General features: G+C 57.8%; 43 protein-coding genes and 1 tRNA gene (1 of these 44 cut by a window edge). 21 read left to right on the forward strand and 23 right to left on the reverse strand.

Features of this window, described 5'->3' with window-relative positions; genetic code table 11:
- The 3 genes from pntB to yqhD form a co-directional block, all read right to left on the reverse strand.
- On the reverse strand, positions 1-325 hold the 5' end (the start) of the coding sequence (pntB, locus tag G5195_RS14110; protein ID WP_069526987.1) for a Re/Si-specific NAD(P)(+) transhydrogenase subunit beta. The gene continues 1,160 nt to the left of window position 1, outside the view; only the first 325 of its 1,485 coding nucleotides appear in the window; it begins with the start codon at positions 323-325; its stop codon lies beyond the left edge, outside the window.
- 11 nt (positions 326-336) lie between these two features.
- Positions 337-1,863: a Re/Si-specific NAD(P)(+) transhydrogenase subunit alpha gene (pntA, locus tag G5195_RS14115; protein ID WP_040070064.1), complete on the reverse strand. Its 1,527-nt coding sequence runs from the start codon at positions 1,861-1,863 to the stop codon at positions 337-339.
- A 507-nt stretch (positions 1,864-2,370) separates the two neighbouring features.
- The gene (yqhD, locus tag G5195_RS14120) at positions 2,371-3,534 is read right to left on the reverse strand and encodes an alcohol dehydrogenase (protein ID WP_139741285.1); all 1,164 of its coding nucleotides are present in this window, start codon (positions 3,532-3,534) and stop codon (positions 2,371-2,373) included.
- A 157-nt stretch (positions 3,535-3,691) separates the two neighbouring features.
- Here yqhD and G5195_RS14125 point away from each other — a divergent pair, with 157 nt between their 5' ends.
- The 6 genes from G5195_RS14125 (at position 3,692) to G5195_RS14150 (ending at position 8,283) form a co-directional block, all read left to right on the forward strand.
- Complete coding sequence (locus G5195_RS14125) at positions 3,692-4,594, forward strand: AraC family transcriptional regulator (protein ID WP_421236247.1); 903 nt, start codon at positions 3,692-3,694, stop codon at positions 4,592-4,594.
- Between the two features lie 17 nt (positions 4,595-4,611).
- Entirely contained in the window at positions 4,612-5,124 is a 513-nt protein-coding gene (locus tag G5195_RS14130; RefSeq protein ID WP_421236248.1) for a lipocalin family protein, read from the forward strand.
- Positions 5,125-5,541: 417 nt separating this feature from the next.
- Positions 5,542-6,237 carry a DUF969 domain-containing protein gene (locus G5195_RS14135; protein ID WP_005341931.1) on the forward strand — a complete coding sequence of 232 codons (696 nt, stop codon included), beginning with the start codon at positions 5,542-5,544 and terminating at the stop codon, positions 6,235-6,237.
- Entirely contained in the window at positions 6,237-7,160 is a 924-nt protein-coding gene (locus G5195_RS14140; RefSeq protein ID WP_421223004.1) for a DUF979 domain-containing protein, read from the forward strand. Before G5195_RS14135 ends, G5195_RS14140 begins: the two co-directional genes overlap by 1 nt.
- Before the next feature lie 17 nt (positions 7,161-7,177).
- Complete coding sequence (gene pcp, locus G5195_RS14145) at positions 7,178-7,822, forward strand: pyroglutamyl-peptidase I (RefSeq protein WP_421236249.1); 645 nt, start codon at positions 7,178-7,180, stop codon at positions 7,820-7,822.
- Complete coding sequence (locus tag G5195_RS14150) at positions 7,819-8,283, forward strand: gamma-glutamylcyclotransferase family protein (RefSeq protein WP_042031904.1); 465 nt, start codon at positions 7,819-7,821, stop codon at positions 8,281-8,283. Before pcp ends, G5195_RS14150 begins: the two co-directional genes overlap by 4 nt.
- Before the next feature lie 65 nt (positions 8,284-8,348).
- Here the strand turns inward: G5195_RS14150 and G5195_RS14155 are convergent, their stop codons facing one another.
- Positions 8,349-10,241, reverse strand: coding sequence for a methyl-accepting chemotaxis protein (locus G5195_RS14155; RefSeq protein WP_421206335.1), 1,893 nt, complete (start codon positions 10,239-10,241; stop codon positions 8,349-8,351).
- Positions 10,242-10,448: 207 nt separating this feature from the next.
- Positions 10,449-10,946, reverse strand: a complete 498-nt coding sequence (locus G5195_RS14160; RefSeq protein WP_201990916.1) for a lactoylglutathione lyase family protein — start codon at positions 10,944-10,946, stop codon at positions 10,449-10,451.
- A gap of 100 nt (positions 10,947-11,046) precedes the next feature.
- On the opposite strand from G5195_RS14160, the gene G5195_RS14165 reads away from it, so the two are divergent.
- A complete protein-coding gene (locus G5195_RS14165) occupies positions 11,047-11,919 on the forward strand; it encodes a LysR family transcriptional regulator (protein ID WP_421223000.1) in 873 nt (290 codons plus the stop codon).
- A gap of 144 nt (positions 11,920-12,063) precedes the next feature.
- Here the strand turns inward: G5195_RS14165 and G5195_RS14170 are convergent.
- A tRNA-Trp gene (locus G5195_RS14170) sits at positions 12,064-12,140 on the reverse strand.
- Positions 12,141-12,341: 201 nt separating this feature from the next.
- On the opposite strand from G5195_RS14170, the gene G5195_RS14175 reads away from it, so the two are divergent.
- The 5 genes from G5195_RS14175 to G5195_RS14195 all read left to right on the forward strand — a co-directional run bounded on the left by G5195_RS14175 (position 12,342) and on the right by G5195_RS14195 (position 15,251).
- Positions 12,342-12,884: a hypothetical protein gene (locus G5195_RS14175; RefSeq protein ID WP_421172629.1), complete on the forward strand. Its 543-nt coding sequence runs from the start codon at positions 12,342-12,344 to the stop codon at positions 12,882-12,884.
- Between the two features lie 99 nt (positions 12,885-12,983).
- Entirely contained in the window at positions 12,984-13,178 is a 195-nt protein-coding gene (locus tag G5195_RS14180) for a hypothetical protein (RefSeq protein ID WP_013724188.1), read from the forward strand.
- Positions 13,159-14,079 (forward strand): aspartate carbamoyltransferase, encoded by a 921-nt coding sequence (pyrB, locus tag G5195_RS14185; protein WP_005339735.1) that lies wholly within the window; start codon positions 13,159-13,161, stop codon positions 14,077-14,079. Before G5195_RS14180 ends, pyrB begins: the two co-directional genes overlap by 20 nt.
- 15 nt (positions 14,080-14,094) lie before the next feature.
- Positions 14,095-14,559 (forward strand): aspartate carbamoyltransferase regulatory subunit, encoded by a 465-nt coding sequence (gene pyrI / locus G5195_RS14190; protein ID WP_005339730.1) that lies wholly within the window; start codon positions 14,095-14,097, stop codon positions 14,557-14,559.
- Between the two features lie 200 nt (positions 14,560-14,759).
- Complete coding sequence (locus G5195_RS14195; RefSeq protein WP_005339728.1) at positions 14,760-15,251, forward strand: arginine repressor; 492 nt, start codon at positions 14,760-14,762, stop codon at positions 15,249-15,251.
- A gap of 132 nt (positions 15,252-15,383) precedes the next feature.
- On the opposite strand, the gene G5195_RS14200 is transcribed toward G5195_RS14195, so the two are convergent.
- The 4 genes from G5195_RS14200 to arcA all read right to left on the reverse strand — a co-directional run bounded on the left by G5195_RS14200 (position 15,384) and on the right by arcA (position 20,207).
- Entirely contained in the window at positions 15,384-16,790 is a 1,407-nt protein-coding gene (locus tag G5195_RS14200; protein WP_005339725.1) for a YfcC family protein, read from the reverse strand.
- Between the two features lie 123 nt (positions 16,791-16,913).
- Positions 16,914-17,918: an ornithine carbamoyltransferase gene (gene argF / locus G5195_RS14205; RefSeq protein ID WP_005339721.1), complete on the reverse strand. Its 1,005-nt coding sequence runs from the start codon at positions 17,916-17,918 to the stop codon at positions 16,914-16,916.
- Between the two features lie 79 nt (positions 17,919-17,997).
- Positions 17,998-18,924 (reverse strand): carbamate kinase, encoded by a 927-nt coding sequence (gene arcC / locus G5195_RS14210; protein ID WP_005339719.1) that lies wholly within the window; start codon positions 18,922-18,924, stop codon positions 17,998-18,000.
- A 62-nt stretch (positions 18,925-18,986) separates the two neighbouring features.
- On the reverse strand, positions 18,987-20,207 hold the full coding sequence (gene arcA / locus G5195_RS14215; protein WP_005339718.1) for an arginine deiminase: 1,221 nt from the start codon (positions 20,205-20,207) through the stop codon (positions 18,987-18,989).
- A 747-nt stretch (positions 20,208-20,954) separates the two neighbouring features.
- On the opposite strand from arcA, the gene G5195_RS14220 reads away from it, so the two are divergent.
- The 3 genes from G5195_RS14220 (at position 20,955) to G5195_RS14230 (ending at position 22,246) form a co-directional block, all read left to right on the forward strand.
- Complete coding sequence (locus G5195_RS14220) at positions 20,955-21,131, forward strand: hypothetical protein (RefSeq protein WP_421172631.1); 177 nt, start codon at positions 20,955-20,957, stop codon at positions 21,129-21,131.
- A 97-nt stretch (positions 21,132-21,228) separates the two neighbouring features.
- Positions 21,229-21,876 carry an AAA family ATPase gene (locus tag G5195_RS14225; protein ID WP_216952274.1) on the forward strand — a complete coding sequence of 216 codons (648 nt, stop codon included), beginning with the start codon at positions 21,229-21,231 and terminating at the stop codon, positions 21,874-21,876.
- Position 21,877: 1 nt separating this feature from the next.
- Positions 21,878-22,246: a CopG family transcriptional regulator gene (locus G5195_RS14230; RefSeq protein ID WP_216952276.1), complete on the forward strand. Its 369-nt coding sequence runs from the start codon at positions 21,878-21,880 to the stop codon at positions 22,244-22,246.
- 735 nt (positions 22,247-22,981) lie between these two features.
- On the opposite strand, the gene hemN is transcribed toward G5195_RS14230, so the two are convergent.
- From hemN to G5195_RS14250, 4 genes are all read right to left on the reverse strand, one after another.
- On the reverse strand, positions 22,982-24,355 hold the full coding sequence (gene hemN / locus G5195_RS14235) for an oxygen-independent coproporphyrinogen III oxidase (protein ID WP_266135228.1): 1,374 nt from the start codon (positions 24,353-24,355) through the stop codon (positions 22,982-22,984).
- 31 nt (positions 24,356-24,386) lie between these two features.
- A complete protein-coding gene (locus G5195_RS14240) occupies positions 24,387-24,827 on the reverse strand; it encodes a DUF2489 domain-containing protein (protein ID WP_164537978.1) in 441 nt (146 codons plus the stop codon).
- Between the two features lie 11 nt (positions 24,828-24,838).
- The gene (gene yihI, locus G5195_RS14245; RefSeq protein WP_266135229.1) at positions 24,839-25,426 is read right to left on the reverse strand and encodes a Der GTPase-activating protein YihI; all 588 of its coding nucleotides are present in this window, start codon (positions 25,424-25,426) and stop codon (positions 24,839-24,841) included.
- A gap of 836 nt (positions 25,427-26,262) precedes the next feature.
- A complete protein-coding gene (locus G5195_RS14250) occupies positions 26,263-26,880 on the reverse strand; it encodes a c-type cytochrome (RefSeq protein ID WP_005339710.1) in 618 nt (205 codons plus the stop codon).
- A 142-nt stretch (positions 26,881-27,022) separates the two neighbouring features.
- Here G5195_RS14250 and yihA point away from each other — a divergent pair, with 142 nt between their 5' ends.
- Positions 27,023-27,679: a ribosome biogenesis GTP-binding protein YihA/YsxC gene (yihA, locus tag G5195_RS14255; protein ID WP_026034975.1), complete on the forward strand. Its 657-nt coding sequence runs from the start codon at positions 27,023-27,025 to the stop codon at positions 27,677-27,679.
- Positions 27,680-28,454: 775 nt separating this feature from the next.
- Here the strand turns inward: yihA and G5195_RS14260 are convergent.
- From G5195_RS14260 to G5195_RS14300, 9 genes are all read right to left on the reverse strand, one after another.
- Entirely contained in the window at positions 28,455-28,715 is a 261-nt protein-coding gene (locus tag G5195_RS14260; protein WP_019445781.1) for a DUF1488 domain-containing protein, read from the reverse strand.
- Positions 28,712-29,533 (reverse strand): shikimate dehydrogenase, encoded by an 822-nt coding sequence (gene aroE / locus G5195_RS14265; protein ID WP_421222998.1) that lies wholly within the window; start codon positions 29,531-29,533, stop codon positions 28,712-28,714. The genes G5195_RS14260 and aroE overlap by 4 nt, the downstream gene beginning before the upstream one ends.
- Positions 29,534-29,636: 103 nt before the next feature.
- Positions 29,637-30,545 carry an oxygen-dependent coproporphyrinogen oxidase gene (hemF, locus tag G5195_RS14270; RefSeq protein WP_421222996.1) on the reverse strand — a complete coding sequence of 303 codons (909 nt, stop codon included), beginning with the start codon at positions 30,543-30,545 and terminating at the stop codon, positions 29,637-29,639.
- A 112-nt stretch (positions 30,546-30,657) separates the two neighbouring features.
- Positions 30,658-31,218: a Sua5/YciO/YrdC/YwlC family protein gene (locus G5195_RS14275; protein WP_064338962.1), complete on the reverse strand. Its 561-nt coding sequence runs from the start codon at positions 31,216-31,218 to the stop codon at positions 30,658-30,660.
- Between the two features lie 135 nt (positions 31,219-31,353).
- Positions 31,354-31,857, reverse strand: coding sequence for a 5-(carboxyamino)imidazole ribonucleotide mutase (gene purE, locus G5195_RS14280; RefSeq protein WP_064338963.1), 504 nt, complete (start codon positions 31,855-31,857; stop codon positions 31,354-31,356).
- A 74-nt stretch (positions 31,858-31,931) separates the two neighbouring features.
- Positions 31,932-32,489, reverse strand: coding sequence for a type I DNA topoisomerase (locus G5195_RS14285; RefSeq protein WP_005339702.1), 558 nt, complete (start codon positions 32,487-32,489; stop codon positions 31,932-31,934).
- A gap of 55 nt (positions 32,490-32,544) precedes the next feature.
- Positions 32,545-33,018: a DUF494 family protein gene (locus G5195_RS14290; protein ID WP_005341954.1), complete on the reverse strand. Its 474-nt coding sequence runs from the start codon at positions 33,016-33,018 to the stop codon at positions 32,545-32,547.
- Complete coding sequence (dprA, locus tag G5195_RS14295) at positions 33,011-34,126, reverse strand: DNA-processing protein DprA (protein ID WP_421222993.1); 1,116 nt, start codon at positions 34,124-34,126, stop codon at positions 33,011-33,013. The genes G5195_RS14290 and dprA overlap by 8 nt, the downstream gene beginning before the upstream one ends.
- Before the next feature lies 1 nt (position 34,127).
- The gene (locus G5195_RS14300; protein ID WP_421222991.1) at positions 34,128-35,222 is read right to left on the reverse strand and encodes a LysM peptidoglycan-binding domain-containing protein; all 1,095 of its coding nucleotides are present in this window, start codon (positions 35,220-35,222) and stop codon (positions 34,128-34,130) included.
- A 108-nt stretch (positions 35,223-35,330) separates the two neighbouring features.
- On the opposite strand from G5195_RS14300, the gene def reads away from it, so the two are divergent.
- The 5 genes from def (at position 35,331) to G5195_RS14325 (ending at position 41,156) form a co-directional block, all read left to right on the forward strand.
- A complete protein-coding gene (gene def, locus G5195_RS14305; protein ID WP_216952294.1) occupies positions 35,331-35,843 on the forward strand; it encodes a peptide deformylase in 513 nt (170 codons plus the stop codon).
- A 12-nt stretch (positions 35,844-35,855) separates the two neighbouring features.
- Positions 35,856-36,800: a methionyl-tRNA formyltransferase gene (gene fmt, locus G5195_RS14310; protein WP_421172637.1), complete on the forward strand. Its 945-nt coding sequence runs from the start codon at positions 35,856-35,858 to the stop codon at positions 36,798-36,800.
- 60 nt (positions 36,801-36,860) lie between these two features.
- On the forward strand, positions 36,861-38,153 hold the full coding sequence (gene rsmB, locus G5195_RS14315; protein WP_069555587.1) for a 16S rRNA (cytosine(967)-C(5))-methyltransferase RsmB: 1,293 nt from the start codon (positions 36,861-36,863) through the stop codon (positions 38,151-38,153).
- Positions 38,154-38,240: 87 nt separating this feature from the next.
- Complete coding sequence (trkA, locus tag G5195_RS14320; RefSeq protein ID WP_005339689.1) at positions 38,241-39,617, forward strand: Trk system potassium transporter TrkA; 1,377 nt, start codon at positions 38,241-38,243, stop codon at positions 39,615-39,617.
- A gap of 96 nt (positions 39,618-39,713) precedes the next feature.
- Positions 39,714-41,156, forward strand: coding sequence for a TrkH family potassium uptake protein (locus G5195_RS14325; protein ID WP_216952300.1), 1,443 nt, complete (start codon positions 39,714-39,716; stop codon positions 41,154-41,156).
- Positions 41,157-41,245: the final 89 nt, after the last annotated feature.

Here is a 41,245-nt window from a genome sequence, read left to right on the forward strand (position 1 = left end):
GATCGATGAAGCTGTTGAAGCCCACCAGCACTGCCGCCATACCCACGAAGCTGTGCAGCACGGCCACCAGCTCGGGCATCTCGGTCATCTCGACCTTGAGTGCCAGACGCACGCCGATGGCACCACCGATCACCATGGCCAGAATGATCCAGTGAACGCCACTGGTCTCCGGGTTGAATACGGTGGCGAGCAGGGCGATAGCCATACCCGCGATACCGAACAGGTTGCCATGCTTGGCCGTTTCTTGCTTCGACAGTCCCGCGAGACTGAGGATGAAGAGCACGGCGGCAACGATATAGGATGCTGTTACCAGTCCTTGAGACACGTTAAACCCCCTTAATCCTTACGGAACATCTTCAGCATGCGCTGAGTGACGGTGAAGCCGCCGAAGATGTTGATACTGGCAATCAGCACGGCGATGAACGCCAGCGCGGTAACCAGAGTCGACCCTTGCCCGATCTGCAGCAGGGCACCGACCACGATAATGCCGGAGATGGCATTGGTGACCGACATCAGCGGCGTGTGCAGGGCGTGAGAGACGTTCCACACCACGTAGTAACCGACCACACAGGCCAGGATGAATACGGTGAAGTGGGAGAGGAAGGCTGCCGGGGCAACGGAGGCGATCCAGCCGAAGGCGGCGATGCCGAGGGCACCGAACACGAACTTCTTGTTGGAAGGCTTGGCCTCTTCCTTCTTGGCGGCTGGTTTGGCGGCGGCCGGTTTCTGCGGGGCAGCAGAGACGGAGATGGCGGGCGGCGGGAAGGTCACTTCACCGGCCTGGATCACCGTCATGTTGCGCTGAACCACGTCCTCGAAGTCGATGGCGACGTTGCCGTCCTTCTCCTTGCACATCAGCTTCATCAGGTTGACCAGGTTGGTACCGTAGAGCTGGGAGGATTGGGCAGGCAGACGACCCGGCAGATCGGTGTAACCGATCACCTTGACGCCGTTGGCGGTGACATGCAGTTCGCCCGGCACTGTGTATTCACAGTTGCCGCCAGCCTGAGCGGCCATGTCCACGATGACGGAGCCCGGCTTCATGCTGTCGACCATCTCTTTGGTGATCAGCTTGGGAGCCGGCTTGCCCGGGATCAGAGCGGTGGTGATGATGATGTCCACCTCTTTGGCCTGCTGGGCGAACAGCTCCATCTCGGCCTTGATGAACTCATCGGACATGACTTTGGCGTAACCATCGCTGGATGCACCATCTTCGCCACCGAAGTCCAGCTTGAGGAATTCCCCACCCATGGATTCGATCTGCTCGGCCACTTCCAGACGGGTATCGAAGGCACGCACGATGGCACCGAGGGAACCGGCAGTACCGATGGCAGCCAGACCGGCCACACCGGCACCGATCACCAGTACCTTGGCAGGCGGCACTTTACCGGCTGCGGTGATTTGACCGGTGAAGAAGCGACCGAACTGGTGCGCAGCTTCAACCACGGCGCGATAGCCACCGATGTTGGCCATGGAGGAGAGGGCATCGAGGGACTGGGCACGGGAGATCCGCGGCACCATATCCATCGCCATCACATTGATGTTGCGCTCGGACAGCTTCTTGACCAGCTCGGGGTTCTGGGCAGGCCAGATGAAGCTCACCAGAGTGGCGCCATCTTTAATTTGTGCGATCTCGGCATCGGTCGGCGCATTGACCTTGAAGATAAGGTCGGCTTGCCAGACATTCGGCACCACGCTGGCACCGGCAGCCTCGAAGGCGGCATCATCGAAGCTGGCCGACAGGCCTGCGCCGGTCTCGATGGCGACCTCGAAGCCGAGCTTTTTCAGCTGCTCGACGGTAGCCGGGGTCGCTGCGACCCGGGTCTCACCGGCGAGACTCTCTCTCGGTATTCCAATCTGCATGACTATTCCCTGATGGTTAATAAACAATCGCTGCCCAGTGTCTCACTTCTGACGAAACAAGACATGACCAAAGTGCAGGTCCAGGGCTCTTTGTTATGAAAATCAGTAGGCTTTACCTCAACCTCCTGTCATGGTCAGGCCCCCGCTTTTCAGGCGCGAAGGTGATTAGTATCAAATTTTGGAGTTTTATTACAACCGCAGTCCCGACGGCACTCGTACAGAATTCAGCCCATCCCTGGCTACGATTAAAAAAAACAAACCAAATTAGAGGCTTATACCAGTAAAAACGGCTGAAAAAAGTGATCCAACCAGTCAAAAAAAATGTTTTACCGGCCCTCTATCTTAGCGTTTTTTGTTCTTACGAAATCCGCTTTCGTCTCACTTCTCGCAGCGAAACGCCGAAAAGTAACATTTTCCCAACAAAAGCGGGGCCGCTCAGCCGCCAGATGGCGGGAGAGGGCCCCGGCAATTCAATCGTTTCGCCCGTTTGGCACCGATTGGCGGACCTTACCAGGCCGCTTCATAAATATGCTGGCTCTGCACCAGATCGATGTCGCTGTGCTCGCCCAGACGGGTCATGCCGTGCTCACCCAGCTTGCCGATCAGGGTGTCGATACCCAGATCTTTGAGACCGTAGTCGCGCAGTCGGGTCTTGACCCCCATCCGCTCGAAGAAGTCGCGGGTCGCGGCGATGGCATCGTCGATGCGCTCCGCTTCGCTGCCGCTGTTCAGACCCCACACCCGCTCTGCGTATTGCAGCAGCTTGGCATGCTTCTGTTTGCGCTTGGCCTGCAGCAGGGCGGGCAGCACCACCGCCAGAGTCTGGGCGTGGTCGAGGCCGTGCAGGGCAGTCAGCTCGTGACCCAGCATGTGGGTGGCCCAATCCTGCGGCACACCGGCACCGATCAGACCGTTCAGCGCCATGGTGGCGCTCCACATGATGTTGGCGCGCACCTCATAGTTCTGCGGTTCGGCCAGCGCCTTGGGGCCCTCTTCGATCAGGGTCAGCAGCAAGCCTTCGGCGAAGCGATCCTGCACCTTGGCATTGACCGGATAGGTGAGGTACTGCTCCACGATGTGAACAAACGCATCCACTACCCCGTTCGCCACCTGACGCTCGGGCAGGGTGTAGGTGAGCACCGGATCCAGCACGGCGAAACGCGGCATCACGAACGGCGAGAAGAAGTGCACCTTGTCGCCACTGCTGCGACGGGTGATGACGGCGCCCATGTTCATTTCGGAACCGGTCGCCGGCAGGGTCAGCACGGAACCGAGCGGGATGGCGGAGCGCACTTCGCTGCCGACGGTCTCGAGAATGTGCCAGGGATCCTTGGCCAGATCGTAGTGCGCAGCAGCGGCGATAAACTTGGTGCCATCGAGCACTGAGCCACCGCCAACGGCGAGCAGGAAATCGACCCGCTCGGCACGGGCCAGCTCCACAGCGCCCATCAGGGTCTCGTAGGCCGGGTTCGGCTCGATGCCGCCAAATTCAAACAGGGTCATGCCGGCCAGCTCGTTGCGGATCTGCTCCAGCAGGCCGCTGCGTACCACGCTGCCGCCACCGTAGGTGATCATGACGCGGGCGTCGCTCGGAAGCTGCTCGCGCAACTGGGCGATCTGCCCTTGGCCGAACAGGATTTTGGTCGGGGTATGGAGAGTAAAGTTGTTCATCGACATTGCCTTCTTCTGATAGTCAGGGCGGCCAGGCCGCGAAATCGTGATTGCATTTTTCTCCAGAACCACCCTACCATCAAGACAACATCCTGCTTGATTCTTGCCTATTTCTACAAAGCAGCGAAAACCGGAACTGTCGAATCAAAGAGCGCCCATGCAAAACCGTTACAGCGACCTCGCAACCAGATTGACCCGCCACGTCACTGCACCCGGCATCACCCCATCACCGGTGAAACAGGTCAACCTCATCTATACCACCGAGCACCATGGCCGCACCCCGGTGCTCTACCAACCGCGGATGATCGTTATCCTGCAGGGACACAAGGTGGGTTATCTGGCGGATCAGGTGTTTCGCTACGACCCCAACCACTATCTGCTGATGACCCTGCCGCTCCCCTGCGAGTGCGAGTGCTTCGCCTCCCCCGAGCAGCCGCTTATCGGGTTTACCATCGAGATCGATCTGGTCACCCTGCAAGAGCTGCTGCTGGAGCTTGGCGATGCCCTGCCCGCCCCCGCACCGCAAAAGAGCGGCGTCCACTCGGTCCCCCTGTCGGAGACCATGTTCTGCGCCGCCGAGCGGCTGATCGAGCTGATGGACAACCCGCTGCACGCCAGGGTGCTGGGGCCGCAGACGGTGCGGGAGATGCTGTTTCACGCCCTCACCGAGGGGGGCGGCCCGGCGTTGCAGGCGCTCGCCAACCGCCACAACCATGTGGGCCAGATAGCCCGGGTGCTGCGTATGATAGAGCAGCGCTACGCCGACAACCTCACCATGGAGGAGCTGGCGCGGGAGGTAAACATGAGCGTCTCCGCCTTTCACCACCACTTCAAGGCGGTCACCGCCACCTCGCCGCTGCAGTACATCAAGTCGTTTCGCCTGCACAAGGCGCGTCTGATGATGCTGCACGACGGCATCAAGGCGGGGGCGGCCGCCGCCAGAGTCGGTTACGAGAGCAACTCCCAGTTCAGCCGGGAGTACAAACGGTTCTTCGGCAGCACGCCGACAGATCAGGCCTCCCGCTTTCGGGATGGTCAGCTTCGCATCATAGAGGGATAACGAGAGAGGGATTACCTATGCGTTCACTGCTTTGTCTGTTTACCGTCTGGCTGCTGACAGCCTGCACCGGCCTCGCCGACGGCATCCGCCCCGTCACCGGCTTCCAGCTCGACCGCTATCTCGGCACCTGGTACGAGATTGCCCGCCTCGACCACGGTTTCGAGCGCGGGCTGGAGCAGGTGAGTGCCACCTACAGCCTGCGTGACGATGGCGGCGTCAAGGTGCTCAACCGCGGCAAGCAGAGCGATGGCAGCTGGCGCGAAGCCGAGGGCAAGGCCTACTTCGTCGATAGTCCTGACGAGGCGCGACTCAAGGTGAGCTTCTTCGGCCCCTTCTACGGCGGCTACAACGTCATCGACCTCGACCCCGATTACCAGCTCTCGCTGGTGACCAGCTACAACCACGACTACCTCTGGCTCCTCTCCCGCTCCCCCAACCCGCCCAAGGCGAAGGTGGATGCGCTGGTCGCCAAAGCGAAGTCGCTGGGCTTTGCCACCGACCAGCTGATTTGGGTCAAGCAGACCCCCTGAGACAGCACCGGTGGCGATGCCGTCGCCACCGGTTCTCTCCGCCTCTCCCTTTCACTTTCCTCACCCCAGCTCCGCACAACCACAGTCATACCCAGCCATTCGCTGACGGTTGCCAGATAGACATTGCGCAACAATCCCCATCACCCACCAACGGAAGAGAATAGCGATCATATTGTCAGCCCAATATTGTCGCCAGGCACCCCAAAATAATCTGAATGACTGATTAGGGGGCAAAAAATAGCCTGGACGGTGCAGGACTCACCATTTACCAGCGAACAATAAACCGGCAAAAACCCCCAATAGAAAACCAATCGAATCCCTTTTTGGGGATTTTTTGTTGCCATCGCAGTAACCAGATGATAAACAGCTCGGCCACCCCAAAATGCATATAAATATTCACTTTAACGAGGTGATTAATTGGAATTTATTAAATTAAGCGGAATTCTTATTATTTTATTGGGATTTTATTTCAAACTCGACACTCTGGCCGTCGTACTGGTGGCCGCCGTCACCACGGCGCTGGTCTCCGGTCTCTCCATGACCGATTGCCTCTCCCTGCTGGGGGAAGCCTTCGTCTCCAACCGCATGGTGACACTGTTTCTGCTGACCCTGCCGATGATCGGCATCTGTGAACGCTACGGCCTCAAACAGCAGGCGGTCACCCTGATCGAACGGATCAAGAAGCTCACCCCGGGCAAGTTCATGACCCTCTATATGTTTATCCGCGAACTGGCCGGTCTCTTCTCGGTGCGGGTTCAGGGTCACACCCAATTTATTCGTCCGCTGGTCAACCCCATGACTCAGGCAGCCGCCACCAAGGTGCACGGCAAATTAAGCGAAGAGGACGAGGAATATATCAAGGCGCGGGTTTCCGCCACCGAAAACTACGGCAACTTCTTTGCCCAGAATACCTTCGTCGCCTCAGCCGGGGTATTGCTGATCGTCGGCACATTTGAATCTCTTGGATATAGCGTCTCTGCCGTCGATATTGCCAAGGCATCCATGCCGATCGCCATTATCGCCCTGCTGATGGTGGCTATTTCCAATATGTGGTTTGACCGTCAGATGGCCAAGACATATACCGTGAGCAGCGACAAGGAGGGGCAACAATAATGGCGACCCTCATCCCCAACATGCTCGAATTCTTTTATGTGCTGATCGGCGTCATCCTGTTCAGCAGCGCCTGGCGCGTCCTGCGTGACCCCAGCCACCCAGCCAAAATCGGTACCGCCCTGTTCTGGACCATTCTGGGTGTACTGTTTGCCTTCGGCAGCTATATCCCCAATGTCATCAATGGCGTGCTGATCCTCGCCATGGGGATCATCACCCTGCTCAAGCAGGTGAAGATCGGCAAGCTGGAGCAGGCGAGCGAGGAGGAGTCCCAGCGCCACGCCAGCCGCATCGGCAACCGGATCTTCCTCCCCTGCATCCTGCTGGCCGTGCTGGCGGTGGTGATCGCCCAGTTCACCCCCCTTGGCGGTCAGGTCGGTATCGGTCTGGCGGCGGTCATCGCCTTCGTCATCACGGTACTGCTGACTCGTGCCACCCCCTCTACCGTAGTGGGTGACTCCGACCGGATGATCCAGCAGGTCGGCATTACCGGCATTCTGCCGCAACTGCTGGCCGCGCTCGGGGTGATCTTCAACAAGTCCGGCGTCGGCGATGTCATCTCCCACGGCATCTCCACCGTAGTGCCGGTCGGCAGCCCCTTCGTCGGGGTGGTGGCCTACTGCCTCGGCATGATGGTCTTCACCATGATCATGGGCAACGCCTATGCCGCCTTCACGGTCATCACCGCCGGCATCGGCATCCCCTTCGTCATCGCCCAGGGCGGTGACCCGGTGGTGGCCGGTGCGCTGGCGATGACCGCCGGCTTCTGCGGCACCCTGATGACCCCCATGGCCGCCAACTTCAACGCCCTGCCCGCCGCCCTGCTGGAGATGAAGGATCTCAACAAGGTGATCAAGGTGCAGGTACCGATGGCGCTGACGCTGGTGCTGATCCATATCGCCCTCATGTATTTCTGGGCATTCTGACCATTCGGGAGAAGATGATGAAAGTACTGATTACCGGTTTTGACCCCTTCGGCGGCGAGCCCATCAACCCGGCATGGGAGGCGGTCAAACGCCTGCCAGAGACCATTCTGGACGCCACCGTGATCAAGGCGCAGATCCCCACCGTCTTTGGCAAGTCAGCCACCCTGCTGGCGGAGCTGATGCGTCAGCACCAGCCCGACGTGGTGATCAACGTCGGACAGGCGGGCGGTCGCTTCGCCATTACCCCGGAGCGCATCGCCATCAACATCGACGATGCCCGTATCCCCGACAACGAGCAGCAGCAACCCATCGATGAAGTGATTCAGGCCGATGGCGCACCGGCCTACTTCTCCCGTCTGCCCCTCAAGGGAATGGTGCAGCGCATCAAGGAGAACGGCATTCCGGCGGCGCTCTCCAACACTGCCGGCACCTTCGTCTGCAACCACATCATGTACCAGCTGCACTACCTGATTGAAAAAGAGTTCCCGGCGGTGCGCGGCGGCTTTATTCACGTTCCCTACATCACCGAGCAGGTAGCGGACAAGGTGAACCAGCCCTGCCTCGCCATGAGCGAGATTACCCGCGCGCTGGCGCTGGCCATCGAGGCGGTGGTGCTGCAGCAGGATGGCGATATCAAAGTCGTGGGCGGCGAGATCTCATGAGCCTTTGCCAGCCACGCCCGCTGTTCGTCTACGGCAGCCTGATGGACGGGCTGTTCAACTACCGCCGCTATCTGGCTCACCACGTGAGCCAGACGCCCCGGCGCGCCCGGGTGCGCGGCGCTCTCTATCACCTGCAGCACAAGGGCTACCCCGCCCTGCTGCAGGGGGATGACTGGGTCTATGGCGAGCTGTTTGTGCTGGACGACTTCCCTGCCGCCATCGCGGCGCTCGACGAGATGGAGAACTTCCACGGCGAGGATGATCCCCAGAGCGAATATCTGCGCCAGCTCATCGAGGTGGAGATCTTCGACCCGGCGCAGGGGCGTTATGTCGGCCAACAGCAGGCCTACCACTACCGCTACGTAGTGCAGCACGATCCCAAGTGGCAACAGGGCAAGCACTACCTGCCCGACGGCAACTGGCGCGCTTTCCATCTGGCGCAACTGGAGAGCGCCGCCTGACGGTCAGCGACAATAACAAAGGGCAGCCCGCGGGCTGCCCTTTTTCATGGAAGATGGCCTGAGGATCAGAGCCGGAAGCGGCCGATCTCCTGCTCCAGCCGCTCGGTCAGCGACTTGAGTTCGGCCGCCTGAGCCGCCTCGTTGCCCGCCTGCTCGGCCAGCTCTTGCGAGACGTGGCGGATATTCTCGGTATTGCGGCTGATCTCGCCGGTCACCGAGGTCTGCTCCTCGGCCGCTGCGGCGATCTGGGTCGCCATGTCGCTGATGGAGCCGATCGCCTCGTTGATCCGGGCAAGGCTCTGGTTGGCCGCTTCCGCATCCTCGACGCTGGTACCCGCCAGCTGACGGCTGGTCTCCATACCACCCACGGCGCGACGGGTGGTCTGCTGCAGGGTCTCGATCATCTGCTGGATCTCGTCGGTGGAGTCGTGGGTGCGGCGTGACAGCACCCGTACCTCGTCCGCGACTACCGCAAAACCGCGGCCCTGCTCACCGGCCCGGGCAGCCTCGATGGCGGCGTTGAGCGCCAGCAGATTGGTCTGCTCGGCGATGCCGCTGATGGTCGCCAGAATGCCGCTGATCTTCTGGGCATGGTTGTCGAGCTCATTGATGATCTGGCTGGCATCGGCCACTTCGTCCGCCAGACCGGTAATGCTGCGCTGACTCTGGCCAACCTGGGATTGACCGGCGACCGCCAGTGCAACCGCATCGGTGGCGGTAGTGGCGGCAAACTCGGCGTTACCGGCGATCTCCTGGGTAGCGGAAGCCATCTCGGTCACCGCGGTCGCCACCATCACGATCTCGTCCTGCTGCTGGCGTACCCGCTGACTGCGGGCCTGCGCCCCGGCCGCCTGGGCACGGGACTGTGCCGCCAGCTCGATGGTCACATCCCGCAACCGGCTGACGATGCCATGCAGCCGCGCCACGAACTGGTTGAAGTTCTGGGCCAGCTGGCCCACCTCATCCTTGCTGTGGGTGTTGATGTGAACGGTGAGATCCCCCTCGCCGTGGGCAATGTCGTGCAGGGCGTGCGCGACCCGACCGAGATCGGCGAACAGGTATTTGAAGGTGGCGGTGAGCAGAGCGCTGAATACCAGCATCAGCACCAGGGTCAGCCCCACCAGCTCCCACAGCAGGCTGCTGAGCGGCGCCTCCAGCACATCGCGATACATCACCATGGCCAGCAGCCAGTCGGTGCCCGGCACCGGTTGTACCGCCAGCAGCACATCCCGCCCGTCGAGGGTGGCGGCGTGCAGCTCGCTGTTTTCGCGGCCCCACTGCTGGAAGGTGGCGGCAGAGAGTCCCGGCGCCAGCTCGGCGATGGGCTTGAGTGCCAGATCCTTCTGCGGATGGCCGACGATGAGGCCGCTGCTGTCGAGCAGCATGGCGTAGCCCTCACCCTGCACCTTCATCGCCAGTACTTCATCGATCAGCTTGTCGAGCGCCAGGTTGGCCCCCACGGCGCCGACCAGCTCGCCCTGATGGCGCACCGGCTCGGAGAGAGTAACCACCAGCTTCTGCATGGTGACGCTGACATAGGGGGCAGTGACGATCAGCTGCCCCGCCTTCACCGCATCCTGATACCAGGGGCGCTCGCGCGGGTCATAGTTGCCGGTGTTGAGGGAGGGATCCTGCCGGGTCATCACCCCCTGCGCGGAGCCAAAATAGGTGAGGCCGAAGCCGCCGGAGGTGTAGGCCTGCTTCAGGTGCGGCACCAGCTCGGCTTGGGGGTTATCGCTGATCAGGTTGACCAGCGCATGGACGGTGTTCTTGCGATCCGTCATCCATTCGCCGATGGCGACCGAGTAGGCGTGGCCATAGTTGACCGCCTCGCTCTGGATGGCGCTCATGGTGCGAGATTTTAGGGTGTGAAAGGCAACGATGCCGAGCAGTGATGCCATCAGCAGCACTACGCCAAGACTGGTGGCCAGCAGCTTGCCGCGCAGAGAGAGGGTCATGACGACGAATCCTTGTTGTTGTGTCAGGCAGGGAAAACCCTGATGTATCAAAGGCTATCGGCCGCAATATGAACAGACTTTAGTGAATCTGTATATTTTCCCATCTATCAACAACAGAACGCGCTATTCGTGTGAACCAGATCGCTATTCCATGCTACTGACTCTTGTAACAACAAAGCAGCAGGCCGCCCTAAGGCGGCCTGTTACTTACCCCTGATATGCACCGGCGGAGTAGGTCAGCTCATAGCTGTGGCTGTAGATCTCGACGATATTGCCGAAGGGATCTTCCATGTAGACCATGCGGTAGGGCTTCTCGCCCGGGTAGTACTCGCGCACCGGCATCCGCTGCTTGCCGCCCGCCGCGACGATGCGCGCCGCCAGCCCCTCGACATCCGGATCCTGCACGCTGAAATGGAACACCCCGGTCTTCCAGAATTCGAAGTTGTTCTCACGGCGCTCGCTGTTGGGGAACTCGAACAGTTCGATGCCGATCTTGTCGCCGGTAGAGAGGTGGGCGATGCGAAAACAACCCCAGCCCGGGCCGAACACGTCGTTGCACATCACGCCGATGGCAGAGTCATCCTCGCTGATGGTGGTGGCCGGCATGATGAGATACCAGCCCATCACCTTGGTATAGAACTCGACCGCTTTGTCGAGGTCAGTCACCGTGATGCCGATGTGGGAGAAGTTGCGTGGATAGGTCATACGTCACCTTGAAATTGTGTGTGGGAAACAGGTGACATGATAGGAAGGGGCGACATAATGAAAAATAAGGCCAAAGTAATCGAAGGTATAAATTAAATTTATGGTTAATCCACTCTGGCTCCACACCCTGGTGGTGGTGCATGAAACCGGCAGTTTTACCCGCGCCGCCGAGCGGCTGGATCTCACTCAGGCCGCCGTCAGTCAGCATATCTCGCGTCTCGAGGCTGAATTTGGCACCCTGCTGCTGCGCAAGCCCCGTCAGCTGGAGCTCACCCCGCGCGGGCTGGTGCTGCTCGACTTCGCCCGCCAACAGGCGCAGGCCGCCGAACAGTTGCGGGCACGCCTCTCGGACGACGATCCTCACCGCGGCGCCATCACCCTGTCCACCCCGGGTAGCATCGGTCTGCTGCTCTATCCCCTGCTGCTCGACCAGCAACAGGAGCACCCCGGACTCACCATCCAGCACCGTTTCGCCCCCACCCCCGACATAGTGCAGGCGGTACTGGCAGGGCGCAGCGATCTGGGACTGGTGGATCAGCCGCCGGAACACCCCAGCATCGCCGCCGAGCCCTTCGCCCGCGAACCCCTCTGTCTGGTGGTGCCCAACGATGGCGAGGAGCCGAGCTGGCAGCACCTCTGTCAGCTCGGCTTTATCGACCACCCGGATGGCCGCAGCATGGCACAACGCCTGTTGGGACGACGCTACCCCGGCCAGCGCGTTGACGAGCTCCCCCTGCGCGGCTTTACCAACCAGATCGGCCTGATCCTGGAGCCGGTCGCCCGCGGCCTCGGCTTTACCGTGCTGCCCCGCTTCGCCGTCACCGCCTTTGCCCAGCCGGAGAAGATCCGGGTGATCCAGAGCAGCATTGAAGTGATCGACACCCTCTGGCTGATCTACCGCGCCGAGTGGCCGCTCCCCGCCCGCCACCAGCGGCTGGTCACCGTCCTGAAACAGCGGGTTGCTGCACACTGAATGCTCTTGCGGCAGACATCGAGATCAATGTGGCCACAGTCACCGAGGGCTAGCGGCAAGAAGGAGAAGAGAAAGGAGAGAGGGATAAATTGGCGAACGCCGGAAATGCGAAAGGCCAGCTCAATGAGCTGGCCTTTCTGAAAATGGCAGGGGCGGCAGGACTCGAACCCGCAACCATCGGTTTTGGAGACCGCTGTTCTACCAATTGGAACTACGCCCCTGCAACAAACGAGGCGTAGTATACAGAGTGGAGATCAAAGGTAAAGGCTTTTTTTACGCTTTCGATGCGATTGCACAAATCCCGAACAAGTCGCGGTTGTTTGTACAGCAAAGCGGGATAACTTGCTGTATTTGCAGCCCTGCCGGGGTAGGAATGGGACATAAATGGGGGTAGGGTGAAATCAGGTACCGGGAGGCCACTTATGCTCAATTACCGACTGCTCCAACAACTGGCGCCCCTCAACTTCAGGGATGAACGCAAAACAGAGTCCCTGCCCGCCTATCTTGAACGGGTCGCACCACTGGTGCCCTTTATTCCTGAAAATGTGCTCTCCCAGTGGATTTACCGCCATTGGCGCGGTTTTGAGTCCAACTGGAGCTTTATCGATCTCGCCAGCCATCAGTTCACCTGTGAAAGCTGGCCCACCGCCCAACTGGTGGATCAGGTGGACTCCCGCCATATGGAGGTGATCGAGCGCTGGGGCGAGATGCTGCGCAGCAACCGCTATGTGCGTCGCTCCTGGCTCGGCGAGAAGATGCTGAGCGAAGGCACCTGGCCGGAACCTGTCATCGTGCTGGCGCCGGAGGAGGGAGCCAGCTACCCGAACGGTCATCCCCTACCCCGCCCCTACTGCCTGCTGGAAGGACACCACAGACTCGGTTATTTGCGCGCCATGGCCCGCGATGGGGAATCGCTGCAAGAGACGCACAAGGTGTGGATTTGTCGTCATGTTTCCGTCACTTAAACGTTTTTCATGCTGAAATTGGCATCGTAAATAAAATTTTGACAATTAAAAAAGCGGCCCTATAATCTGTCCGGTTTTGAAAAAGGTCGGGACGAAACGATGCAGTTTTTGATTCAGAAAACAGCCTTGCAGACGGGTGGTGCGCACCAGAGCGGCCCCGTTGTTTCCGGTTCCCACCCCAACGATCCCCAGTTATTTTTAAAAAAAGCCCCTGTTTCAGGGGCTTTTTTTTGTGCCCGAAAAACCTCCAATGATGTCAAAGGGAATGCAGACGATGACCAATCCACTCTATAAGAAACATGTCATCTCCATTTCGGACCTGACCCGGTCAGAAATGGAACTGGTAGTCTCAACCGCACAACGGTTGAAGGCTGAACCTGACACCAGCCTGTTGAAAGACAAGCTGGTTGCCAGCTGCTTCTTCGAAGCCTCCACCCGCACCCGCCTCTCGTTCGAGACCGCGGTACAGCGCCTTGGCGGCAACATCATCGGCTTCGCCGACGGTGGCAACACCAGCGCCAAGAAGGGCGAGACGCTGGCTGACTCCATCAAGATCATCGGCTCCTACTCGGATGCGGTGGTGATGCGCCACCCGAAAGAGGGCGCGGCCCGTCTGGCCTCCGAATTCTCCCGCGTGCCGGTCATCAACGGCGGCGACGGCTCCAACCAGCATCCGAGCCAGACCCTGCTCGACCTGTTCACCATCCATGAGACCCAGGGCCGTCTGGACAACCTCAACGTCGCTTTCGTCGGTGACCTGAAATATGGCCGCACCGTACACTCGCTGGCCCAGGCCCTCAGCCTGTTCAACTGCCGCTTCTTCTTCATCTCCCCGGAAGCGCTGGCGATGCCGGACTACATCTGCGAAGAGCTGGAAGAGAAGGGCATCCAGTTCAGCGTCCACCAGACCATGGAAGAGGTGATGCCGGAACTGGACATTCTCTACATGACCCGCGTCCAGAAAGAGCGCTTCGACGAGACCGAATACAAGCACATGGCCGCCAAGTTCATTCTGGAGCTGGCGACCCTGGAAGGGGCCAAGCCCACCATGAAGATCCTGCATCCCCTGCCCCGCGTCGACGAGATCGATGTGGCGGTCGACAAGACCCCCCACGCTTGCTACTTCCAGCAGGCGGAGAACGGGGTCTATGCACGCCAGGCGCTGCTGGCACTGGTACTGAACGAAACTGTCTGAGCTTAGGGGAATATCATGTCTGACAAGAACCAACTGCAAGTCGAAGCCATCCGTCACGGCTCCGTCATCGATCACATCCCCGCTGGCCAGGGCATCAAGATCCTCAAGCTGTTCCAGCTGGTCGAAACCCAGGAGCGGATCACCGTCGGCTTCAACCTGAAATCCGGCGCGCTGGGCAAGAAGGATCTCATCAAGATTGAGAACACCCGTCTGACCGAGCAACAAGCCAACCAGTTGGCGCTGTTCGCCCCGAAAGCGACCGTCAACATCATTGAAGACTTCAATGTGGTGAAGAAGCACCAGCTGGAGTTGCCGGAGTTCATTGCCGGGGTGTTCCACTGTCCCAACTCCAACTGCATCTCCCACAACGAGCCGGTGGACAGCTACTTCCGGGTGCGCGAAGTGAAAGGCGTGGTACGGATGAAGTGCAAATATTGCGAGAAGTCCTTCACTCAGGACATCGTCAGCGAGCGTTACTGATATCTGATTGGGCCCCACGGGGCCCATTTTTGAACCCTGTCACATCACCGAATTTCCAGTCAGCTATAATTTGCCATCGCAAGATGGTAATGCCCGCTCATTCCCTGCATATAGGTTGATTATCAGTGTTTTTACCTGATAACTGACTGCTATGGCAGATATCGCGCGTTTACCTCCGGTCATCATCAAAGGAATTCGCCGTGGTCAAAACCCTCAGTCGTCCCGTTGCCCAAGAGCCCGATCTGGCCCAGCTGGATGCCTGTCGCCAGATCATCGGTCAGCACTGTTACAGCACACAGGAAGAGATCCGCCGCGAGCTGTCGGAGCGCGGCTTTGCCGACATCAGCCAGTCCACCATCTCCCGTCTGTTGCGCCGCCTCGGCGTGGCCAAGGCGCAGAATGCCAACGGCAAGAAGGTCTACACCCTGGTCGATGAGCAGCTGGAACCCGCCGGCAGTACCCGCTCGATCCACGACATGGTGCGCGAAGTGGTACACAACCAGCAGATGGTGCTGATCCACACCACTCCGGGGGCCGCCACCGTGGTGGCTCGCCTGCTGGATCGCAACGCCAATCCCGAGATCATGGGCGCCGTCGCGGGCAATGACGTGGTGCTGGTCGCGCCGCGCCATATCAGCCGTACCCGTCAGGCCCATGCCGCCGTGGTGCGCACGCTGGCGCAGGCACGCTAAGCTATTTCCCCTAAATACATCGAGGCGACCCGCGGGTCGCCTTTTTGTTGCTTGCTATTTTGTGTTCATCACTTCTTGCGCCCATAAAAAACGGGAGCCCACAGGCTCCCGTTTTATCTTGCTTGTTATCCCTCAGGAGAGCACGGCCCCCAGGCTCAGGCAGACCACGATCAGCACGGTCAGGATACCGAGCAGCGGAGCCACCCACTTCAGCCAGCGCACATAAGGCACCTTGGCAATCGCCAGACCGCCCATGACCACGGCGGAGGTCGGAGTCACCAGGTTCACCAGACCGGAGGCAGACTGGTAAGCAGTCACCACCAGATCGCGGCCCACGTTGGCGAAGTCGGCCAGCGGCGCCATGATCGGCATGGTCAGTACGGCCAGACCGGAGGAGGACGGCACCAAGAAGGAGAGCACCACTTCCAGCACGAACATCACGTTGATAAAGACGATGGTGGAGAGGCCGGTCACGATCCCTTCTGCACTGTGCAAAATGGTGTGAGTGATCATGCCGTTATCCATTACCACCACGATACCGCGGGCGATACCGATGATCAGCGCCACACCCAGCAGGTCGCGGGCACCGTCGATAAAGTTGGAGGTCAACTCCTCCTCGCTCATGCGGGAGATGAGACCAACGATGATGGCGGCAGCCAGGAACACACCGGAGATCTGCGCCATCCACCAGCCCAGCACGGCCACACCATAGATCATCACGGCAAAGGCGGCGACGAAGATACCCAGCACGATTTTACGGGTCAGGGTGAACTCCAGCATCTGGTCGCTCTTGTTGCCAAGGAAGTGGGCACGGTTCTCTTCCCACTTGTCAGCCACCAGCGATTTGCTCGGATCGCTGCGCACCATCTTGGCGTAACGCATGACGTAGGCAACGCAGAGCAGCCAGCCGGCGACCAGCATGGCGACGCGCAGCCAGATACCGTCGGTGAAGGAGATACCGGCCGCGTTGGCCGCAATCACGGTCGCAAACGGGTTGATGGTGGAACCCAGAGTACCGATACCGGCCCCCAGCAGCACGGTTGCTGCAGCCACCACAGGGTCGAAGCGGGCGGCCATCATCACCGGCACCAGCAGGGTGTAGAACGGCAGCGACTCTTCGGCCATGCCGTAGATGGTGCCGCCTGCGGCGAACAGCGCCATCAGGATCGGGATCATCCACTCTTCCCGGCCGCGCAGACGATCGGTGACGCGCTCGATACCGGCATCGATGGCACCTGTCTTGGTCACAATGCCAAGAAAACCACCGATGATCAGGATAAAGAGGGAGACGTCGATGGCGCCTGCCTCATAGGTGTCGTGGTTATAGAGGCCATCGATAGGTGCCAGCAGCACATCGACGATCCCCTGGGGATTCCCCTCCACCAGTTTGTAGGTACCCGCCACCGGCACTTCTTTGCCGAGGGCTTCGTTCATGGTCATCTCATATTTGCCGGCCGGCACTATCCAGCTCAGGGCGGCCACCAGGGCGATCAGCACAAACAGTATCGTGTAGGCTGACGGGAACTTGAATTTGGTCATGGTCCAGCTTCCTTCTGTGGGTGTGGTATCCATGCAGGCTGCGGGTTGTAGGGTTAGAGGTATTATGCCGCTGTCACATGGTCGAAAAGCCGGGGGTCGCCCCCCGGCACCACTACTGCGACCTTAGTCGCCCAGCGTAGCAACCATCACTGCCTTGATGGTGTGCATCCGGTTTTCGGCCTCGTCGAACACGATGCTGTGCTCGGATTCGAACACGTCCTCGGTTACTTCCAGGCCTTTCATGCCATATTTGTCAGCCACTTCCTTGCCCATGGTGGTCTCGTCGTTGTGGAACGCCGGCAGGCAGTGCATGAACTTCACATCCGGGTTCTTGGTGGCGTTGATGACATCCATGTTGACCTGATACGGGGTCATCAGTTTGACGCGCTGATCCCAGGCTTCTTTCGCTTCACCCATGGATACCCAGACGTCGGTGTAGAGGAAGTCCGCACCCAGCACGCCCTCTTTCACATCTTCGGTCAGGGTGATGCGTGCGCCGGTCTCTTCGGCGATCAGGCGGCACTTGGCAACCAGCTCCTCTTCCGGCCAGAAAGCTTTCGGCGCGACCAGACGGATGTCCATGCCCATTTTGGCGGCGCCGACCATCAGGGAGTTACCCATGTTGTTGCGGGCATCACCCAGGTAGGCGAACTTGATTTGATCCAGACGCTTGCCCTTGCCGTGCTCCAGCATGGTCATGAAGTCGGCCAGGATCTGGGTCGGGTGGAATTCGTTGGTCAGGCCGTTCCAGACTGGGACACCGGCGTAGGCGCCCAGCTCTTCCACGATCTCCTGACCGTAGCCGCGGTATTCGATACCGTCATACATACGACCCAGTACACGGGCGGTGTCCTTCATGGACTCCTTGTGACCAATTTGGGAACCGCTCGGGCCAAGGTAGGAGACTTGCGCGCCCTGGTCGAAGGCCGCCACTTCAAACGCACAACGGGTACGGGTGGAGGTCTTCTCGAAAATCAGGGCGATGTTCTTGCCGACCAGATGCTTGCGCTCGTAGCCACCGTATTTGGCTTTTTTCAGGTCGATGGCCAGGTCGATCATGTATTGGATTTCGCGCGGGGTGAAGTCCAGCAGTTTCAGGAAGTTACGGTTACGCAGATTAAAAGCCATGATGAGTTCTCTCTATATATGTTTCAGACCAGTTCGGGCAGTAGTGTTGACTACGCATTCTCAGTACAGATGTCGGTAATTACGCATGTACGGTGCGGGTGGCGACGATATTGGTGCCGGCTTCCCCCTTGAGGATGGCGAGGCCATCTTCCAGCGAGCCGATGCCGACCATGCCGCCGGTCGCTTTGACAAATTCACAAGAGGCTTCGACTTTCGGCCCCATGGAACCTGCATCGAACTTGACCCCGGCCAGCTCGTCCGGGCTGGTGACTCGCAGCGGACGCTGGGTCGGCTTGCCCCAATCCAGATAGACGGCATCGGCATCGGTCAGGATCAGCAGGGCGTCGGCCTTGATCTGCTTGGCCAGATAGGCGGCAGACATGTCCTTGTCGATGACGGCTTCGATACCGGTCAGGCTCTGGCCATCCCAGGTCACCGGGATACCACCACCACCGGTACAGATGATGAGGTGGCCCTGGGCAATCAGGGTTTCGATGGCATCGCCTTCAACGATGCGCTGAGGCAGCGGGGACGGTACTACGCGGCGGAAGAACTTGCCGTCAGCCTTGACCACCCAGTGCTTCTCTTCTGCCAGGGTGCGGGCTTCAGCCTCTTCGTAGACGGGGCCGATAAATTTGGTCGGATTGGCAAATGCCGGATCCTTGGGATCAACCTGCACCTGGGTCAGCAGCGCGGTGACGTTGCGGCTCGGCATCAGGTTTTTCAGCTCCTGGATCAGCATGTAGCCGATCATGCCTTGGGACTCGGCACCCAGCACATCCAGCGGATAGGGGGATACCTTGGTGTAGGCGCTGTTCTGCAGGGCCAGCAGGCCGACTTGCGGGCCGTTGCCATGCACCAGCACCACGTTGTACTCCTGAGCGATCAGGGCGATGGTCTTGGCGGCAGTTGCAATGTTCTTGCGCTGGATATCCGCTTCCAGTGGCTCACCACGACGGAGCAGTGCATTGCCACCCAGAGCGACGACGACAGTTGGTTTTTTCATAGTGGTTAATCTCGAGTTTGGTTCTGTGTGGCGCCAGCTTCTGCCGGCGCCACGCCGTCTCATCAGATGCTGTCGCGTTCCATCGGGCAGCTCATGCAGCGGGCGCCGCCGCGGCCACGGCCCAGTTCATCACCCGGGATGGAGAGAACTGTGATGCCGGCCTTGTCATACTTCTCGTTGGTGTAGGTATTGCGCTCGTAACCCACCACCACGCCGGGACGTACGGTCAGTACGTTGTTGGCGTCGTTCCACTGCTCACGTTCGGCTTCGAAGCTGTCACCGCCAGTGGTGATGATCTTCAGCTGATCCACGCCCAGTGCTTTCTCGATGGCGGTGACGAAGTAACCCTCTTCCTTGATGTTCATGCCGGTGGCGCCGCCCGGAGTCAGGCTCCAGCACTGCACATCCTTGCGGATCACTTCCGGATAGACGGAGAAGGTGTCGATGTCCATGTGAGTCATGACGGTATCCAGGTGCATGCAGCTGCGATGTTTCGGCAGCTCCATGGCGATGACCTGCTTGGCCTGACCATGTTTGAACAGGCTGCGAGCCAGGTGCTCGACACCTTGCGGGGTAGTGCGCTCGGACATGCCGATCAGCACGGCGCCGCGGCCGATCACCAGTACGTCGCCACCCTCGATGGTGGAGTTGTCGTAGTCACGCTCCTCGTCACCGAAGTACTTGATGAAGTCCTGGCCGGCAAACATCGGGTGCCAGCGGTAGATGGCCTTCACATGGTTGGTCTCGCGGCGACGAGCCGGCTTGGCCATCGGGTTGATGGAGACTCCGCCATAAACCCAGCAGGAGGTGTCACGGGTAAAGAGGTGGTTGGGCAGCGGCTCGATGATGAAATCGGTCGGAGCGTGCATGCCCACTACCATGTTGACGCCGCTGTAGGGCATCTCGGAGTAAGTCAGGCCGCCGGAGAGAATGCGGGCCAGTTCGCGGTGCGGCATGTCAGCCAGGAAGCAGCGCACGTCGTTGGCAAAAGAAGAGCCGAGGCGATAGTCGGAGACCTGATGTTGCAGCAGCCAGGTTTTGGCTTCCGGCACATCCAGGGTTTCCGCCAGCAGATTGGTCAGCAGGAAAACTTCGACATTCTGATCGCGCAGTACCTGAGCGAATTTGTCGTGCTCCTGACCGGCACGTTCAACAGACAGGACGTCATCGAACAGCAGATCCTGGCAGTTGGAAGGAGTCAGACGCTTCAGACTGAGGTTGGGGCGGTGCAACATGACACGGCGCAATTGGCCAACTTCAGAACCTACATAAAATTTGCTCATGATTATATTCCGTCTAGCAGTGGTCCCTGCGAGTGATTGAATAGATTCCTTCTATTCATGCTCGTGGCTAAGGCGGGATATTCTTTATGTAGGGTAATCGGCTTATGTTCTATCCTGCCCTTGCCTTTCGAAGCCGAGGTTAGACCTGCCAATAGCAATAAACTTAGACATTGATCACATTCACTTTGAACTGAATATATTCACCTTTCAATCTATGACTCCAGTAGCAATTTACGCATTTTCCTCTCAGCAAACCCTGAATCTTCATGCAAAACCACCCCGATATATTTCAGGTTGATTCAACTTTTATTCATGCCAACTCACTGGAAAGATTAAAAGAAAAAACAAAAACACATTAAAAAACAATGAAATGGGTGGCAACTAAAATAATATCTGAATATTACTACCTGTGTATTGAATACATCGCCGTAACGAGAGGAACGCGGGAGAAATAAATACTCACATCGACCACATTCACTGCATAAATCTTTTCTTGTTCCAGATCATGGCATTGACGCCAACCCCATCAGGCCCAGCCTCATAAGTCACCGCCTCTTTTTGCGGTTCAACTTAATATGCACAAAGTCCGCATCAAGGTGGGCAGCCATCCTCGTCGGTCACCACAACGCCTTTTGATACTTTTTTCATTAATTGAATTTATTCACCTCACCTTGCGCTGGCGCCAACCTCGACTTAACTCAGAAAGTGATCCGGATCACACAGGAATGACACTACCAAGGAGTTGTTATGAAGATGAAACCCATGCTGTTGCTCGCGACTTTGCTGCTCTCTGCGCTCCCCACCCTCAGTCAGGCTGAAGGAGCCCCTGCCATACCCATGGTGGTCTGCCATGTCGACAAGGCTCCCCAGATGCTGGTGCCCGACTATGTCTGCCGCTGGCATGGCGGCAGTGTTCACTATTAACCTGCAGAACGAGAGGAGCATCACTCCTCTCGCCTTGTGATGAGCCAACCCCCTCCTATACTGAAATCAGCGGTTTTCTCATGGATAGGGGAACGTCATGATCTTGTTGGTCGGTGGGGAGAAGGGTGGCAGTGGCAAGAGCTGCCTGGCGCAAAATCTGGCGGTCTACCTCAGATCCCAATTTCAGGGAGAGGTGTTACTGGTCGACTGCGACCCGCAACGCACTACCTCGGACTGGATTCAGGAACGCAACGACAACCCGGATCTGCCACAAATCAACTGCGTTCAGCTCTATGGCAATATTCGCAACGATCTGCTTAGCCTGAAAAATCGCTATGACTACGTCATCGTCGATTGCGGCGGGCAAGACAACCGGGCACTGCGCTCCACCATGGCTGTCGCCACCCACGCCCTGATCCCCTTGCGCCCGAAACGCCGCGACCTCAAGACCCTGCCCCATATGGAAGATCTGATCACCACCTGCAAGATGGTCAATCCGACACTCAATGCAGCCGTTGTGTTGACCCAATGTCCATCTTTGCCCAATCAGGTAAAGCGGATTCTCGAGGCCAAAGAGGTATGTGCCTCGTTCGGAGTCGATGTACTGAATTCCATCACCTATGGCCGCAACGTCTACGACGATAGTGAGGAAAAGGGATTATCGGTGATGGAGATAGAACCGGATGGCAAATCTGCCGAAGAGATCCGGGCCATCGCCAAAGAGTTCCTGAAAGTGGGGGTATGAGATGGGCTTGGCGGATCTGAAGAAAAAGCATCAGCTGCATCACCAGAAGAAGTTCACTGTCGATGAATTTATCGAAGATGCTGAGTTCTACGCCAAGGGTAAACCCAAGGTTGTCAGCCTTGAGTTGAGTCTGCATAGGGATGAAGCCTTGTCGGCACTGGCCTTTATCGAGAGTGGTGAGCATCTGAAGCCCAGTTTTAAAAAAGCGACCTTCTCCATGAGTACAGTGGCCATCGATGAGCTGGGTAATCTGACCCAACAAGACGGCATGAACAAGTCCCTGCTACTGCGCCTCTTTACCCACTACTTCTCTTCGCTCACCCCTGAAGAGCGCCAAACCATCTATGAGCGCCTCAACCAGCACCTATAAATACCCCATTCACTGCTCTTTTCCTGCCGTCACACCCACATTGGGTGATCACCATCAGAGCACAGAATCTGTTTCCAAAGCAACCAAAATCCCGTGTAAGAGATCTGCCATTCCACATGTAAGTAAACAGCCTAAAAGATCCTCGAGATAATCGGAAGATAGGATCTTAAAACGTGAAGGAGATTAACTTAAGTATCTGTTTATAAATGAATAAATCGAAACACACCACTTTCGAAACAGCTAATAGAAAAAACGTTTTCCATTCTGACGTTGTAGCCGGTTAGAAAATCCTTATAGTTACTCATGCACGGACGCAATGAAGTCGGTCAGGAAGACTGGCTGCCAGGGTTGGGCAAATGGACTCACCACAGGATGTGGTAAAGGACACCTCCCGGGACGGAGAAAGTGCGACGGGACAGGATGACTCGTCAGGCCAAGATGGCTAAAGGACACCCCAAAGGATTGGGAAGGGGAAACCTAAAGGAAGAGGTAAACAGTCAGGGATTGCAGGGAGCAACTTCGTTCAAGGATCTGAGCGATACGACTACCGGGGGCGACGCAAGTCGCCCCCATCTTTTTATCTGCATTTCACCGTCCCCTTGCTTGGCTCTCAATTGCTTGCCTCAGCGCAGAGACTTCTTACCAGAACCTTTCCGACCCGCTGCTTAAGCAAAAATACATATGAAAAGGGCGCCACGATGGCGCCCTTTTCTGTTTTCTAATCGGCAAACAAGCTTATATCACGCGAGAGAACTGTTGCTGGCGCGCCTTGTTGCGCAAGTACACGTCGAAACACATGCAGATATTGCGGATCAGCAGCTGCCCCGTGGAGGAGACCTCCAGACCATCCTCCGTCATACGCACCAATCCATCGTTGATGAAGGTCTGCAGCAGCTTGAGATCGTCGGCAAAATACTCTCTGAAATTGAGACCGTGCGCCTGCTCGACAGACGCAAAGTTCAGACGGAAATCACAGATAAGCCGCTTGATCACCTCACGGCGGATCAGGTCATCCTGATTGAGCGAGCAGCCTTTCCACTGGGCATGACCCAGCTCTGCAACCTGTGCGTAATAAGCCTTGAGCTCTTTCTGGTTCTGGGAATAGGCATCACCGATCATGCTGATGGAGGAGACCCCCAACCCCAGCAGATCACAATCTCCCTGGGTGGTATAGCCCTGGAAGTTGCGGTGCAGCTTGCCCTCGCGCTGCGCCACCGCCAGCTCGTCATCGGGTTTGGCAAAATGGTCCATACCGATGAACTGATAACCCTGGCCAGTGAGGAAGGCAATGGTGTCCTGCAGCATGGCCAGTTTCTCCTGCGGCGCAGGCATATCCACCTCTTTCAACTTGCGCTGGGCGGCAAAGCGGCTCGGCAGATGGGCATAGTTGAAGATGGAGAGGCGCGCCGGATCCGTCTTGAGCACCTCTTCCAGCGTATGGTGGAAGCTGGCACGATCCTGATGCGGCAGGCCATAGATAAGGTCGAGGTTGGTCGAGCGGAAGCCAAGTTCACGGGCCCGTTCCAGCATCGCTTTAATAAAGTCGTTGTCCTGCTCGCGGTTGACTGCGACCTGTACATCCTTGTTAAAGTCCTGCACCCCGAGGCTGATGCGGTTGAAGCCGACATCTCGCAGCACATCCAGCATGGTAATGGCAATCTCGCGCGGATCGACCTCGATGCTGAACTCCCCCTCTTCGGCGAAATGGAAGTGCTCACGCAGCATGGCCATCAGACGGCGCGTTTGCGCTTCATCCAGATAGGTGGGTGTACCGCCACCCCAGTGCAGTTGGGTGACCAGACGATGCTTGAAGAGCGGGGCTTGCGCCTTGATCTCCTGCTCCAGGTAGTCGAGGTACTCGTCAGCCTTGTGCTGATGGCGGGTAATGACCTTGTTGCAGCCGCAGTAGTAGCAGAGCTTGTGACAGAAAGGGATATGAACGTAGAGCGACAGATTGCGCTCGGGATACTGGCCGGCAGCGCGGACAAAATCCGGATAGCCGAAGCTCTCGTTGAACTCCAGCGCAGTGGGATAAGAGGTGTATCGCGGGCCACTGTAGTTATATTTTTCGATCAGGGCCTGATCCCACACAATCTGTTCTGCTTGCACGCTCGCTTCCTCTCTTGTTGTTATTGTTGGCTCACCGACCTAACTGAAAATCCTTCAGCTGGGCCACATCCTTGAGGATCTGAGCCTCCAGCTCGGCCTCGTAGCCGCTGCGTTCGAGATCCATCTTCATCACTTCATTGCGCTTGAGGGCGCGTCTGGCCTCATGGGTCGGCATATCTTTCACCTTCTCATACAGCCCGTACAGACCCGGGAACTCGGCAACGAACGCTCGTCCCCCCTTGATCTGCAACGCATCCAGCAGATTGGTCAGCCGAATGGCGCCTTCGGAGTAATCGCACTGCCCCTCCTGCACCGCATGAGCAATGACCCGTACGCTCTCCAGAATTCGTTCATTGCGAGCGGTAATAGCCCGCCACTGCATCGCTTGCTGCCGTCTCAGCCTGGCCAGCAGCATGCCTGCATAGATGGCCAACCCTGACAAAATCAGGCCGCCCAACAGGGCGGCCAGCATCCATCCACTCATCACTTTTTCTTCGGCTCAGGCTTGGGTTCCGGCTTGAAATCGACCTGGTTGAAACGGTCCCACAACTCCTCTTCGGAGGCCGGTTTCTGCTCGTCGAACTCGGCGTCATCGCCATCATCAAACGGCAGCTCATCATCTTCATCATCGTCGTTGTCGATGATGCCCAGCTCATCCATCAGCTCCTGATAACGGTCGACACGCTGATCAACCCAGGCCTGCTCGGCCGCTTCCAGGGTTTCACCGGCATCAAGACGATCCAGCAGATCATTCAAGCGGTCATCGTTTTCGATGGAAGCCAGCTCCTGCTCGGGCGTCATCACCAGCTTCTTCTCTTTCACCGCCTTGGGTGCTGCCGGCTTCTTCTGTTTGTCATCCACCACCAGAACTACCGGCTTGCGGGAACCGATACGCGGATCTGTGGACTGGCTGTTGCCAGACTTGTTCTTCGGCTGTTCAACTTGCTGACGAGAACCAGCCTTCAGGCCCTTTCGCTTGGCAGCCCGTTTACGCTCACGGCCTTCCTGAGCACTGACATCAGATTCTTTGCGCTTGCCAGTAGGCTTGCGAGTGGGTTGTTTGGCAGACATGAATGGCTAACTCCGAAAATAACTGGTTTGACCCGTACCCGGGATGATCTCACCCGGTGGGATACGATGCGAGGAACAGTAGGGCTGGAACAAGAGCAGGATCCCGCACCAATCAGGCCCAATCAGGCCACTGAACACCGCAGGATCGGTATCCTCTGGGCATGTTGCTGGTATTTTGACACAGAATGGCTAATCGGGTTAATGACCCAAAAGAAAAAAGGCAGCCGAAGCTGCCTTGATATGTTCATGCGTGCGCCATCCTGAATGGCAAAACAATCTGTTTCGTCCTCTCCGTGACAACTTGTCGCCGCATCATATCATTGTGTGGTCATCCTGACCTTATATTGGTCGTTCCTGAATGTGCGTGTGCCTGTTTGACCCGTCTCGACCGCATCCTGCCATCGTGCCGGGGAGTCTGCATCCCGCAACCCCATCCCGCTCCGGAGATGGTCACCATCCTGATCCTTCAATCCTTTGCCAGCTCATCCGAGCCCATGGCATCCCGCCACGCCAGCCATCCTCTGCTCACAACACCCTGTCGTGAGACCGCCACCCAATCCGTGGGTGAATCCATTAAGCCTACTGTACCAACTCTATAAAGCGGCTCAATCCACTCAAAACATTCTCAACATGTCGAAAAATATCAATATTTATATAATCTGTTGATAAATAATGATTATTTAATATTTTATGCAATTTTATGAGCCTTGGCCTGCCTTGAGAATGGGAGATCTCTTACAGAACGGGGGGATTAAACCGAGAATTATCTGAAAGCCATAAAAACAACGGGGAGCCCAGGCTCCCCGTTTCAACTCAAATCGACCGTATCGACTATATCAGTGCAGACCCGCCACATATTTGGAGAGGGCTTCGATATCCTGATCAGTCAGTTTCTTGGCAACGTCCCGCATCATGCCATTCGGATCGTTGTCACGCGTCCCGGCACGGAATGCGGTGAGCTGAGCCTTGATATAGGCAGGATGCTGGCCGGACAGGTTTGGATACTTCGCCTGTTCGACACCCGAGCCACGGGGACCATGGCAAGCCGTACAAGCTGCCAGACCGCGACTCATGTCACCACCCATATAGAGTGCCTTGCCCGCTTCGACCACGTCGTCAGGGACAGCGATAGGGGTAACCTTCAGGCTGGAGAAATAAGCCGCCAGGTCATCCATGTCCTGTTCCGACAAAGGTAACGCCATCGGCCCCATCACTGGCGCAACCCGGCCAATTTGACCAGAAGCGGCAGCCTTCAGTTCAACTAACTGCTTTTTGATATATGATGCGTGCTGACCAGCAATTTTGGGGTACATATCAACCAGGCTGTTTCCGTCCGGTCCATGACAAGCCGCACAAACGGCAGCCTTGGTCTGTCCCGCAGCGGCATCGCCCTTGGCTTGTGCCATCCCCGTTACGCCAACCATCAGAGCAAGAGTAATGACTAGGTTCTTCATGGCGTTCCAACTTTTCGTTATTAGGCTTCCAGATCCCATGCCGCTGAAGGCATGTTAAAATAAACGCGTTTAAGCGACGCTATTTTACACCATTTTACAAAAAAGTAACTCTATAACCCTCTATCTCCATGGGGAATTTACGTTGGATACACAAACTCTGAATTTCAATAAGGTGCATTTTGTGACCAGCGCACCCGACATCCGTCACCTGCCAAATGATGGGGGTGTCGAGATCGCGTTTGCCGGCCGTTCCAACGCTGGTAAGTCATCTGCATTGAACACCTTAACCAAACACAAGAACCTGGCGCGCACCAGTAAGACACCCGGACGTACCCAGCTGATCAACCTGTTTGAGCTGGAACCGGGCAAGCGTCTGGTCGACTTGCCGGGTTATGGTTATGCGCAAGTTCCGCTGGAAATGAAGCTCAAGTGGCAAAAGTCACTGGCAGAGTATCTGCAGCGCCGTGAGTCATTGAAAGGTCTAGTGATCCTGATGGACATCCGCCACCCGCTCAAAGATACCGACATGAACATGCTGGAATGGAGCTCACACCGTCAGCTGCCCGTCATGCTGCTGCTGACCAAGGCTGACAAACTGAGCCCCGGCCCGCGCAACAACCAGGTGATCAAGGTGCGCCAGGCCGTTGCCAACCTCGGTTCCCAGATCCAGGTCGAAGCGTTCTCCTCCCTCACCAATATCGGTGTGGAGAAGCTGGCGCAAACCCTGACCGAATGGTACGTCAGTGGTGACGATACCGACCTGCTGGACGCTGACGAACAGCAACCTGCCGAGGAGTAATCTACTCCTCGCTCTCCTTGCAATTGGCGGAGCACTCCTCCGCTGATTGAAAGGGTTTCAGATTGCCGCTTTCACCTGCCTCACGACGAACACCCCGCATTCGGCTCCCTTGCTATATCTATTACCGCTTACAGTTCATATAGATAGGCAGTTAATTCACACAAAGAATTAACTTAAGTAGGCGTTGATAGCGTTTTCAAATTCGTTCTTTCAAAACGAACCAGAATTACAAAAAGAGACAAAAATGAAATTTAATTACAAGATCTAACCAAAAGGGATAAAAATGAGGCCGGACGACAGTGATGCCATCCAGCCTGAAATAATAAGTTCAAAAATTGGGAAGAAGCTGAATCTTGAGTACCAGACGACAGGTATTCCTCAAGAAGCAGCCTCATTCTATCAAATGCATCGTCAATTTAAAGCATTTACTCTAAATGATGCGCATAAAAAAACACCCCGACGAGAACCTCATCGGGGCAGCTATTCAGCCACATTCAATTACGTGAAATAAAAGGTCTGAAAGATAGAACATCTTACCTCTGTACCCTACGCAGACAACTGTACAGCAAAGCAGCAGAAAGTGAAAGTAATTTATGTAATTTAGTTTCACAACTTACAGATTAAGAAAAAATCTTTTATTTTCATGCAGATAAAAAAATCCCCAGTACGAATACCGGGGGGTTATAAAGGTGACTAGCTAGCACTTCCTCAACTATCTAGTTAGTCAGCGCCATTTCAAAGTAGTTCCGCTACAAAACAAAAAAACTTTGAAAAATCAGAGATAGATAGCGCCATCTTCAGCAAACTCTTGTTCTTCAATGAGTTTTTCAGCCATATCTTCAATATCAAAACGCACACTTTCGAAGGCTCTGACGATGTCATCCTCTCTCGTCAGCGCCAGACCTGTCATTCTCTCCAGTCGCCGCTGGCTGATGTAACAATCTATCAACGCCCCCATCTGCTGGGCAGGAAAACGCACCCGCTGTTCGTCAGCCTGCCACTCCATCAGGTCAGGAAACAGAATACCCTGGTTCATATCACCCCCAAGTTACGCTTCAACTCTCTCAATACCTGTTTAGTCCCGGGACGAATTCCGCGCCACACGGTAAACGCTTCGGCGGCCTGTTCCACCAGCATGCCGAGTCCATCCATGGTTTGACGGGCCCCATGCTGTTTGGCCCAACTGATAAACGCCGTATCCGAGGCGCCATACATCATTTCGTAGATAGCAATATCCGTGTGGATCAGGGTGGGGGCCAACGGCGGCAGCTCTCCTTGCAGGCTGGCAGAAGTCGAATTGATGACGAGATCGAATGGCCCTGCCAACTGCTCATAGGTCTGGGCAGTCACAGGCCCCAGATCGCAGAATTCGGCAGCCAACTGTTGCGCTTTTGTGTGGGTGCGGTTGGCGATCACCAGCTCGCTCGGCAACTCAGCCAGCAGCGGCGCCAATGCACCACGAGCCGCGCCACCGGCACCCAGCAGCAGGATCCGGCTATCAGCCAGCGTCACACCATGGGACTTGAGATCGGCGACCAGACCGGCGCCATCGGTATTATCCCCCAGCAACACGCCATCATCGGTCAGCTTGATGGTATTGACCGCTTGAGCCCGCTTGGCCCTCGGGCTCAAGCGATCGACCAGAGTGAATGCCTGCTCCTTGAAGGGAACGGTGACATTGCATCCCTTGCCCCCTTGGTCAAAGAAGGTGCGCAGGGCTTGGGCAAACTCGTCGACGGCAGGTTCAGCCAGCCCATACTCCAGCTCTTGCTGGGTTTGTCTGGCAAACAGGGTGTGAATGAAGGGGGACTTGCTGTGGCGCACAGGGTGGCCAAAAACCAGATAACGATCCATCAAAGAGTTCCATCAGAGGGCAATATTCCGATTTAACGGGTTTTCACTCTCGGGAACAAGCCGAATAACGGCCAGTAAAAAGGGACCATCATGGTCCCTCTGGTCACAGCCACTCTCGCGGCGTGAGGTAATCGGTGTAGAGCAAGGCTTCAGGAGTGCCCGCCTCCGGCTGCCAGTCATACTCCCAACGGGCCAGCGGTGGCATCGACATCAGGATCGACTCGGTACGTCCGCCGGTCTGCAACCCGAACAGGGTGCCACGGTCATACACCAGATTGAACTCCACATAACGGCCGCGACGATAGAGCTGGAACTCCCGCTCCCGCTCGCCATAGGGTAGAACCTTGCGTCGTTCAATGATCGGCAGGTAAGCATCAAGATAACCCCAACCTACCGCCTGCATAAAGGCAAAGCAGTCGGCAAAGGGCCAGCGATTCAGATCGTCGAAGAAGAGACCGCCCACCCCCCGTGTCTCGTTGCGGTGCTTGAGGAAGAAGTAGCGATCGCACCAAGATTTGAACTCGGGGTAGATCTCATCACCGAACGGCTGGCAGAGATCACGGGAGACCTGATGCCAATGCTGCACATCCTCGGCAAACGGGTAGAAAGGCGTCAAATCGAAGCCACCGCCAAACCACCAAATGGGCTCTTCACCCTCTTTCTCGGCAATGAAGAAACGGACGTTGGCGTGGCTGGTCGGCACATAGGGGTTGTGCGGATGGATCACCAGCGACACGCCCATAGCCTCGAACTTGCGACCGGCCAACTCTGGCCGATGGGCTGTAGCAGAGGCAGGCATGGCATCGCCATAGACATGGGAGAAGTTGACGCCCCCCTGCTCGATCACCGCGCCGTGGCGCAGCACACGGGTGCGACCACCACCACCGCCTTCACGGCTCCAGGCATCTTCCACAAAGTGCCCACTGCCGTCGGCCTGCTCCAGACCACGGCAGATCTCGTCCTGCAACTGCAACAGGAAGGCCTTGACCTGGGCCACATCCGGTTTGCTCATCTTGTCTCCAGTCAGGCAGGATCGTGAACGCCCTGTCCATTTTTATAGTTAAATCAATCCGGTGAGCTCACCGCTCAGCGGATTGATGGCAAATCATGACGCATCCGCCCGCTCAGGAGGGGCGAATAATGGCACCGGTTCGGGCGTCCTTGATCTCTGATGGGTTGGCTTGACCACCCACTTCACCGGGCAGGATATAGGCCAACTTGCTTGCCAGCCGCTCACCAATATCGGCCACCCGGCGGGCAGGCTCCTCACCGGTCAGGTTGGCGCTGGTAGAGACCAGCGGCTTGCCAAATGCACGGCACAACGCCTGCACCTGAGGATGAGCCGTCACGCGCACCGCCAGGGTCTCGAACTGCCCGGTCAGCCAGGTCGGCGTCGTTGCACGGGCAGGCATGATCCAAGTAAAGGGGCCGGGCCAGCTGGCTTCAACCCGAGCCAGTTGTTCACCGCTAAGCTGGCTCAGATCGATGTAATCCTGCAATTGCTCTACGTCGGCAGCAATCAGGATCAACCCCTTCTCAACCGGACGCTGTTTGATGGCCAGCAGTCGCTGCACCGCCACTTCGGAGTCGGGATCACAACCCAGACCAAACACGGCCTCGGTCGCATAAGCAATCACCCCTTCCTGTTGGAGGGCGGCAACCGCCTGTTCAAATTCATTTGGCATAGGAAAAATGCGGCAGCCACGCTGCCGCCTCGTCACTTAGTAGCAAGTTGAATCCGTATGGCGGCGACCATGGCAAAGTGACGTGTTGCTGTTGCACAGGAAAAATACGACACATCCGGATCGCCACCTATTCACTTACTTGAGTTGAGCCTGCAGGGCGGCATCCTTGGCCATCACCTCTTCAGCATTCTTCTGGCGTTCGGCCCGAACCTTGGCCGCCAGTTCATCATCGGCTACTGCCAGCATCTGGGCTGCCAGATAACCTGCGTTCTTGGCACCGGCTTTGCCGATCGCCACGGTCGCCACCGGTACACCACCCGGCATCTGCACGGTGGAGAGTAGCGCATCCAGCCCCTTGAGCGGGCCACCATCGATGGGCACCCCGATCACAGGACGAGTCGTGATGCCGGCTACGGCACCCGCCAGGTGCGCCGCCAGACCGGCAGCACAGATAAAGACCTTGCAGCCACGGGCCTCGGCCTCGGTCACATACTGATGGGTCGCAGCCGGCGTGCGGTGCGCGGAGGTGACTTTGACTTCCACTGCGATATCAAATGACTTGAGCACCTCGAGGGTAGTCTGCATCACGGGGAAATCAGAATCAGAGCCCATCAATACGGCAACAAAGGGTTTATTCATGGTGGGAATTTCCTTACTCCAAGTGGGGGGTTGAAGTTCACCGAAAACGTTTCAATCCGGTTGCGGCGGCGGGATTATACCTGCTCACTTTGGTGGCCGCATTTCTTTTGCGGACAGACCCAACGCAGAGTTCCCCTCACTTTTTTCTCTACCATGATGCCCCAACCACACGCGGGACAAGGCATGGGGATCGGCTTGTCGTTCACCACATATTTGCAGTGTGGATAGCCATCACAGGAGTAAAACTGCTTGCCGTAGCGGGAGGTGCGGCTCACCAGATGACCCTTGCCGCACTCGGGGCAGAGGATCTGGGTATCGTCGCTCTCCTGCAGGGATTCGATGTGCTGACAGGCCGGATACTGGGTACAACCGACAAACAGACCGTAACGCCCCTTCTTGATCGCCAACGGCTCTCCGCAATCGGGACAGGCAGAGCCTTCGAGCACCTTTTCGATGTCGCGGCCGGATGGCGTCAGGGAGCGAATGTAATCACAGGCAGGATAGGCAGAACAGCCGAGAAAGGGACCATGTTTGCCCTGGCGGATCACCAGCTCGGCCCCGCACTGCGGGCACGGCTCGCGCTCGAAGGCATGTTCGTGGGCTGAAAAGAGGTGATGATCGATTTTTGACATGGGCCGCGCCTTGAAATCCAGATGGCCTGAATTCTACCAGCGCGGCACCGGACTGTCAGTGAATGACGCCGTCTGACTCATCAAACACCAGCTCTTCCATCTGCTGGTAGGCATTTTCACTGCCCGGTACGTTGAACAGCACCATCATGACGACCCACTTCAGGTCATCCAGCTCGATATCCGGCTTGTCCAACTCGAGCAGACGCTCGATACAGATCTCGCGGGTTTCGGCATTCAGTACCTGGGCCTGTTCCAGAAAGAGCAGGAACCCGCGGCACTCGGTGCTGAGGCGTGCCAGCTCTTGCGGGGCATAGATACGCATCGAGCCTTGCGCGCTGGCGGCCACATAGACCTCCCGCTCGCTATCATGCAGATTGGCCAGTCGCTCCAACCAGTCGAGCGCCTTGTCGATCTCCTCCTTGTCAAAACCGGCTCGGCTCAACTCTTCGGTGAGTTCATTCTGCTCGACCATCACATCTGCATCGCTGTGGATGTAGGTCTCGAAAAGGTACATCAATACATCAAACATGATTCGCCCTCCTCGCTCTGACGTATCCACCGGCTACCGCCATCACTGCACCGACCAACTCCAGCTCTACCAACCTGCCCAATACCACTTCGACAGGAAGCTGGGTCCGCTCGGCAACGGTATCCACGCTCGTGGTCTCGTAATCTACGTTATCCAACAAATCAGCATAAGGCAATTCGCTATTATGCTGTTGCTCAGATGGTATGGCCGACGGATCTGGCCGTGCGAACCACTCTGGCAACTCTTCCACTATATCGGCCGCACTCAGCACAAGTTTGGCCCCCTGCTGAATTAATCTGTTGCACCCTATCGCCTGGGCGTTTTGCGGGGCGCCGGGTACCGCAAACACTTCGCGCCCCTGCTCCAGTGCATAGCGAGCGGTGATCAGCGAACCACTCTGCTCGGTCGCCTCCACCACCAGAGTTCCCAACGACAGACCACTGATAATACGGTTGCGACGAGGAAAATGTTCAGCCAGCGGCCCTTTATCCGGCGCCAGCTCGGAGATAAGCAAACCACCTTTCTCCAGAATCTGACCTGCCAGTCCCTGATGGCGTTTGGGGTAGAGGCAATCCAGCCCGGAGCCCAACACGGCAAGGGTGATACCACCACAAGCCAGCGCCTGCTGATGGCAAACACCATCGATACCGAGCGCAAGGCCCGAGGTGATGGCGAACCCGCATCTAACCAGTTCGCTACAGAGACGGGACGCGTTATCTTTGCCTGCATAGGTGGGATGACGTGTCCCCACCATCGCCAGCTGGGGTAGCGACAGCGCTTCAAGATCGCCACGGCAGTAGAGCAACAGGGGGGCCGCGGGAATTTCACGCAACAAGGGCGGATAAACAGGGTGATCTTGCGGAACAAGGAGATTGCCAGGTAACGCGGCCCAAGCCAGACTCTGCTCAACAACCGGCGAGGGCCAGCGCAGTTGTTTGATCTGCTCTGACGACAGCCCCATACCGTGCAACTGTGTTTCATCGCTCTGAAACAGAGCATCAATCGAACCGCCGATCTGCTCCAGCAGCCGAACTGCGGTTACAGGGCCGATTCCGGTAACCGCATTGAGGGTTAACCAGAGCGCCAAGCGCTCATCGGGGTAGTGCACGTCAGAAGTGAGTGACCTGATAACCCGAGCTCACCATGTCCTTGCTCTGCATGATGAGGCCATAACTCAGCTTGTCATACACCTTGAACAACATGACGCGGGCAATCGCTTCAGAGGGCAGTGGTGCCTTCTGGTTGCCACTACTGTAGAACACCTTGTCGTAGACAGAGGAGAACTCCTTGTATTTCACTGCACCATTCTTGGTGACCAGCGCAGCCCCCGGACGCCGAACATCGAGCACATCGCCCGCGGAGAGTTGATCCCGAGCGCCTTTGTTAATCAAGACCACATCAAACTTGCCCCCTCCCCTGGCTTTGCTCGGCAAGTCGATGATGTAGCCAGGGGCAATCGCCGGGGCAGCCTTGGGCATGAAAACCGCAGGCATGTTCTCCTGAGGGGGCAGCTCCATAATCTTGTCACCCTGCAATACTTCACGCTGGTTGTGGGTGAGAGTAACTTCGCTCCGATCATCATCCAGCAGCGCTACCGCACGCACCACGCCTGCAAAGATGGCCTCCTGACCCAAAAGCTCACCTGTCTCGCGATCCTTGTAGACCACCCCGGGATGATAGATGCCATACATCTTGCCCGGTATCAGAGCTCCCTGCACATAGAGGGTGTCCCCCTCAAGCATTCCAATGTGCTTTTCGTCTGAACCCAGCAAATAGGGCAGCATTTTCTGCTGCTGACTGTCGGCCAAAATATGGTCCGTCTGCAAAAAGGGACCTATCTCGCTGAAGGGCAGAGTAGGGATAGGATTTGCCTTGCTCTCATAACGGGTTTTCGGGCCGAGACGGATGACCTGTTTGTCCCCCTGCATCGCTTTGCCCAGCCGGGGCTCACCATTGACCCAGCTCAGGTGCAGCACGTCCCCTGGGTAGATCCAGTGCGGATTGGCAATCTGTGGATTGATGTTCCAGAGCCGGGGCCACAGCCATGGCTCAGAGAGATATTTGCCGGAGATATCCCACAGGGTATCGCCTTTTTGCACTACATAGCTTTCGGGATAACCCGCTTTCAACCTCAGCTGATCGGCCAGAGCAGCTTGGCTCATGGTCACCAGCAGGCAGGTGAGGATGGTTTGCTTCAGATACATAACACTCCCTGTTACCTCTGCGCGCAAAGTGTTGCTGTTTTTTGTCGGCGTAAATGACTAGAATTACGCCAATATTGACTGCATTTATACGAAACTAAAGAAAAAACTATGGCCATTCTAGATGTATTGCGTTTTCCCGATGAGCGTCTGCGTACTATCGCAGCCCCTGTCGAGACCTTTACACCCGAGTTACAACAAATTGTAGATGATATGTTCGAAACCATGTATGCGGAGGAAGGCATTGGCCTAGCCGCAACGCAGGTGGATATTCATCAACGCATCATAGTGATCGATGTCTCTGAAAACCGTGAAGATCCTCTGGTATTGATCAATCCGGAAGTGATCTCCCAGTGTGGCAGCACCGGCATTGAAGAGGGTTGTCTCTCCGTGCCTGGCAGCCGCGCTCTGGTGCCTCGCGCTGAGCAGATCAAGATCCGCGCCCTGGATCGCCACGGCAAACCGTTCGAGCTGGAAGCGGACGACCTGCTCGCCATCTGTATCCAGCACGAGATGGACCACCTGATGGGCAAGTTGTTCGTGGATTACCTGTCCCCGCTCAAGCGCCAGCGCATTCGCCAGAAGCTGGAAAAGATGGCCCGTGAAGATCGCAAAGTCCTCTGAGGATCTGCCCCATTGAATAAGCTGAAACTGATTTTTGCCGGTACTCCCGACTTCGCCGCCCGTCACCTGGCGGCGTTGTTGTCTTCCGACCACGAGGTCGTTGCCGTTTATACCCAGCCCGACAAGCCCGCCGGCCGTGGCCAGAAGCTCACCGCCAGCCCGGTCAAAGAGCTGGCACTGGCCCACAACCTGCCGGTTTACCAGCCCGCTACCCTGCGCAAGGAAGAGGCGCAAGCCGAACTGGCCGCCCTTGGCGCAGACCTGATGGTCGTGGTGGCCTATGGCCTGATCCTGCCCAAGGCGGTACTCGATACCCCGCGTCTGGGCTGCATCAACGTCCATGGCTCCCTGCTGCCCCGCTGGCGTGGCGCGGCACCGATCCAGCGCTCAATCTGGGCGGGCGATAGCGAAACCGGCGTCACCATCATGCAGATGGATGTGGGGCTGGATACCGGCGCCATGATCCGCAAGGTAAGCTGCCCCATCGCCGCCGACGAGACCTCTGCCAGCCTCTATGACAAGCTGGCAGAGCTGGGTCCGCAGGCGCTGGTCGACACCATCGATGCCATGGCTGCCGGTGAAACCGCTGCCGAGGCGCAAGATGATGCGCTGGCCAACTACGCCGAAAAGCTCTCCAAGGAAGAGGCCCGCATCGACTGGTCGATGGAGGCTGTTGCCATCGAACGCTGCATCCGCTCGTTCAACCCCTGGCCCATCAGCTGGTTTGAAGTAGCTGACCAGACCATCAAGGTATGGCAAGCCGCCGTCATCGACATCGACCACGGCCAACCCGCCGGCACCCTGCTCAAGGCCGACAAGCAGGGGATCGATATCGCGACCGGCAAAGGGGTACTGCGCCTGCTGACCCTGCAACCGCCCGGCAAGAAGGCGATGTCCGTTTCGGATCTGCTCAACTCTCGCCGCGACTGGTTTGAACCCGGCACGCAATTGAATTGAACTGGATTGAATTGACACAAGCGGGGCCCAGGCCCCGACTTGCGCATCTAAGGTAACTCTATGAAAACACGTGCACAGGCCGCTCTCGTTATTCAACAGGTGCTGGATCAGGGTCAATCCCTCTCCGCTGTTCTGCCTGCTGCCCAGGAGAAGGTCGCGCCTCGCGATCGTGCTCTCCTGCAAGAACTCTGCTACGGCACCCTGCGCTGGCTGCCCCGCCTCGATGCGGCAGTCAACGAGATGATGGACAAGCCGCTCAAGAACAAGAGCCGCATTTTCCACTACCTCATCCTGGTCGGTCTCTATCAGCTCATCTACACCCGCATTCCGGCTCACGCCGCGGTGGCCGAGACCGTCAACGCCGTCAAACTGCTCAAAGGCACCTCACTGCGTGGCCTCATCAACGGCGTGCTGCGCAACTTCCAGCGCAGCGCCGAAGTCATTCTGCTGCGCATCGACCGCGTTCCCAGCATTCGCCTCGGTCATCCGGAGTGGCTCACCAAGCGCCTGCGTCAGGCCTATCACGATGAGTGGGAATTCATCATGGAGGCGAACAACCAACGCCCTCCCATGTGGATCCGCAACAACAGCCAGCGCCAGAGCCGCGATGCCATGCTGGCTCGCATGGCTGAAGTCGGCATCAATGCCGTGGCCGGTGAAGAGGGCGAGGATTGCATCCTGCTGGAGCGACCTTGCGATGTGACCAAGCTGCCCGGCTTCGAGGTCGGTGACTGCTCGGTACAGGATGGTGCCGCACAACAGGCCGCGGCACTGCTCGACCCACAACCGGGTGAGTGGGTACTGGATGCCTGCGCGGCACCCGGTGGCAAGACTGCCCACCTGCTGGAGCGTCAGCCCAAGCTGGCTGGCGTGGTCGCCGTCGATGCCGACGAAAACCGCCTCAAGCGAGTGCAGGAGAACCTGGACCGCATCGGCCTCACCGCCAAGGTGATCCATGGCGATGCCGCGGCACCGGAACAGTGGTGGCCGGAGGGTCAGTTCGACCGCATCCTGCTGGATGCCCCCTGCTCCGCCACCGGCGTCATCCGTCGCCATCCCGACATCAAGTGGTTGCGCCGTGATCAGGACATCCGCGAGCTGGCCGAGCTGCAGCGCCGTATTCTCAATGCCCTCTGGGGCAAGCTGAAAAGCGGTGGCACCCTGCTCTACGCTACCTGCTCCGTCCTGCCGGAAGAGAACCGCGAACAGATCCGTGCCTTCCTTGCCGCGACCAAAGATGCCAAATTGGTACCGCTGCACGAACAGGACACCCCGGACTGCCCGGGCCGCCAGTTCCTGCCGGGTGAAGCCGAGATGGATGGCTTCTACTACGCCAAACTGGTCAAGCTCTGAGCCGGGCATGACAAACCTCATTCGGGAGAGCCGCCAGCTCCGTTCTGGCGCTCCCCTTTACTGCCTCAACGTGAGTAGACGTTCCCTATGAAAATCATCATTTTGGGAGCCGGCCAAGTCGGCGGCACCCTGGCCGAGAACCTGGCCGGGGAGAACAACGACATCACCATCGTCGACACCGACAGCGAGCGCCTGCGCGAACTGCAGGACAAGTTTGACCTGCGGGTAGTCAACGGGCACGGCGCCCACCCCAAGGTGCTGCGCGAAGCGGGGGCTCAGGATGCCGACATGCTGGTCGCCGTCACCAACAGTGACGAGACCAACATGATCGCCTGTCAGGTGGCCTACTCCCTGTTCAACACCCCGAACAAGGTGGCGCGGATCCGCTCACCAGCCTATCTGACCGAACGGGATCGCCTGTTCCTGCCGGAATCGGTGCCGGTGGATCACCTGATCGCGCCGGAGCAGCTGGTGACCGACTATGTTCGTCGCCTGATCGAGTATCCGGGTGCCCTGCAAGTGGTTGATTTCGCTGGTGGCCGCGTCGGTCTCGTGGCGGTCAAGGCCTACTACGGTGGCCCGCTGGTAGGTAACGCCCTCTCCACCCTGCGCGAGCACATGCCCAACATCGAGACCCGGGTAGCGGCCATCTTCCGTCAGGGCCGCCCGATCCGCCCGCAAGGTACCACCATCATCGAAGCGGATGACGAGGTCTTCTTCGTCGCCGCCGCGGGCCATATCCGTGCCGTGATGTCTGAGCTGCAGCGCCTCGAGAGCCCCTACCGCCGCATCATGATCGTCGGTGGTGGCAACATCGGCGCGGGTCTCGCCCGCCAGCTGGAGAAGCGCTACAGCGTCAAGCTCATCGAGCGCAACCAGAAGCGGGCGGAGCAGCTCTCCGAACTGCTGGAGAACACCATCGTCTTCTGCGGCGATGCGGCGGATCAGGAGCTGCTGGCAGAGGAGCACATCGACCAAATCGACGTCTTCATCGCCGTGACCAACGAGGATGAGGCCAACATCATGTCGGCGCTGCTCGCCAAGAAGATGGGTGCCAAGAAGACCATGGTGCTGATCCAGCGCGGCGCTTACGTGGATCTGGTGCAGGGTGGCTCCATCGATATCGCCATCTCGCCCCAACAGGCCACCATCTCGGCCCTGCTGACCCATGTGCGCCGAGCCGATATCGCCAACGTCTACAGCCTACGCCGCGGCGCTGCCGAGGCGATCGAGGCAATTGCCCACGGTGACGAGAACACCTCCAAGGTGGTCGGCAAGACGGTGGGCGAGCTCAAGCTGCCGCCGGGTACCACTATCGGTGCCGTAGTGCGCGGGGATGAGGTGCTGATCGCCCACGATCGTACCAAGATCCAGCAGGATGACCACGTGGTCATGTTCCTGGTGGACAAGAAGTACATCCCGGAAGTGGAGCGGCTGTTCCAGCCAAGCCCCTTCTTCCTGTAACGTCTTCATGCGCACAGGCTGTCAAACCAGACCCGGCTCAGCTCCTCCAAGGGGATGGTCCGGGTCTTTTGTTAATCAACGACCAGGTTATCGAACATGATCAAACTGCGTCCCATTATCTTCACCCTCGGGCTGGTGCTCTCCAAGCTGGCGCTCTTCATGTGGCTGCCCACCTTGCTGGCACTGCTCACCGGGTCAGAGGGATTTGTCGAGTTTCTCAAGTCCGTGCTGATCACCCACGGCGCCGCCCTGCTCTGCCTCCATTACGGCCGCAAGGCGGAGTTTCATCTGGGGGTGCGGGAGATGTTCCTGCTCACCACCTCGGTCTGGGTGGTTGCCTGTATCTTCGGGGCGCTGCCCTTTGTCTTCATCACCCACATCAACTTTACCGACGCCTACTTCGAGACCATGTCGGGGGTGACCACCACGGGCTCTACCGTGCTATCCGGCCTCGACAACATGGCCCACAGCATCCTGTTGTGGCGATCCATCCTACAGTGGCTGGGGGGGGTCGGCTTTATCGTGATGGCGGTTGCCGTACTGCCCTATCTCAACGTCGGCGGCATGAAGCTGTTCCAGACCGAGAGCTCGGACTGGTCAGACAAAAGCGCCCCGCGTGCCAAGACGGTCGCCAACAACATCGTTGTGGTCTATCTGGTGCTCTCCATGCTCTGCTTCATGGCCTACTGGGCCAGCGGCATGAATATGTTCGAGGCGATCAACCACGCCATGACCACCCTCAGTACCGGCGGCTACTCCACCTCCGATCAATCCATGTCCCACTTCTCCAACTCGGCACACTGGATTGGCACCCTGTTCATGTTCCTCGGCGGCCTGCCCTTTCTACTCTATGTGCAGAGCCTGAATCACAGGGACTACAGCCTGCTCAAGGATGCCCAGGTGCGCGGCTTCTTCTGGCTGGTGGTGTGGGTCACAGTCATCATGACCTTCTATCTGTGGGAGAGAGATCTGTTCGGCTTCTGGGATGCCCTGCGCATCAGCTGCTTCAACATCGTCTCGGTACTCACCACCACCGGCTATGGTCTTGGTGACTTCGGCACCTGGGGGCCGCTCGCCAGCATCGTCTTCATCGTGCTGCTGGCTCTTGGGGCCTGCTCTGGCTCCACTGCGGGCGGCCTCAAGATCTTCCGGGTACAGGTGGCCTTTGCCCTGTTCAAGAAGCAGATGCGCCAACTGATGCACCCTTCCGGCGTATTTCCCCAGAAGTACAACGGCCGGACAGTCAATGACGCCATCATCCGCTCAATGATCTCCTTCGTGCTGGCCTACTTCGCCATCATTCTGATGATAGCCGCACTGCTGGGCGCCATCGGGCTTGACCCCCTGACAGCCATATCCAGCTCCATCACCGCCGTTGCCAACGTCGGCCCGGGCATGGGCCCGGTGGTCGGCCCCAGCACCAACTTTGCCAGCCTGCCGGAATCGGCCAAATGGCTGCTGTCATTCGGCATGCTGCTGGGACGACTGGAGATCCTGACGGTCGCCGTGCTCTTCTTCCCCTCCTTCTGGCGCCAGTAACGCTCACCGTAATGTCTAGTCCTGAAATAGGTTTACACATTTTCAACTAGCATTTCTCTACTCAGAACCCCCTATGTACCGCATCGGGG

The organism is Aeromonas sp. 601039, from assembly GCF_049174415.1.
In the GTDB taxonomy this organism is placed as follows: domain Bacteria; phylum Pseudomonadota; class Gammaproteobacteria; order Enterobacterales; family Aeromonadaceae; genus Aeromonas; species Aeromonas veronii_A.

Coding starts and splice junctions, on each gene's coding strand:
- G5195_RS14165 (WP_421223000.1), top strand. CDS start 11,047: ATGGTTAATCCACTCTGGCTCCACACCCTGGTGGTGGTGCATGAAACC.
- trkA (WP_005339689.1), top strand. CDS start 38,241: ATGAAAATCATCATTTTGGGAGCCGGCCAAGTCGGCGGCACCCTGGCC.
- argF (WP_005339721.1), bottom strand. CDS start 17,918: ATGGCTTTTAATCTGCGTAACCGTAACTTCCTGAAACTGCTGGACTTC.
- G5195_RS14155 (WP_421206335.1), bottom strand. CDS start 10,241: ATGACCCTCTCTCTGCGCGGCAAGCTGCTGGCCACCAGTCTTGGCGTA.
- G5195_RS14225 (WP_216952274.1), top strand. CDS start 21,229: ATGATCTTGTTGGTCGGTGGGGAGAAGGGTGGCAGTGGCAAGAGCTGC.
- G5195_RS14130 (WP_421236248.1), top strand. CDS start 4,612: ATGCGTTCACTGCTTTGTCTGTTTACCGTCTGGCTGCTGACAGCCTGC.
- hemF (WP_421222996.1), bottom strand. CDS start 30,545: ATGAGCAAACCGGATGTGGCCCAGGTCAAGGCCTTCCTGTTGCAGTTG.
- arcA (WP_005339718.1), bottom strand. CDS start 20,207: ATGAGCAAATTTTATGTAGGTTCTGAAGTTGGCCAATTGCGCCGTGTC.
- G5195_RS14140 (WP_421223004.1), top strand. CDS start 6,237: ATGGCGACCCTCATCCCCAACATGCTCGAATTCTTTTATGTGCTGATC.
- G5195_RS14125 (WP_421236247.1), top strand. CDS start 3,692: ATGCAAAACCGTTACAGCGACCTCGCAACCAGATTGACCCGCCACGTC.
- G5195_RS14175 (WP_421172629.1), top strand. CDS start 12,342: ATGCTCAATTACCGACTGCTCCAACAACTGGCGCCCCTCAACTTCAGG.
- purE (WP_064338963.1), bottom strand. CDS start 31,857: ATGAATAAACCCTTTGTTGCCGTATTGATGGGCTCTGATTCTGATTTC.
- pcp (WP_421236249.1), top strand. CDS start 7,178: ATGAAAGTACTGATTACCGGTTTTGACCCCTTCGGCGGCGAGCCCATC.
- G5195_RS14325 (WP_216952300.1), top strand. CDS start 39,714: ATGATCAAACTGCGTCCCATTATCTTCACCCTCGGGCTGGTGCTCTCC.
- pyrI (WP_005339730.1), top strand. CDS start 14,095: ATGTCTGACAAGAACCAACTGCAAGTCGAAGCCATCCGTCACGGCTCC.
- yqhD (WP_139741285.1), bottom strand. CDS start 3,534: ATGAACAACTTTACTCTCCATACCCCGACCAAAATCCTGTTCGGCCAA.
- yihI (WP_266135229.1), bottom strand. CDS start 25,426: ATGTCTGCCAAACAACCCACTCGCAAGCCTACTGGCAAGCGCAAAGAA.
- G5195_RS14290 (WP_005341954.1), bottom strand. CDS start 33,018: ATGTTTGATGTATTGATGTACCTTTTCGAGACCTACATCCACAGCGAT.
- G5195_RS14250 (WP_005339710.1), bottom strand. CDS start 26,880: ATGAAGAACCTAGTCATTACTCTTGCTCTGATGGTTGGCGTAACGGGG.
- rsmB (WP_069555587.1), top strand. CDS start 36,861: ATGAAAACACGTGCACAGGCCGCTCTCGTTATTCAACAGGTGCTGGAT.
- G5195_RS14260 (WP_019445781.1), bottom strand. CDS start 28,715: ATGAACCAGGGTATTCTGTTTCCTGACCTGATGGAGTGGCAGGCTGAC.
- pyrB (WP_005339735.1), top strand. CDS start 13,159: ATGACCAATCCACTCTATAAGAAACATGTCATCTCCATTTCGGACCTG.
- G5195_RS14180 (WP_013724188.1), top strand. CDS start 12,984: ATGCAGTTTTTGATTCAGAAAACAGCCTTGCAGACGGGTGGTGCGCAC.
- G5195_RS14220 (WP_421172631.1), top strand. CDS start 20,955: ATGAAGATGAAACCCATGCTGTTGCTCGCGACTTTGCTGCTCTCTGCG.
- arcC (WP_005339719.1), bottom strand. CDS start 18,924: ATGAAAAAACCAACTGTCGTCGTCGCTCTGGGTGGCAATGCACTGCTC.
- def (WP_216952294.1), top strand. CDS start 35,331: ATGGCCATTCTAGATGTATTGCGTTTTCCCGATGAGCGTCTGCGTACT.
- G5195_RS14240 (WP_164537978.1), bottom strand. CDS start 24,827: ATGCTGGCCGCCCTGTTGGGCGGCCTGATTTTGTCAGGGTTGGCCATC.
- G5195_RS14275 (WP_064338962.1), bottom strand. CDS start 31,218: ATGCCAAATGAATTTGAACAGGCGGTTGCCGCCCTCCAACAGGAAGGG.
- G5195_RS14200 (WP_005339725.1), bottom strand. CDS start 16,790: ATGACCAAATTCAAGTTCCCGTCAGCCTACACGATACTGTTTGTGCTG.
- aroE (WP_421222998.1), bottom strand. CDS start 29,533: ATGGATCGTTATCTGGTTTTTGGCCACCCTGTGCGCCACAGCAAGTCC.
- G5195_RS14300 (WP_421222991.1), bottom strand. CDS start 35,222: ATGTATCTGAAGCAAACCATCCTCACCTGCCTGCTGGTGACCATGAGC.
- pntA (WP_040070064.1), bottom strand. CDS start 1,863: ATGCAGATTGGAATACCGAGAGAGAGTCTCGCCGGTGAGACCCGGGTC.
- G5195_RS14230 (WP_216952276.1), top strand. CDS start 21,878: ATGGGCTTGGCGGATCTGAAGAAAAAGCATCAGCTGCATCACCAGAAG.
- G5195_RS14160 (WP_201990916.1), bottom strand. CDS start 10,946: ATGACCTATCCACGCAACTTCTCCCACATCGGCATCACGGTGACTGAC.
- G5195_RS14285 (WP_005339702.1), bottom strand. CDS start 32,489: ATGTCAAAAATCGATCATCACCTCTTTTCAGCCCACGAACATGCCTTC.
- G5195_RS14150 (WP_042031904.1), top strand. CDS start 7,819: ATGAGCCTTTGCCAGCCACGCCCGCTGTTCGTCTACGGCAGCCTGATG.